The organism is Vibrio splendidus (assembly GCF_024347615.1).
GTDB classification, from domain to species: Bacteria; Pseudomonadota; Gammaproteobacteria; order Enterobacterales; family Vibrionaceae; genus Vibrio; species Vibrio splendidus.
On record NZ_AP025508.1, the window covers coordinates 1,899,196 to 1,956,866 of the forward strand.

Here is a 57,671-nt window from a genome sequence, read left to right on the forward strand (position 1 = left end):
TGGTAACAACGCGATGCCTCTATGTCGAATTACACCGCCTTTCACGAACCCAATGCTGTCGCTAACGACCGAAGGTTCAACTTTGATGGTGTGATCTTTGATGTCCCATTGTTTATCGATGTCGCCACTTGGCCACCTGAAGCAAACAAATGGGTAATTGGAGAGCTCTCTTAGGTTTGAGGGCTTGCCTTGTTTCTCTAGAAATTCAGGGCTTGCGACAAAAATACGCTGGAGAACCATCACTTTACGAGCAACCACGTTAGCGTCGCTCAACGTCCCACCATGCATAGCGAGGTCTAATCCTTGACGGTACATGTCGACAAAGGCGTTACTAATGTTGCGAATATCAAGCTCAACCTTAGGGTACATATCTTGGAATTTAAACAGAGTCGACTGCATGATGTCGCTGGTTTCAGGCAATAGACCAATCTTAATTTGCCCGTGTGCAACCTCTGAAAGGTTGGAAGCGACATGGTTCGCTTTGTCGAGCGCACTCAATGCATTGAGTAGTTCTTTGTAATAGAGCTCGCCAGATTTGGTTAAGGAGAGGCTTCGTGTGGTTCTAAAGAACAGTTGAATGCCGAGAGACTTCTCAAGGTCGTTAATTCTGCGGCTAACGTTAGCTCGGGGAAGGTCAAGTGCATTGGCTGCGGCAGTAAAACTACCCAGTTCGACAACGGTGGTAAACAGCTTAAGATCTGCGATTTTCATAACAACGGCATTTAATCGTTTTTAGAACAGTATGTTGGCATCGTATACCAATTGGATTTTAAAATCGAAGCGTTCTTGGGTTTGGCTTGTTTTAAGACAGTAAAAAGCCAGCTGACAAATCATTATCAAAGCTGGCTTTGTGTTCGCATGGGACAGACTGCTCTATTTTTCACCTTGGACTAGACAGCTTGTTCTTTCGCCTCACACCATATCAGTTTAACGACCTCGACCGTCCACCATCACAATGATAGTTTTAGAAATGATGCTGAGATCAGCGGCAATCCAAGACTTCACAGAACATAGGCTTAATGCGTAACTATGGTCAAAGCCCACTTTACGACGTACATCATCAATACAGGTATCATAACCTTGATTTACTTGTGCAAGCCCCGTAATACCCGGCATTACGCCGTATGTACGGTCAGCAAAGTAAGGGATTTCGTTCTCTAGTTTGGTGTAAAAAGTAGGGCGTTCAGGGCGTGGACCAATTAGAGACATTTCACCTTTCAATACATTGAACAGCTGTGGGAGCTCATCAAGACGTGTCTTTCTCAAAAAGCGGCCAACGGGTGTGATTCGTGGGTCATTCGCTGTAGCCCAAACTGCGCCAGAACGCGTTTCTGCATCTTCGTACATGCTACGGAACTTCATGATTTCAAAGATTGCCATTTTCTCTGGTGTAGATTTACCAACACGCAATTGGCGGTAGAAAATAGGGCCGCGAGATGTCAGTGCTATCGCCATCGCAATCAATGGAAATACTGGCGCTAGCAAAATCAAAGCAATTAGTGAGCTTACGAAATCGAACGTACGTTTAGCTCGTGAGATTTTGTATTGGTATAAGTTTTGAGTAGATAGCTGTTCAATGTTCATCATAATAAGTCCTTAATGATTCGCTCGTGTCCAAGGTGAGTTTTCTAGTCCGATTAGGTAACGAATACCACCAATGAAGTTGGCATAGTGTCCAACTATCAAATAAGAGATTAATGAAATAGGTTTGTTTACTAGACGCTTTGGCAAGATGCAGCCAAGTACGCCAATGGTATAAACGGCAACTTGAGCCCATAACAGTGCTTCAAATACCAAGTAGTTGTTAAGTAAGATTGAGCACACTAAGCACACAATCATTAAATATGGAGTGAGTAGGCGAAGCCCTTTTCCGGAGAAGAACGCAAACGCGATGCCTTTGAACTTGGGGCTGAACAAGCCAAACAATCGAATCGCTTGTTGCATGTTGCCCGCTGAAATACGAAGTCTTCTTTTGAAGTCTGTTTCTAGGTTCGATTCTTCTAGCTCCAGTGCCACCATTTGTGTTTCGTATTCTGCGATGTAACCTTGTTTAACGATTTGCATCGGTAAGATGAAATCATCATTAATAGTGTTGAGTGGAAGCAGTTCAAACAGGTGTGTTCTAAACAAGTAGAAAGCGCCATGAGAACCTAAGCTAGAACCTAATGAAGCCTCTGACTCTTTAACGGCGGTTTGGTACTGCCAGTAAGTGTTTTCGCCTTCGTTGCCTGTTGGGCAAAGCTGATACGTCGCGTTCACCACACCAACCTTGTCACTTTCAAAATGAGCGGCTGCAATAAGCAATGCATCCAATGAAATAAGGGCTGATACATCACTTAGTGCCGTGATATCGCTTTTTATATTGGTCACTTCTTCATTGATAACCGCAACTTTCCCTCGGTTGGTCTTGTGGTCATGTATCTCGAAATAGATATCGCTGCACATCGCTTCTTGAATCGTCATTTCGGCGATTTCTACCGTGTTATCAGTGCAGCCATCACAAACAATAATGACTTGTAGCTTCTTTTTTGGGTAATCTAATGAAGCAAGGTTACGAACTTTATCGGCGATCCACTGCTCTTCGTTAAATGCTGGCACAAGAATGGTAATGGTGGGTAGTGTGCAATCTTGTTGTTCGTCTTTATAACAACGATGGCTCTCTTCAATCTGACGCGCCGGGTGACTTTTCGCATACCAACGCAGTAACAGTGGATAGGCAGCGTGATGGTAGACAATCAGCGCACCAGAGAATAAGCAAAGTCCTGCAAGCAACCAGTCGATCATGCGCAAACTCCTTTTGAGATATCGTTGTAAGAGGCAACCATTTTTACAATGTCGAAGTTTTCGAGTACGTAACGACGAGGTGACAAAAAGCGTTCATTTTGCTTTTCTAATAGCGCACTAGCTAACCCCACAATGCTGCCGCTTTTGACGAGGGCGCCGCTGACTGGACATAAGGTTTCATCGACAGCCCCTACATTCATCGCGACGGTAGGGATGTTGCACGCCTGAGCTTCTAGTGTAGAAAGTGGCAGCCCCTCATGACGAGAAGGTAGACAGAAGGTGTCTAACGCGCCGTAAAAAGAAGTCATGTCTTCAATTAGGCCAAGAAAGATCACACGGTCGCTCAAATTCAAGCGGTCAGTGAGTTGTTCCAGTTGCTTGCGTTTTGAACCATCACCAGCCAATGCGACAACGGTGTTAGTAGGAAGTAAGCTAAGCGCTTTAATCAGTTGGTCTTGACCTTTCACGTGTTCTAAACGTCCCGCACAACCTACGATGTGTTTATCGGTTGGTAGATCGAGTGTTGCTCTCGCGTCTGCTTTTGACATCGGTTTGAACTTCTCGCAATCCACACCGTTTTTAATCGTGATGATGTTGTTGTATGAAAAGGCAGAGCGCAGTTGGTTGTAAACACGGGTTGCATCGGCCACCAAAGTTGGCTGAGCGGCTTTAAGTGCTAATGCTTGTAAGCGACGACGTTTGTTATTTTTCAAATGCCAAGCATCATGCTCGGTATGAATTCGAGTAGGAACCCCTGATACACGGGCAGCGTAACCCGCGTAGAGCAGTGGGCCTATGTGATGGGTATGAACAACATCAGGGCGAATTCCTCTAAATGCTTTGATGAGTTTTATGATGATGTTGAATTGAACACCGGGCTCTTTATCTAAAAACACGATTTGGTTGTGGTAAGGCTTCAGCTTCGGCCAGTTTGCGATGGATTCTGCTTTCGTGCCTTCTAAACTGACGATCAACACTTGGTCTGTTGGTTTGGCAAGGCGCAGCAAATCTAACGTTAGGGTTTCTAATCCGCCTGGGGCAAGGTGTTGAACAACGTGTATGATCTTCTTGCCATGCTTTGTTATCTGGTTATTCATAATTTGGACCCTGCCTTTATAATTCTTGTTTCGCTTTTCTGACGTTTCTCTTGAAGTAACTTCTTTAAAACGTTTGACTACACAAGGAGATTGCAGGAGTTGTGCCAATTAAATAGTCATTATATTTCAGTGACTTATAGTGAGTGGTTCGAGGGCAGTTTTCGTTTCTCAAAATGGGAATCAAAACAAGATACGAGTGAATGGCTATTTGAATCGTGGCGCTTCGGGAAATCGAAAGTGGGATTAATAATTGGGGCTTTATAAAAGCAAAACGCCAACCGAGTGTTGGCGTTTAGTACTTGGAAACTAAAGAGCTAGGAAGCACGAAGCTAGGAAACTAGAAAGCTAAGAATCTAGCAAGTTAAAAATAGCTAAGGCTAATCAACTCATTTTAGGGATAACGGTAATGACAGGAACACCTAAGATGTCTTCAATTTCATCTTTACGCTTGATTGAAGAGTCAAACAGCTCAAACAATATCGCCAACCCAATGCCAAGGCCGATACCTGCAACGAAACCAGCCAAAACAAACACAAAAGAAGGTATGTTAGATTTGATACTAGGCGTGAAGGGTAAATCGATAATCTTCACACGTTTGTTTTGCTCGAATACACCAAGCGAACCCGTTAATTGAGCCATTTCATAACGCTCTGTCAGTTCATCGTATAGCTGGCGTTTAATTTCAACTTGTCGTTTAAGACGGTACATCTCTTTTGCATTTTCGCCGAAGTTATTCGCCTTGTGTTCTAATTCGAAAATCATAGTACGAAGGCTTTTCGTTTCTTCTGTCAAAGATTCAAAGCGAGCACGAACCAGTTGTAAACTGTGTAGTTGGGTGACTAAGAGAGGTTGGGTATCAGACAGTTTGTTCAGTGTCGTACTACTTGCAATGTCCCAAAGCTGGTCGCTGTTCATCGTAGGTTGAGTGACATCGAGTAAACTCTTTCTCTCATTTTCAAGTCTGTCTAGTTCACGAACTTTAGCTTGTACGGCACTGTGTTTGTTTGTGTATTTGGCTTGAAGTAGAGCCAGTTCACTACGAATATCGATGATCTGATCTTCTATTCGACCTATCACTGGGTTAGTTTTTGAAAGCTGTTGATCGATTGACCCTAAGCTTTTTTCAACACCGGATAACTCGGCCTCTTTTTCTGCGAGTGTTTGTTTGAGTGACGCTAAGCGATTCAAACTTTGGCTCTGTACCTCAGGCGTCGAATGAACATTCTCATTCATGTATAAGGCAAGGGCTTCTTCTGCTACTTCAAGTTCAGCACTGCGCTTATCTATATGAATCTTCAAGAAGTTGCTCGAGTCTTCAATCGAAGAACGTTCTGGTGCTAACAGTTGCTCAATAAAATGTTCACTTACCGAACGAAGCGTCGCTTCCATTCCATCTGGTGTGTTTGAGCTTAAGCTAATTTTTAGAAAATCTTTTCCAAGCTGAGTCACCGTTAGACGTTGAGATAGGTCAGTAATGATCTCTTGTTTCTCAATTTCAGGCATATCGGGCGTGGTTAATTGCAGTTCATCAGCGACCGAATAAAGTACATGTCGACTGTGAAGCAGTGTTCTCAACGCGTTAAGGCGGTCTTTGAGCATGGTAGAAACGGCGATGTCTTCCAAGAATGGATTCATTTTGGCCGTTTCTTGAATCAACATACTGGTATGCGCGTCATATTTAGTCGGAGCCAACTTGCTCACACCAAAGCCGACAAAGGGCAAAATAAGGATTGGTAGAACAATAACGTAGCGTTGGCGCCACATGGCATTCAAGATGAACAATAACCGCAATTTCAGATTATTCATAATAGCTCCAACATCCAATGTACGAAGTTACCGCGGTTCTGCCAACTGTCTTTGGAGACGACAGAGACTGGCGAGTTTTCAAGGTGACGGCTTTGCTCGAGAGCTTCGACCATCTGTTGTGCATTTTCAACGGACGTAACGTGATTCTTATAAGGAACCATTGCAGGAAAAGGGGTGGTTACGATAGGAGTTCCCGCGGCAAGGTATTCCATCAGCTTTAATGGACTGCATGCTCGGATCTGTTCGTTATCAACGAAAGGTAATAGGCTCACATCCCAGTGTTGCGAATAGCTTGGCAACGTGTGATGTGGGCGAGGCCCCAAGTAATGAACATTATCGAGGTTAGGCAACGACAATGTATCAAGCTCATTAGGGCCGATGAATACAAAGTCCCATTCCGGCATTGCTGTCGCCACATGTTTGACCATGTCGTAATCCAGCCATTGAGATAAGCTTCCGTAAAAGCCTGCAATCGGGCGGTGGTTGCTTGGCAAGTCGTGTGCTCTTGGAACTGGTGTAGAAAATAGCCCGACATCGACACCATGTGGTAAGAGTTGAGCTTTCTCATTAGGGAATTTGTCCATCAGCTTTTCACTAGCAGCGAAGACCAGATCTGATTTTTCAATCAATTCCAATTCATGCTGAGCGACAGTTTTGTGGTCAACGCCCGCGAGCGCACTAAAGTCATCCCCGCAGTAATAAACAACCGCTGACTCGCCTAAGTGTCCGCATAAATCAACAGCGGTAGGAAGGGAAGTCCATAAGATAGGATTATGAAGTTTCAGCTCAGCAATAACTGGCTTCAACTGACGTAACATCATTTGCTGAGCCAGTTTTCTAGACAGCTTAGAAGAAGGCGCAGGAATGGTTTTCAAGTTCACGACCGTTATGTTGCCTTGGTCGTTTGAATCAGCGACGTTTTGTGGATCCAGCATGTTTTGAGTAACTGCGTTGCTTCGCCCTGTCAGTTTATTGAAAGCGCGAGTGATGTCTTTAACTGACAGTCTTGGCTGTCTAAGACCAATAGAGTTGACCCATAAGACTTTATGTTGTTTAGCCAAGTGACGAACCAAGTGTTGAGTCGATGAAGGCAGACCGCCAAAGTCTTCACCAAATACGATTAAATCACGCATGGTCGCCTCCATGAGTCTCTAACGAGTCGAATACATCGGATTCTGTCACTTCAACGGATTTAATCTGACCGACAACTCGAGCAGGGTTACCGCCTGCGATTGCGAAGGCAGGGATGTTCTTTGTTACCACGCTGCCTGCGGCTATTACGGCACCTTCGCCGATGGTTACGCCACCTTTAACGGTAACATTGGTGCCTAGCCATACATCTTGTTCAAGAATGATGTCGCCGATTTGCTGAGGGTCATCGCCTTCACCTAGTGCTCGACGTTTTGCATCAAGCGGGTGTCCAGAGTATCCAAACAGGAAAGCGCCGCCAGCGATGCGTACGTTGTCGGAGATAACGACTTTACCTCCAACAGCGATGGTCGATTGCCAACCGATGTCTACATTGTTGCCAATCGACAGTAGTGGGTGTTCCAAGCCTTCAAGTGGTTGGGTACAACCAGAGAATGTCGTGTGGCCAGAGATACGGCAGTTATCGCCAATCGTAATTTGTACCGGACCGCTCACGAAAGGGAGGCCACCGTATAAATACAGGCGTTTGCCACATTGAGCGACACGACCTTTGAAAGCCGGAGTCCAGTAGAAGAATCGCGTAAAGCCAGAAACCAAATTCACCACTAGCTTGTGCGCTTGATATAGGCAGCGATTAAGTACTTGAGGGGTAGGTAGCTCTGCGCTTCTGATGTCTTTCAAAATGAAAAACACATTTCTAATTCGAGAATTAGGGTGAAACTTAAGCCAATGTTTGAATTGATGTATAGATACTGACGTCATAATGAAAATCCTCTTTTTTGTTATATAGAAGTACTTTCATATATTGTGCCATTTAATAAGTGCATTATTTTCAATAAGTTACAAGTTGACTTTTAGGTTTTCTCATTTTGACAGGCAGTATGAGATACGTTCGCAACAGCAACAATCAATGCGGAAAGGATATAGATAGGCCAGTTGAAGCCTTGTGTTAGGAAGGTACCCGAGACTATGGTGCCAATTAACCCAGTATATACGGCGTAAGCCGCGGCATTGAGATTTGGGTCGATTTCTGTGGCCGAGTTTTTTAACCTCGTTAACGTAGAGCGAGAGGTTTTGATCAAAGAAACGATAAGACAAACAAAAATGATCAGACCAATGAATCCGGTCTCTGCTAACACACCAAACCAAGTACTGTGAACGGCGTGATTCAGTCCGTCCCAGTGCGAACTATAAAAGAAGTAGTTCGAGAAGAAGTTGTTCAACCCTACGCCTGTCAGTGGATTCTCAACTGCCATTTTTACTGCTGCTTCCCAAGCATAGATTCGCCCCATTGCAGATTCATCGATACCTTGTTCAGCGGCACCACCAGAAGATCTGTCTGAGATCCCAGCAACCAAGTAGAGCACTACGGCCACGACAGTTCCTACGGAGATTAAGAGAACTTTAGAGCGCACTAGTTTCCACGCAAAAATACCAATCACCGCAATACACCCCAGTAACCCGCCACGGCTTTGAGTGGCAATAATGGCGGCGAGCAGCAACAAACAGACTAACCCGCTAATTAAGCGTTTGGATCGTGAGATGCCAGTCGTGGTGGCTTGGCTTATCGTAAAGGCGAGTGGGAACATCAGTACCAGTGCTAGATCGTTCGGGTCACCTAACATAGAGCCAAAATCGCGGCCAATAGTCACACGTGAGCCTTCAACAAGCCCAATGCCATTTACTGAGTTGTACACGGCAATAGAGCTTACTAAAGCGCCAGCGTAGATAATCGTCATCGCGGTTTTTGCGAGATTTTCAGTGGTATTTACTAGCCAAGTAATCGCAAGCGTCATCACGATGATTTTCCAATAAACGCCTTTGAATTCTGCGAGTGCTATGGGCCTGTTAGACGCGAAGATAATACCAATAAAAACCAATACCCAAAAAATGGTGAGCCAATTTAAACAAGGGTGCCAGAAGATTTTGAGCTCTTTACTGATTAAAGCATGCCATAGCAGAGCTGACAGAGCGCCTAATGAAAGCATTAGCGGTATTTTTAACGAATAGAGTTGAGGTATGGCTTCGTGAATTCGGAAAAATGAAAAGACAACGAACAATAGGACTAGCCAGAATGTCTTGTTTAACACGAATAACCCGGCCAATGGCACAAGAGCGAGCGCCACAATAACAGCGGGATGCGGCACGAAGTACCAGACAATACCGAGCCCGACACACAAGGTGCTGATCGTGATGATGACTGGCAATCTATTGGCTTCAGGGTTGACCATTGTGACCTCTATTCGCAAATAAACTCTTCATGACTCGCTCGCAATCTTTTGAGACGTAGTTACACCTGATGTTAAATATTGCAAAGCGAGTGCCAGTTATGCATTTTGTTTAACTAACTGATTTAGTGTTGGATTATTAAGTGAGGGCTTAGCCTTGAGGTGAGTTTTGTCATTTTGAGAATCAGTATAAAACTGTCTAAAGTACTTAAATCATCTAGCCCAAATGACCAGTTAACTACTAAGACGAGTATTAACGGTCGAGTTGATAGATTTCCAACAACTGCGGGACAACAGCTTGTGGCGAGTATTGGTCTTTCACGGTTTCTATCGCGTTACTCTTGAGAGAGTCACGTTGCTCGCTCGTCAATGACATCCACGAGGATAAATGCTGTTCTAGTACTAACGCTGTTTCTGAATCAGATTCTGAATTGGCGAGGTAACCATTAACTTGGTGCACGATGAGCTTAGGCAAGTTACCAACTGAGGTAGCGAGAACGGGAATGCCGCGAATCATGGCTTCTAATGCCGCCATAGGTAAGCCTTCAAAGCGGGAAGGGATGATTAACAAATCGATTTGGCTCCAGACGTCGTCCATATTGGTCTGATGCCCATGAAAGGTAACATTATCAGGCTGCGATTTAGCTAAGACGTCCATTTCTGGTCCGTCACCAAAAAGCTCAAACCGAACATCAGGAAACTGTTTGGCTAATGCGACAAATCGATCAGGCGCTTTTTCATGGCTTAACCGCCCCACAAAGCCTACATGGAATGGGCTTGATGAAGGGGAGTTTGTTAACCCGGTTGGGACTTTAACAAAGTTATTCAATTGATGGGTTTTACTCGGCACTTTCGCTTTAATCTTCTCACTGACCACAAGCGACTGATCAGAAAGAAAGCTGCTGTAACGGTCGAGCCAGTCATAAAGCCATACTTTGCCTGTTGGGGTTTCACCTGCGTGATAAGTGGTGATTTGTTTAGTGCTGTTTAAGCGAGGTGGGAGCTTGATGAGTTTACTGACCAAACTGGCTTTGTAACCATGAGCATGTATAAGCCTTGGCTGATAATGTTGAACTGCACGTTTAAGCTGTGTCGCGCTATTGCTGCTTGAATCTGCAGAGCAAGAGGCTAAATCGGAAAGGTAACTAAAAGGGATGTTCAGCGTATTCAACTTTTCAACGATGATCGCTTCTGGATTAAGCTGAGTCAAAAGAACGATTCGAACAGCATCTGAATACTGAGCGCTTTCAGAAATCAGGCCTTGTGCTAATTCTAAAACATGCGTTTCTATACCTCCAAAAGTTTGGCTGTCGATCAACAGCCAAATCTCATGAAGGTTTACGTTGAGTACACCTTGGCTAGGCTTGGTTGTACTCATCATCCGATTCCCAAGCCTGCTTCTTACGGTAAACGGTAGAAGGGCTAAGTTCTAATAACACAGCAGCGTTTAGCACATTCCCATCGCAATGATTGATCGCGTGTTGAATGGCTTCGCGCTCTATTTGCCACATTGGACGGATAGCACCTTCGCTTGTTATAAATGCGGGCGTCATCGGGTCGTTGTTAGCGGGAACAACTGACGATTGCTCCAACTCTTCCGGAGTAATCGGTGGCAACTTAGCTTCTGGTGTTTCCACAACAGCAGTTTGGGGCGCCGCTACTCGAATTGGTGTCACTGATTTCGAGGTTGGAGCTGCGTCTATTTTATTAATCGGAGGCGGTAACATGTCTTTGGTCACGCTTGTCTCATTGTTCAACACCACGATGTTACGGATGATGTTTTGCAGCTGACGCACGTTGCCTGGCCACGCATAACGTTTAAGTAGATTCTGCGTTTCTTTGTCTATTGATTTGAACTTCTTTTTGTCTTGCTTCGCGTACAGCTTTAAAAAGTGATTACAAAGGGTGACAATGTCACCTCCTCGTTCACGAAGCGGTGGCATCTCAATAGGCACGACGTGAACACGATAGTAAAGGTCTTCTCTAAAACGTCCTTCTTCTACCTCAACCAGTGGGTCGCGGTTGGTCGCACAGATAATTCTGACATCAACTTTAATCTCGCGGTTGCCACCGAGTGGAGTAAACGTACCGGTTTGCAAAAATCTAAGGAGCTTCTTCTGCATCTCCAGTTCCATTTCACAAAGCTCGTCGAGAAATAGGGTACCGCCGTGTGCTTGCATCGCTGCACCTTTACGGTCGGCTGTTGCTCCGGTAAATGCACCTTTAACGTGACCAAAGATTTCACTCTCCATTAGGTCTCGAGGGATAGCGCCACAGTTAATGGCAACGAAGGGCTTACCGTTACGTTGACTCTCTTGGTGGATCGCTTCTGCACACACTTCTTTACCCGTACCACTCTCGCCGTTAATAAACACGCTGGCAGTGGTTGGCGCGACAGAATCAATGATCTTGTAAACCGCCTGCATAGGTAGGCAAGAGCCAATGAAATTATGAAAGCGGTCACGATCGAACTTGCTTTGCATGTTATCGACGAGGTTTTCGAGTTTCGCTCTTTTTAGATGCAAGCGGACAGAGGTCTTAAGTCGATCGGCTTGAATTGGCTTTTCCAAGAAGTCTTCCGCACCGCGCTGGATGAGATCTACAGCAATATTAACTGAGCCATGTGCTGTCGCGATAATGACGGCGGTCGGTATTTCGTTCGCACTTATCCAATCTAAGACTTCTTCGCCTGGCATGTCGGGCAGTTTAAGATCGAGAATAACAAGCTGTGGTGAGTGCCTTTCAATGAAGATCTTAGCTTCCGCGCCGGTTTCGACGTGAAAAATATCGTAGGGCTCGTCTTTTACGTACTGCTTGTAGAGTACGGCGAGTGAGGTGGAGTCTTCAACTAACAATACCTTAGGGCGCATTGTGTATTCCTTTTGAAACTTTATCCTAACCAATCAATAACATAGTGGTATGTATCCATCAACACGAGACTTGTGTATTTGTTATCTACCGCATGCAATCTCTTAAGAAACGATAGGTGTACTTTCTCGCGTTGTTGCTCACGATAGCGTGCCTATTAATGGTGAGTATATTAATAACGACTATGTTGAGTTTTTATCTGATACCTACACTTACACTGATACTAATGAGCATTCAGAGTTCGCTGAAACCAGCCTTTTTTCTTTCAAGCAAGGCTTTGATTGAACGCACTGCGAGTTCTAGTAATTCGTCAACTTGTAGAAATGCGGCATCATGACTCTGTTCTAAACATTGCTTCTCTAAAGCGCGAGCTAACTCACCCAAAGGGCGATTACCTAATGATAGCGCCGTGCTGCCGAGAGTGTGGACCTCGAACTCAAGCATTTGAACGTCTTTCTGCGTGACAGCCTCTTTTATGGCTACCAAGCGTGTTTGTGATTCTTCGACATAATGGTCGATCAAGATAGGGATAATGTCCGCACTTGTATCTCGAATCATTTGCTCTAGAACGCTTTCATCAACAAGCTCGCTAACTTCTTGTGAGTTTAGATGTGCAGTTGTGTCTGACGCTAAAGTGGAATTCATCAAACTAAGTCCTTTCGTTGAGCTTAATATCCGTGAGTAAAGGGGCTGTTGACCTTTCGTGGTTAAGTTTTGTTCGAATGGGGGCGCCTCGCTCGAACCCTTCGGGCAGCCCTTGTGGTTCATTTCTACTGCGTTAGAGATTTTTCATGTAGGCCAGCTACACGTCAAAGCCTCTTCCTTGTATTAATTTTCCACAAGATGCTGCAAAACCCAGCTCGAAAGGTCAACAGCCCCTATTAAGTTCTAGTCATTTTCTAGAATAATTTCAACTGCTTGCCGTATAAACAGAGCAATTAATTACCATCTCACTCATATTGCTACAGGGTTTGTGACAAGCCTAACGGACTGATTTAATTTTGTTTTCTCTTATAAAATATAAACTTAGGTGCTTATAAAACCTAAGGTAGGGGTCTAGCTCAGGATAAAACGAGGCCGATACAAATAAAAAAGACCACTGCGGTGAATTAACAACAGTGGTCTTAGAGCGGGTTAAGTAGTTTAGGCTAATCTAAATAGCTGTAACCCAAATAGCTATAACTCAAATAACGATAACTCAAATAGCAGTAATTCAAACAGCCGTGCTTTAAATAACGAAAAGTAGAACTACGAAGCTTTATCAATCTTTGGCTTTGGGTCGGCTTCTACTTCTTCCTCGCTACTTTCAGAGAAGATATCAGCAACGGCGCTTCTCTCTAATTCACCCTTCAGATTACCTTCTTCGTCGACAACTGGAAGGGAGTAGTCACAAGACATAGTGTCTGGAAGTACTTCTTCAATTACCGCATCTGGTAAAACAGCAGGAACCTCTTCGTAAATCTCATCGCTGAAGTCATGGACAGAGGCATCTTCAACCGCGTCTTGTAAGCTCTCTTGAGTCACCAAACCTTGATAGCCTTCGTCCGTTACGTGATAAGCGTAATCGTTTTTCAGCATCTTCATTTGTGCCAGAGCACCTTCAATCGTTTCTGAAGTGATTCGATAGAGAGGAGGCTGCATAACCGTTTCAACCGTCAATGCACGAGCACGGTTTACGTCTTTAACGAATGCCTCTACATAGTCATCGGCTGGATTCAGTAGAATCTCATGTGGCGTACCTTGTTGTACCAACTCGCCATCTTTCAAAATTGCGATTCGATCACCGAGACGGAGTGCTTCATCCAAATCGTGGGTGATGAAAACAATCGTCTTATGAAGCTTTTCTTGCAGTTCAATGAGCTGATCTTGCATTTCACTTCGAATCAAAGGGTCGAGTGCCGAAAAGGCTTCATCCATTAATAAGATTTCAGCGTTAGTACACAGTGCTCGCGAAAGCCCAACACGTTGTTGTTGCCCGCCAGAAAGCTGGGCAGGGTACTGCTTGCCGTAACCTTTCAAACCCACCGTTTCTAACCATTCATTGGCTTTTGCTAAACGGTCTTCTTTCTTGATGCCTTGTACTTCCAACCCGTACGCAACGTTTTCTACCACGGTGCGATGAGGCATTAAGCCAAAGCGTTGGAATACCATCGACATTTTATGACGGCGGAACTCTTCTAATTGCTTGGTGTTGAGGCTCATTACATCAATGCCTTCGACCATAATCTTACCCTGCGTTGGGTCAATTAAACGGTTGAAGTGGCGAATTAGAGTCGATTTACCCGAGCCGGAAAGCCCCATGATAACGAAGATTTCACCGCGGTTAATTTCGAGATTAATCTCTTTTAAACCGACGGTATGACCTGTGTCCGCAAGAATCTGATCTTTGTGTTCGCCGTTCTGAACTCGGTTCATAACAGACATAGGTTTCGGTCCAAACACTTTGTATAGACCACTAATTTCAATCAATGGTTTAGTCATGCTTGAGTCCTCCTAAATGCGCATTGGTTCTTCTTGCGTATGCCTGTGAAGCGCGGTCAAAAAGAATTGCGAGGGCAACAATGGCAAAACCGTTCATCAAGCCTAATGTGAAATATTGGTTGGTGATGGATTTAAGAACTGGTTGTCCTAGGCCTTTCACACCAATCATGGATGCGATAACAACCATAGACAGTGCCATCATGATAGTTTGGTTGATACCCGCCATGATCGTTGGCATTGCTAGAGGGAGTTGAACACCCCATAAGCGTTGTTTCTTGCTCGCACCAAAAGCGGTTGCTGCTTCAAGGACTTCTTTATCGACTAAGCGTATGCCTAGGTTGGTTAAACGAATCACAGGTGGGATAGCGTAGATAACCACGGCGATCAGACCTGGAATTTTACCGATGCCGAGTAACATCACCACTGGGATTAAATAAACGAATGCCGGCATGGTTTGCATGATATCAAGCATCGGTGTAACGATAGATTGAGCTCGATTTGAACGAGCCATCGCAATACCAATCGGAATGCCTAAGAATATCGAAACCAAGGTACAAACAGTAATGATACTGAGCGTCCGCATGGTGTCTTCCCACATTCCAAAGTAACCAATAAGGAGCAGAGAAACGACACAACCTAAAGCCAGTTTCCAAGAACGACTCGCGGCGTAGACAAGGCTTGTACAAACGGCGAGGACTATAATCCAAGGGGTTGAGATAAGAAGTTTTTCAAACCAAACAAGGAATGAAAGAAGAGGGTCAAATAGAGATTCGATCATTTCACCGTATTCACGAGAGAATTCACGGTATGCGCCATCCAGCGTCTTTTTTATGGTTCGTAAATCAGCGCGTTCCATCTCTGGAAAGGTTGATAACCAATTGGTGTCAGCCATTTTATATCCTTATAGTTCGGAGCCACTTGTTCATGCGATGAGGTAATCGCCTATGAAAAGGGCTCCGAATCATGAATAACATCAAGTATAGCGACGTTATTTCCGTATTATTGAAGCTTAGTGCTTAGCCTTAGTGCACAGTGCGTTTCGAAATATAGCTATCATTGAAATATAACGGCTATCGAAATGCTGCGATTAAAGCTCAGCTTCAACTTTCTTAGCGACTTCTTGAGAAACCCATGGGTGCCATACTTCTGGGAATTCACTCAAGAAATGCAAGCTCGCTTCTTCACCATCCGCTTGATTGTCTTCCATCCAAGCAAGCAGGGAGTTCATTTTATCGTTTGTGAAGCCACGTTTAGTGAAGTAGTCATAAGCTTCAGGTGCACGTGAAGCAAAACTCTCAGTGGTGATAGTGTGAACGGGGGAAGGCGGGTACATGGTCGCTTTAGGTGAATCACAGTCTTCTTTGGTGGTACAAGTTAAGAACTCTTGTTCATCAACACCACTACCAAAGTCAACTTTAACCATGTCGTATTTACCTAGAACGGCGGTTGGCGCCCAGTAGTAACCAAACCAAGCTTCTTCGCGCTCATAAGCTTTTGCGATAGAGCCAGATAAGCCGGCACTCGAGCCTGGATCAACAATCGTGAAACCACTGTCTTCCAGCTCAAGAGCGTTAAACAAGTTTCCGGCGCTGATCTGACAGTTCCAGCCTGCTGGGCAACTGTAGAATGCTGATGTATCTGGGTCTTCAGGGTGCTTAAATAAGCTAGCGTTTTTACGTACACCTTCGATGGTTGCCATCTCTGGGTATTGTTTAACTAAGTAAGCTGGAACCCAAAAGCCTTCTTCACCGCCATTCACAAGTGCTTTACCTGCGTAGCGAAGACGTTTTTCTTGGACACCCTTGTCCAATGCGTCTTTTAAGCTGTTGCTCCAAAGTTCAGGTGCAACATCAGGCTGGCCTTTTTCAATCATGGATGTGCCTGTTGGCATGGTGTCGCCAGGGATAAGTTCGGCATCACACCCATAACCATGTTCTAGGATGAATTGGTCGATATTGGCGATCAGTGTTGCAGAGTTCCAGTTCATATCTGCGATTGTTACGCTGCCACATTCTCCAGCGTTAGCATTACCGCTGGCTGCTGCTACTAACAAAAATACGGAGCTTAACTTGTATTTCATATTGAGTTTCCTTTCTCTTTAATAATACAACTAAGGTAACCAAGGTAAATTGGTTATCTAAATTGCTCGATGGTGATCCTTTCCGTGTATTTGAACCATTTGAGCAGAAGGAGGGATGGGTGAAGTTTGAATAGATAAACGTGCAAAGTCAGTGAAGTGTGATTTGCCAATTCATCCACTGTGTTTCAACAGCCATCGGATAACTTTGTCAAACTATTACAAATTCGTCAAAAACCACCTCTATTTATAATCTTAGGGAATAATCGTACGAATTCCATCTTTGATGCGATTTACATGGCACTTTAACCGTCTGTGTCACATTACCGCTAAAGTTAGGCATGGGGCTGTTGATTTTTGAAGGGATTTAAAGGTGGTAAGACCATGGTTGACGTGTGTGAAATGCGTTGAATGGTTTTTAAAATCTTATTTTCAATAATAATTTCGCCAAAAACACCCAATTTGGTTTTGGGGCATTTAGAGCTGTCGGGGGCTTGAAGTTTAATAGGATAGGTGGCTGTCATGGTATCAATGACAGCCATAGAACGGCGCGAAAAAGTTACATCGGCAGGTTTAAAAACTCATTTTGATACAGCTTGTTTGCCAAGCTATCGCGAAGTGTAGTTGGAAGGAATTTCATTCGATTGATTTGTCTTACCAACTCTTGTGCAAAGCTAGGTGTTTGTTTCATGTTCATCACACTGCCCATTAGATTGATACTCTGAGCATCAAGCAGCTTTTTCGCTTGTTCTAGGTGGTGAGTTGACGTTTCACCATAGGCGACAACCATCAATGTGCTGTCACAGGCACTCGCAACAGACTGTGCAGGGATATTCCCTTTGTTAATGTTGAGAAGCGGTGAGGTGTCGATGATGACTCTGTCGTATTTCTCTAGCCATTTGTTGACCACTTTTTGTAACGTTGTCGGGTCTTTATAAGCAAGCTGTGTTGATGCCACTTGAGGTGCCGGGACACCAATGAACATCCGGTGAGACTCAACATGTTCTATTAACTGCCCCTGTTGACTATCTTCTAACATGTTCAAATCTTTGAAAGCGGGGTTGTATAAATTGAGGTCAACATAAAGCGTAGAATGACCAGCAAGAAGAAAACGTTCTGCTAATGCAGTTGCAACAGAGGTTACCCCGTCACCTGAATGACAGGCAGTCACACAAATCGATTTCTGTCCGTTAAGTTCAGAAGCTAAATACAGTTGCTCGACTTCGGCATGGGTCGCTGAAATTGTCATTATAAAGCTCCTATTAAGACGATCATTGTTGTTAGACGTAATATGTCTTCTAGACCTACACGAGCTTTTTCCATAAAGCTCTCACGGCGATCTGGGATGTAGATAGTGTCACCAGCGCGTAGCACAGGTAAGTTGTAAATGTTGGCTGTTTTGCTGAATTCAACAAGGTCGAAGGTACGAGCTTGACCTTGGCAACAAGACATATTCACAATGGTAATTTTCTCTACGTAAGCATTGTCAGTAGGGCCTGCCGCTTCTGCCAATATATCTAGAATCGTCATGTTGTCGTTAAACACATAGCGACCTGGGTTGTTAATCGCACCAAGCACACGAACGGTTTCTTCTTTCGGTGTGTCTAACCAGTTTTTACCTTTCTCTGGAATATAAATGGTGTCACCGGTGGTTACATTTGGCAGTAATGATTCGTCACCGGTTTCAAAGTACAGTGATAGATTGAGTTTGCTTACTTTAGAGTAGGTTTTATCACGATGCGTAACACGAACGTTGTGTATATCGGCATCCTTAGTAGGGCCGTCTGCCGCAGACAAAATGTCTAGAAAGTGCATGTCTTTGGTGAAGCGGTAACGACCGGGTGCATTCACCTGTCCAAAGATGTAGATCGAAGCATCAGAGCTTTGACGTACCCATTGAGATTTATTGTCTGAAGGATCTTGTGGTAGGTCGTGGACACGGACGATAGAGCCGGCTCGAATTTGCGGCATCAGATCTCGTGGCGCACCATTTCTGATGAAATCATCAAGATTAAACACAACCATCTTTCTACCCGTCACAACTTCAATTTTTGAGGTGTCCGCTCGTAACGTAGGACCGCCGACGTGAGCCAATAATCCCATGAAGTTCATTTCATCTGACCATTCAATACGACCAGGTCGGTTGACTTCACCGATAACGTTAACCGCTCTGTCTGGCGCAATCTTCAACCAAGACTTCTCGTTCATGTCGGTTTTCTCTGGAACGAAAATAGCGTCACCGGCTTTAATGCTCGGTGGATTAGAGTTAGGTAGACCTTCTGTGTAAGCCGCTAAATCGAATTTAAGTACTCTGCCATCCGCCTTGATCACACGTATTTGGCGCGATTCTGCAAATCGAGTCGGACCGCCAGCATTCGCAAGGATATCCATGAAGGTGGCATCTCTTTTTCCTTCAAAAGCACCGGGAGCGGCAACTTCACCCATGACGTAAACCATGTTGGCGCCGGATTTGATCTCTTCTTCTTGCTTCGGCACAAAAATGGTTGCACCCGGGCGTAAGATTGGAAGTAGGCTTTCGTCACCAGAATCTAAATAACGTTTAAGGTTGAATAGCGTAGGCGTGTTGTTTGAAATTACTCGGATTTGCTCAACACTGGCATAACGAGTCACACCGCCCGAGCGCATTAGTACGTCGACAAGATCGGTGCTCTCTTTATAAGTAAACGAACCCGGTGCATTTACCTCGCCAAATACTTTAATTGAATTGCGAGAATCGGCACTGTCACCAGAGTTAGCAAGCTTTGCTGCATCGAACTCTTGTTCAATATTGCCTACTAATGGCGATGCTGGAACAAAAAGCGAATCGAGTGATTGCAGAGTAGGTAGCGTTGATTCGTCACCTGAATCAAGGAAACGTTTGTAGTTAAACTCTTTTTTGTCCGCGCCTCGCTTAAGAATCAATTTGTCCAGTTGTGCTCCCGGACGTAATCCACCGGCTGCGTAAAGCGCCATTTGGATGCTAGAACCCAATGCCAGTGTGTATTCGCCAGGCTGTTCTACATAACCTTGCACGTAGATAATGATTTGTTGTTCTTTGACGTAGACCGAAGCGTTCGAAAGATCTTTATAAGCGGTTGCCAGTGATTCTAGAACGACTTTGTTAAGCTGCTCACTGTCATAACCCGCAACAAATACAGCGCCAACTTCAGGAAGGGTTATGCGGCCACGTTTATCCACTTGGAACCCTGTGTTCAACGTACTTTCACCGGGTACGTTAACTTGGATAAGGTCACCGACTTGAACCGCGTCTGAAAACTCTTCGCTCGCATTCACGACACTCGTAAAGCTTAACGATAGGGTGAAGATAAAAGCGATCAATAATTTCATAATCCACCTCCCATTTTCTCGGCATTTTTAGGGGAGATAATTTCGATACTCACTCGGCGGTTAGTTAAACGCGTACCGTCTGATTCGCCTTCAAAAAGAGGAACCGTTTCACCAACAGACACGGCTTTGATTCGCTGAGCACCTAAGCCAAAAATAGTTAGGTAGCGTTCGACTTGTTTAGCACGTCCAAGTGCCAAGTCATCGTTATATTCTTCGGTACCCGTGGCATCTGCATGGCCGGTAACAACAAGGTCTAGGGATTTATGTTCTTTAAGTAGGCTTGTCGCTTCCGCCAGTCTACCCATGTACTTCGGGTTTACTTCGATCGAATCTTCAGCGAATTGGTTGTCAACATTAAGCAGGTCATACAACTGTTCGATAACCGACAATTGCATTCTAAATTGGTTTTCATTTTTTGGTGGTTCACAGCGGGCTTGTGAGGTCACATAGTCCAGTTGGACTTCAAGTTCATTTAAGCGTTTTCTTTGAATGACTAGGTCGTTGGCCGCATCTAGAAGCAGGCCACCTTGCAGTTCACGAGCGATACGATTTTGCTTCTCTATCGCTTGCACAACAGCAGCGGGGAAGCACCAACGGGCGCCTTCTTGAATCAAGGCATCAAGATGTAATTTAGCCAGTTGCCAATCAAAACGTAATCCGTGTTCAGGACCAAGAGGTTCGTCTGGCATGACAGGAGAAAAGTCGGAATTTTGGTAATTAATAGAGTCATAACTTTCAGCCAAACCGCCGGTGCCTTGTTCAGGGTAGCTAGTACAGCCACCTAGAACCAAAGCAGACAGAGAAAGGGCTATGTAGTTTTTCAGTATTTTCATGCCAACGTCCTATGTTTTTACTTTTTATTATTATGTTTTGTTACTTCTAGCTTAGTGGATCTTCATGAATTTGTAGGATTTTTTGAATTTACTGGGATAGCGTGGCCAATACGTAGCAAGTTCATAATTTCAAGAGGCTGGCCAGTCACATTTTCAAGTCGCATGTTGCGCTCGCGCTCAGTTAGGCGTTTGAACATGTAAACAATTGCGCCAACACCAGATGAATCTAAAAACTCTACTTGGCTAAAATCAACTTCGATTTCAGGGTGGCCATCATTTGAGATTACATCGTCAATATCGGTCTGAGCATCACGGCTACCTGCTGCATCTAAATCACCGAAGATAGAAAGAGTCAGTGTCGTTGTATTTAAATCAATCTTACGTAGTTCCATAGCGATATCTCCTTTTGAGTATGTATGGACAATTGCACTGAATGTGCCAACTTTTATGTTTATATTTTTCAATAACTTAACTTGACCGCTAATCTCTATCTCATATTGAGAAAGTCGGTTTCTCAATATGAGAACTAAAAATGGGTGAACATTTGAGACCCATAAGTCATTAATTACATGAATGAAATTGAAAGTTAAATAAGGTTGGCGTGTGGATCGCATCTTCTAGCAAAGGTTGTCTACCTACATGTCAGAACGCTTAGGATTAAAGGCGTTTGTTGACCACTACAGATATCAATACGGAGCAGATGATGAGATTAACTAAATTGGCGATAGCAACTCTATGGGCGTGTTCGCTTTCTTCTCATTCATCCTATTTACCTCCCGACCATTTGGTACTGGCCAATACATACCAACAAGGCATTGATGTTTCTGAATACTGGAAGAGTGAAAAGCTTGATGGGATTCGGGCTCTTTGGGACGGACAACACCTTTATACTCGAAACGGAAATCGCATTTACTCACCGAAGTGGTTTACAAAAAACTTGCCTAAGGTACATCTCGAAGGGGAGTTGTGGGCAGGAAGAGGTCAGTTCCACTTAGTCCAATCTACCGTCCTCGATCATACGCCTAGTGACGTAGCGTGGCGCCAAATAGATTTCATGCTGTTTGATATGCCAGGGGCTGCTGGTGATTATCAAAAGCGCTATTACAACATCTTGCATTGGGTAAGCATGATTGGAGAACCTCATGTCAGCTACATCGAACATGTACCGATTCACAATGAAGAAGCTCTGTTCCATCAACTCGATAATGTCGATGAGAGTAATGGTGAAGGTTTGATGCTTCGTAAGATCACCAGTCGCTATCAAGCAGGCCGAAGTAATGACCTTTTAAAGCTAAAAAGGCATCACGATGCAGAAGCCACGGTTATTGGTTACAAAGGCGGCACAGGGAAGTATAAAGGGATGATGGGTTCAATTTTGGTTCACACAGAAGAGGGGGTGGAATTTTATATTGGAAGTGGGTTCAGTGACCAGATGAGACTCGCACCGCCTGAAATAGGCAGTCAAATTACCTTCCGGTATAACGGCTTTACACAAAACGGAAAGCCTAAGTTTGCGCGCTTTGTTCGAGAAAAGAGTGAATACTAATCTCTTGAGTATAAACTAATCGCCCCTAAATCATTTACAGCCGTAAGCGAAAAGAGCCCTGAAAATCAGAGCTCTTTTTGTATGCGATAACGGCGATACCGGTTTAGCGAGGACGAATCTAACGAGAGCTAAATTCTAACTGAACATCATCGTCTTGTTTATGCATCCAATGCAAACGCATACCAAGCATAATGGCAGCTGATGTTAGGCCGACAATGAAACCAATCCAGAACCCATGTGCGCCCATAGGTTCAACAATCCAATCTTTCATCCCTAAGATGTAGCCGATAGGAAGACCAAGTAACCAATACGCTACGAAGGTAATGTTGAAGATCGAACGCATGTCTTTGTATCCACGCAAAGCACCTGCAGCGATAACTTGGATTGCATCGGTACATTGATAAACTGCAGCGAACAACAACAATTGCATTGCAACGGTAACTACCGCCGTGTTCTCTGTGTAAAGTAACGAAACCTGCTCTCTAAACAATACTGTTAATGCCGCTGTCATAAAGGCGGTTACCAAACCGACGATGATACCCACGTGTGTTGCGATCTTCGCACCTTCAGTGTTGTTTTCACCCAACTTATGGCCAACACGAATACTCACGGCGGCACCGATACTCATTGGAATCATAAACACGAGAGAAGAGAAATTAATCGCGACTTGGTGTGCGGCAACAACCAATGAACCTAATGGGGCTACCAATAGGGAAACCACTGCGAACAGCGTGACCTCGAAGAAGATAGCGGCAGCAACTGGAAAACCAAGTCTAAACAAACGAATTTGAGCTTTAAGTTGCGGCTTGTGGAACGTCCCGAAGATGTTGATTTTAGCCAAACGCTTTGATGTTAAAACGTAAGCGAACAGCAGTGCAAACATCACCCAATAGACGATAGCCGTTGCAACGCCACAGCCAACACCACCAAGAGCAGGGGCACCAAGTTTTCCGTATACGAACATCCAGTTAAGCGGGATGTTTAATAGCAAACCGATAAAACCAATCACCATGGCAGGCTTAGTTAAAGACATGCCATCAGTAAAACTTCTCAATGTTTGGAACAGCAAAAACGCAGGCACAGCAAACATCACCGCATTCATATAGCCGATGGTCTTGTCTGCCATGAGTTGCTCAATGTCCATCCATTCCAATATCAGCTGCGTTTGGAACAGCACGCCAATAATAGGTAACGAGATGACGAGCGCTAAAAATGCACCTTGCTGAATCTCAAATGGAATTTTGACTTGGCGGCCTGAACCGTTCAGTTGTGCGACAACAGGAACCAACGCCATCAAAAGACCTACACCAAATAATATTGATGGTAGCCAGATACTTGCTGCAATCGAAACCGCTGCCATATCGATAGCACTTACGCCACCGGCCATCACGGTATCAACAAAACCCATTCCAGTTTGTGCAACAGATGCAATCAAAACTGGGGTCGCAAGTTTGATTAGATTCGAGGATTCTTCTTTGTAACGATGCACAAACAACTCCAAATAAGAGGGAAAATTAGAATAATAGTGTAGGAAAGGACATTCTGAAGGAATCAGAGACAATGATCTTAAGCTTCCACTGGACGAATCATAAAGAAATGTCACAATAACTGCTATGAAAAACTGTTATTAGGGCGTGTTGATCTTTCGAGCTGATTTTTGCAGCGAGTTGCTGGGTATTTTTACAAGGCAGAGGCTTTGATGTGTAGCTAGCCTACATGAGAAGCCGATAACGTAGTAAAAATGACCAGCAAACGCTGCCCGAAGGGTTCGGCTAAAAACGTTTTACTCTTTGTTGAGGGAGATTTGCTTAGGATGCTAGGCTACTTCCCCCTCGCCGCGATTAAAACGCTTTTATCTCGAACAAAATTTAACCGCGAAAGGTCAACACGCCCTAGAATGCTAAATAGGAATCTTATGTTTACAGGTATCGTTCAAGGCATGGCAACACTGGTTGCAATAAACAAAAAAGAGCTGTTTCAGACTCATACCATTGAGTTAACAGATGAAATGGTTGAGGGATTAGCAATTGGTGCCTCAGTAGCTCATAACGGTTGTTGCTTAACGGTAACGGAAATTTCGGACAATCAGATTGCTTTTGATTTAATGCAAGCCACATTGCGATTGACGAACTTGGGCCAACTGAATGTTGGTGACAAAGTGAATGTTGAGCGTGCTGCAAAGTTTGGTGACGAAATTGGCGGACATAGCATGTCTGGCCACATTACTCTGATGGGTAACCTCGTTGATGTGATTAAGACAGAAAATAACCGTACGCTTTGGTTTGAGCTGCCGCAAGAATCAATGAAGTATGTGTTGAGCAAGGGCTACATTGGCGTTGATGGTTGTTCATTGACAATCGGTGAAGTGGAAGAGAACCGTTTCTCTGTTCACCTGATCCCAGAAACACTGAATCGTACTCTGTTTGGCGGCCGTGAAGTAGGCGATCAAGTAAATATTGAGTTCGACCCTCAAACACAGGCGATTGTTGATACTGTTGAGCGCGTATTAGCAAACCAGAAGTTGTAGTGACGGTTTATCAATAGCATTTGCCCAAAAAGCGACACTAAGTAAAAGTCGAAGATATTAAAAAAGAGCACATTAGGTGCTCTTTTCTATTTTTGTGTATTTGTGTTTTTCTAGGCTAGCCTCAAAATCGAGGTGTAGCTCTAAATCCAGGTGTAGATCCAACTCGACAAGAGAGTAGGTGTTAGAAGACTTGTTCGTCGTCTGCATCAATCGAGAGGTTAATTCTGTCTCTTACTTCATCTACCTGCATATCGAGGTGAATGGCATTGCAACACGCCGGGCAATCGTCATAAAAATCTTGGCTCCCATTAGAAGCATCGAGCGTTATGCTGATTGCATGCCCACAGTGGGGGCACGAGACATGTTTCTCTGTGTATTTATGCATGGCTAATTCTCCTCACTGTATCTTGTTCCAATCGTATTAGCTTTAAAGATCGCAGTAGCTTTATAGAACGCAATAGCTAGCTTTGATTGGTATTAAACGGCCTGTATCTTCTGAATGCATGCTTCAGTTTGTGCTAAATATTCGCCGCCAAATTGATTGCAGTGGTTAAGAAGATGGTACAAGTTGTAAATGTCTTTCCGATCAGTATAGCCAACGTCGAGTGGATTGACGCTCTGGTAACCTTCATAAAACTCTTTTGGAAACCCTTCAAACAATTCCGTTAACGCTAAGTCACATTCATGGTCGCCCCAATAACAAGCGGGGTCGTAACAGATTGGCCCAAAGGCTGAATTTGCTACGTTGCCGTTCCAGAGGTCACCATGAAGTAAAGAAGGACGAGGATTGTGGCCAGCAAGACGCATATTCACCACATCAACGATGTCATCAATATCACCGAATTCAATGCCTTTCTCTTTTAGCAATTGCAGTTGGAAGCCGATGCGTTGTTCAGAGAAAAAGCGACCCCATTTCTTATGCCAAGGGTTAGGCTGAAGTGTACTACCGATATAATTATCTTGGTCACAACCAAACTCTTTTTGCTCGCCCCATTTATGAAGCTGAGCAAGCTGCACCCCGAAATCAAAGCTGTTATTACCCGTATCAAGCGGCTTAGTTGGCAAGTAATTGAGAATAATGAATGAGCATTCTTTGGTTTTACCAATCAGTACCAACTCAGGCACATAAACGGTGGAAGTTTCTCTTAACAAGCGTAAGTTCTCAGCTTCGATTTCAAACTTAGGTAAAAATTCTCGCTGGTTCACTTTTACGAAGTAGCGTTCATTACCATCGCTGATCATATAGCAATCGTTAATGTCACCACCAGAAACCTTGGTACGTTCAGTAATCTGAAAGTTAAATAGAAGAGTATCTGAAAGTTGTTGAGAAATGGCCTGCCACATAGGAAATCCTCAAAGACTGAAAGTTAAAAAATTGAAGGTTAGAAATACTGTTTGTTAGCCATAGTTTAGGATAAATTTGAGCAATTTATAGACGTACTCGTCAATGTTCTTATCTGTTCTTTACCTTATATAGAATCAATTGGCTGATTTGTGAACTCGAACTGATTCAAGCTCTTTGAAATACAAACAGAAATTGGCAAGGCAAAGTTATAGAATTGTTTGGAACTGGCCTCACAATCGAAACGGTTTTGGTCAAAACAAACTGGAAAAGTAGTTGGAGCTTGTTATTGTCTACGCATCAACTTAAATGTGCTATTAGAGTAGGTTGAAACGACTATAGTTAACGATAGGGCACGTGATCATCTCAACTTGCTAGCTAGCTCTCTATAACTCTTTAATAGCCGAGTAATGATGGCGTGCTGAGTCTGCAAGTATCTTGACCAACAGACATCTAGCGACACGTATATATTCAGCTATTGGTTTAATATTTAAGCTGAAACACTAACTAGGATCATTTTAATACGGTTTTTGGTAATAAAGTGATGACAAATCGCTTCATTTACATAGTATTAAGCAAGTACGTATTAATCTGCTCTTGAGCTTAAAACGGAGATTTATTGTGGTTGTAGAAACCGATGGCTATTTGGCTCTGATCGAGCACTTATCGTTTAATCTGGATGTCTTTACAAATAGTAATGGCGATACAGGCAATGAGAGTGTTGAAGACATCATCACAGACATGATTTCAACAAACATCATGGCTATTTTTGAGCAAAATCCAGAGTTGCATTCGAGTGTTCGTTTTCAACTTTTGAAAGAAGCCGATGCTGTGGTAGCGGATTTAGGCGAAGTATTAGCGGGTGTATGGGCTAAGAAAGCGACCAACGAGCAAATTGTATTTCTAGATGAATACATCGCGCTAGTGAAGAATCTATTTGATTCTGCTGTTGCTAAATACGACTAACTATTTGTCCATTTCCTCGTTAGTCATTTTTTCACGATGATTATGTTCACGATGATAGGCGTTTACGTCGTAGCTTTAAAAGTGACTTCGTTTAGCGGTTAAGACTTTAAACCGCTATAAACGCCTAAAGTGCCAAAACTTAGAAGCCCAATAAGGGTTATCCAACCTCGATATGATGACACCTTTCGATGTCGAAGCATGTAGGAATTGATTATTCCCTAAATACACACCTACGTGTCTTACCGTCATCGACGTTTTGAAAAATACCAAATCTCCGCTTGTTGCTTGTCCATACGCTATTTCTTTTCCCTTTTTACTCTGATCTTTTGTGGTTCTAGGTAGGGCTTGTTGTGTCGCATTTTGCACGGCAATTTGAACAAAAGCGGAGCAATCTACGCCTCGAAATGATGTCCCACCGAAATGGTATGGCACACCTTTCCACTGTTCATACACGCTCATATAAGCGTTTGTAGTCAATTGTTCTGACTTTGATAGGGGTTTCTGTGCGGTTTGACTAAGCTGAGAAGGCGATGGTGACGAGCTACAAGCAGCCAATGTTGCTAAAGTTATTGTAACTACAGCCATTTTTCTGAATTTCATATGTAACTCTTCTGACAAAAAACTGAAATAAAAACGTCATCAAGGACTTCTAGTATACGAACTAACTTAAGGATATCTCTTTTCGTAGTCAAACTGGATTTCACATGCCCGACACAAATTTATCAATAAAACCCTCACGTTATACATTCTCGCTCATTCAAACCGTCACTGCTGTATTTATTTCCATTCTTTTACTCGTTAGTTTTTTATCAATGGTTAGCATTCGGGGAGTTGAACGGGTCGGGGGACATTTTGACGCACTTTCAGAACAAGCTTTACCCCTTGCTTTACACAACGCCGAATTAACGCAAAGCGTATTAGAGCAAGTGAAACTTCTCACCTATAGCACCCAGTCTACCGACTTAGATGCGCTGAATTCGACAAGGGTTTCAATTGACCAACTCGCAACAGAGAGTAATACCACGCTTGAGGAACTCCTTTTTATCTCCCAATCTTTTCCTGATGCGATCTCTTTAGAGCAACAACAAAACCTTATTGATGATATGGCGCAACTGCAAACCATGACTAATACGGTATTGCTGGCGCAGATTGAGATTCAAAGTAAGCAAAATCTGATCGACAGTAAAATGGGCGAGTTTCGTTATGGCGTTGGATCTATCGGACCAGAAATGAACCGAATCAGCTCATTCTTGGTTGAAGACAACCCAGAAGCGAGCGATGCAGCAAACCGATTTACATCCAGTGCATCCGCTATGGCCAATACCTTCTTGATGTTGATGATGCAATCTGACATTGATAAAGCACAAGACGAATATCGTCAATTGAGAAACCGAATTGCGGGCCTTAACTTAGCTTACAGCGATTTTGCCGATTGGCACCCAGACATTGCTGAGTTCGCAAGCTTAACGGCTCCGTATGAGATGGTGAAAGAAGGCTTTACCGAAGAAGGTGTAATCAAACAAATCCTCTTAAAACTCGAACTGGTTCAGCAGCAAGAGCAAAACTTAACGCAAGTCATCACCCTAGCGAATACCGTCATCAGCACATTGAATCAGTTGTCTTCTACCGCTTCCCATCTGATTGATGAAAGTGAACTCGTTGTAAATCAAACCATCACCAACATTGATCGTGTGTTGTTTATTAGCGGGCTAGTGATTGCCGTAATCATCGTGCTCTCATGGTTTGTATTACGTCGCTGGATGAATAAAGGGCTTAAAAACATTACTCAACAATTGAGTTCACTCGCAGATCATGACTTCTCTAAACAGAGTGAACTGATGGGGCCGCTAGAGTTGCAAGTTATTACTTCAAAACTCAATACGGTCGTTGATTCCACCGCGGATTCGGTTCGTTTAGTAACGCGTAACTGTGAAACGCTTTATCAAACGGCTGAAGTAAGCCATGACGCCGCAGAGCAAACCAATTCAAGCTTGAACGAGCAGAACGAATCACTACAGAATATGATTACTACGATTACTGAACTTGAAGCATCCATTGGTGAGATTGCTCGTATCTCTAACGCATCGAATGACGACGCGCAGATAGCAGAAAACGAATCAGTCAATGGTAGCCAAGTGATCGGCCTTAATCAGAAGCGATTACAAGCACTCGAGCAATCTCTTAGCCTGAATCAAGAATCGATGACGGACTTGGATATTCGCGTTAAACAGATTCGTGAAATGGTTGACGTGATCAGTGGTATTGCTGAAAACACCAATTTACTCGCATTGAATGCCGCAATAGAAGCAGCGCGAGCAGGAGATCAAGGCCGCGGGTTTGCAGTGGTTGCCGATGAAGTACGAAAACTGGCGAGTGGTACCTCTCAGCAAACCACTAATATTCGTAACATGATGAACGAGCTAGTAGCGGCAGCTGATCGCTCACGTGCTTCTGTAACGGAATCGAGAAGCGAAATGGCGAATGCACTGGAAACCAGTGGCGATGTAAAACAAGCCTTCGAGAAAATCGAATTCGCGGTTAGCCAGATTAAAGGACGTGTTGAACAAATTATGGTGGCAACCGAACAACAAGCCCGTGCGACAGTCGATGTAACGCATTCAATCACTCGAGTATCTGAGCAGGGTGAGAATACTAAGCTGCAACTTGAATCCATGATTGAAAGCTCAGAGCAAGTCGGAGAGATAGCAGGGCACCAACAAGCTATGCTTCACAAGTACGTGCTGAAATAAAGTAAACGATTCTGCTGAGTTAGCCAAACAGTACAATAGTTGAAGCACTAATCTACTGCCGCTTTTAGTTCTATTGATACAGAAACGCCCTTAGATTCTTGTAAGAATTTAAGGGCGTGTTTTTGGAATTAAGTAAGTTCGATCTCAATACAAGCTTGAGACTCAGGTGTATTAGAACCTAGTTTTTCGTCGTCGGGAATTGTGCAAATGGCTGACGTAGCATCAGATCTAACCGTTGTTCTTTACCATCTTGAATCTCGGGAACACCAATATGCACCTTATCGTGACCAAGCTTTGGTTGAGCGCGGTAAGTCTTAAACCAGATGTCCCACACAGATAAAAAGAAACCGAAGTTTGAGTGGGTTTCTTTCACGATAACCGAGTGATGAACGCGGTGCATGTCTGGGGTCACAATCACTTTTCTCAATCGCTTATCCATCCACAGCGGAAGACGTGCATTACTGTGGTTAAACATCGCACTCGCATTAAGAACAATTTCAAATATCACGACCGCAATGACAGGGACACCAAGTGCGATTACCAAACTCACTTTGATGAGCATTGAAAGAATCATCTCAATAGGGTGAAAGCGCGTTCCGGTTGTGACATCGATATCTAGGTCCGCATGGTGAACTCGATGTAGCTTCCACAACCAAGGAACACGGTGAAACACCAAGTGCTGCAGGTAAATGGCGCAATCTAACAGTAATACGCAGATCAGAATGGTGAGTTCTTTCGGAAGTGACAGGGTATTGAACAGACCCCATTGGTTTTCTTGCGCAATGACCGCCGCTTGGAATGCTGCAATAGGAATTAGAGTGGCTAATAGAAAACTGTTCAAAGCAACCAACGCAAAGTTATTCCCCCAACGAAACCATTTGCTTTGAGTCAGTGTTTTACGCGGGAAACGGTATTCCCAAAGCGCACACAATCCAAAAACGACAATAAAACAAACAAGGCGAAGCAGTGATGGGTCTTGCATGGGAATTCCTTCTATCATTCTAAGGACACTGTAAGTACAATCGTGCCACTTTTCTAGAGTTATCGTTATTGTCCATGAGAATCCACGCTTTTCACCGTTTATATCAACATCGTTTGTCCATTGCTACCAAACCGTTTAATGCGCGCGGCTGTAAAGTCGTGCGATGTGAATTCTGTAAAATCAAACAAGACAGCTGTATCTGTGAGCATCAACCTAACGTTGATACGAACGTCGCGACTATGTTGATCTTGTCAGACAACGAAATCTTAAAGCCAAGTAACACTGGTCGTTTGATTGTTGATACGGTTAAAGACAGTTATGCCTACCTTTGGCATCGTACTGAGCCAAATCAAGAGATGTTGGATGTCCTCAAAGATGACAAATACCAACCTGTGATCGTATTCCCTGAAGACTATACCGACGACAAAAAGCGTGTTGTTCAAGATCTGCCACAAATGCGCGACCCAAACAAAACACTGTTGCTGATTTTCATTGATGGCAGTTGGCGCGAAGCACGACGTATCTTCCGTCGTTCAGAGTATCTGCAAGATTTACCGGTGTTGTCGATTGAACCGGAATCGGTTTCTCAATACATGATGCGTAAGTCAGACAACGAACAACATCTATCAACAGCCGAAGTAGCGAGCTTAGTTTTGAAACAAGCCGGTGAAGAGCAGGGCGCTAAGACTTTACAGCTATGGTTTGAAGCATTTCGTGAAAGCTACATGTTGAGTAAGACACGTTATAAATCGGATCCAACCAAACCAAGCCTGAATGCTTTCATAGAGCATACTAAAAGTGAGACGTCACTCTAACCTTTAACCGCTTTGTGCTGACTTGTTGTTCAAACAGATTCGAACACAAGATAAGTTTGTTATCTATCACGGTTTGTAGGGGGAGTGTTATGGATAATGCTTCCTAGTTGTTTAATTTAAAAATTTTATTTGCCCGAATTTAGGGAAAAATTGGAGAGATTTCATGTATTACGGCTTTGATGTTGGCGGCACAAAAATTGAGTTTGGTGCGTTCAATGAAAAACTTGAGCGAGTAGCAACCGAACGCGTACCAACGCCTACTGAAGATTATCAACTGCTACTTGATACGATTGCCGGTTTGGTAAAAAAATACGATAGCGAATTCTCTTGCGAAGGCAAAATTGGCCTTGGTCTTCCAGGCATGGAAGATGCGGACGACGGCACTATGCTTGTTGTTAACGTGCCGGCTTCAACAGGTAAGCCATTACGCAAAGACTTAGAAGCGCTGATTGGTCGTAGTGTTAAAATCGAGAACGATGCGAACTGTTTTGCGCTGTCTGAAGCGTGGGATGATGAATTGAAAGATGAACCATCAGTAGCTGGCCTAATTCTAGGTACTGGTTTTGGTGGTGGTTTGGTTTTTGATGGCAAAGTATTCTCAGGACGTAACCACGTTGCTGGCGAGCTCGGCCATATGCGTCTTCCTATTGATGCATGGTTCCACCTTGGCGACAACGCACCGTTACTAGGCTGTGGTTGTGGCAAGAAAGGTTGTTTAGATAGCTACCTATCTGGTCGCGGCTTTGAACTGATTTATGAGCACTACTTCGGTGAGAAAAAGAAAGCGATTGAAATCATCCAAGCGTACAACGAAGGCGAAGCAAAAGCAGCTGAGCACGTTGACCGTTTCATGGAGCTATTGGCTATCTGTTTCGCAAACCTATTTACTGCACTTGACCCGCATGTTGTAGCACTGGGTGGTGGACTTTCAAACTTTGAACTTATCTACGAAGAGATGCCAAAGCGTGTTCCTAAATACCTATTGTCTGTAGCGAAATGTCCAAAAATCATCAAAGCGAAGCACGGTGATTCAGGCGGCGTTCGTGGTGCTGCATTCCTTAACATTAAGTAATCGGCACTTACCGTTAAGCTAATTAAGGTTAGATAGTTAAAAGCATAAATAAAAATGCCGCAATCTCTAAAGAGGTTGCGGCATTTTTATTGTTCGGTGTTTTCGTTTCTTTAGCTCTTAACTTCTAAGCTCTCAAGTGCAAACGAAAAGCTAGAAACTACAGATCGAGAAAAAGAAGCCAAAGGGCTTACTTCTTCTTTTTACCAACACCAAGGTTGTCTTTTTGCTTCAACGTAAGCTTAGTGAAGCCAAGCTTACGGAAATAGTTATCTTGGTAGTTACGAACCGCTTTAGTATCAGAAATAAACTCAAGCTGTTGCTCAGTTTTTAGGTACTCAGTGATGTCGATACCTTCGGCTGCAGCGACAGCTTCTTGGATCGTGCGGTGTTCTTGTTTCGAAAACAGTAACTCTTTGTCTTCGTCTTTGTAAGTGTACAGAATGGTACGAGCCATGGTGCTCTCCAATAGAATTATTACTTTGCGCGCACTCTACATAAAAACAGTACGTGGCTCAAGGTTATGATAAAAAATCTTAAGATTATCGTTCTAAACGTTTGGCGTCATTTAAGCTTTTGTCTTTAAGGAAACGAACAGGTTGTCTTTCACAAAAGAAAGCCCCTGAACATCGAAAGCTCGATAGAAGGGGCTTCATCTATTCATGACAAAGGTCCGCTAAGTCAATTAAAGATCTGGTAAGTCAATTTAGCTGATTAAGCTTTGAATTAAACGCGCCCCTGCAGAGGAATGATCGTTACCGTTTCACCAACTTTCACGGTATCAACCGCTGGTGAGATTTCGATTAAGCAGTTCGCTTCGCTCATTGAACGTAAAATACCTGAACCTTGCTTACCGGTTGTTTTCACTTCAAGTACGCCTGATTCGTTCATTGAGAACACACCACGGCTGAACTCAGTACGACCTTGACGAGAACGTAATTGCTCAGTTGCTATCGCGTTCGCTTTCACTGGCGTCCAGTTCGTTTGACCTTGTAGCTTGCGGATCGCGGGTTCTACAAAGTTAATGAATGACACCATCACGGCTACTGGGTTGCCAGGTAAACCGAAGAAAGGTTTGTCTTCAATTTTGCCGTAAGCAAGAGGGCGACCCGGACGCATGTTGATGCGCCAGAAGTTAATCTCACCCAGCTTATCTAATGCGAGTTTGATGTAGTCAGCATCACCAACAGACACACCACCTGAAGTCAGAACCATATCGGTCTCTAACGACGCAGCGTGAAGTACATCCATCATCTTTTGTTCGTCATCTTCAATGATGCCGTAGTCAACAATGTCACAACCTAGCTTTTGAAGCATGCCGATGATCGTAAAACGGTTCGAGTCGTAGATAGAGTTCGGCTTCTGCTCGCTACCCGGTGCTTGAACTTCGTCACCCGTAGAGAACACACCGACTTTTACCTTACGTAGAACAGGGCAGCTACCAAAACCCAGTGACGCCATCATACCCATTTCTGGTGCTTCGATGCGTGTACCACGAGTAAAGACAGGTTGGCCGATTTCTAAATCTTCACCAGCCATACGGACATTTTGTCCAATTGAGATTTTCGCACCTGGGAAGCTAACCTTATCGCCATCTTGGACGGCTTGTTCGCGCATCACAACAACATCAACGCCTTCAGGCATTGGTGCACCCGTCATGATCTTAACGGCTTCACCTTGTTGAACAGTTTGCTCGTAGCTGTGACCAGCCATAACTTCAGCAACCAGTTGGTAACTCTCCAGTTCTAAATCTTCACTACGAATTGCGTAGCCGTCCATTGCTGAGTTGGTGTTTTGAGGCACATTGATTGGCGAGATTATATCTTCAGCCAACACACGACCGTAGCCCTGCAATAGTTCAACACTCTCTGTGAGATCGAGCGCGTCAATGCTATCAACAATCTTTTGTTGGCCTTGAGTAACGGTTAAACCAGCAGGAGAGAACGAATCACAACACACTGCGGGCGTGTTGTCTTTTGAAGACGAACAAGAAGCGGTTTCGCTTATTTTCGAGGAACCGTCAAACGACTGAGCATATTCAATAATGAAATCACGAATCGCTTCTAAGTCACTGATCGCCATTTGTGGTAGTTCGGATTCCACTTGGCTGTCTGCAGCAATGGCAATAATGTTGTCATCGTTCGGGTATAACCAAGGTTTACCGACTTCATCTCTGTGCAATTCAATTTTAGGGAAAGCAATGTTCTTGCATCCTTCAACCAGAATCAAGTCCAGCGTGTTGGTATCGAAACGTGTCAGAAGGTAATCAAAATCAGCTTCGGCTTCTGGCGTTTCTGTCATCATCACGTGACGGTTACGAGAAGCGATCAACATTTGATTCGCGCCCGCTTTACGTAAGCGGTAGCTGTCTTTACCCGGCTTATCGACATCAAAATCGTGGTGAGCATGTTTAAGAACACCCACTTTTAAACCCGCATTAGTCAGCAGAGGCAGTAACGCTTCAAGTACCGTTGTTTTGCCTGTACCGCTATAAGCAGCAAAGCCCAATAGAGGAAGGTTAGGGCGTTGTTTTGAATCTTTCATTATTGAAGCGTTCCGAATTGGGTGAGTTCTTCTGGCGTGTTCAGATTAACAAAGCAGTTAGGAGAATCGCTGAAATCAACGTATTCGGTAACACATTCTTTGTATAGCAAGATGATTTTACGATCACCACGTTCCAAAAACGCTTCTAGCTTTGGCAGAACACGTTTGTGGAATAGGGTGAATACAGGTTGCTTAAACTCGCCATCATGCGCGACAAGAATGTCACTGTCTTCTTTAACTGCAGAACAAAAACGTTCAACAAGGTCGTCACTGATTTGTGGGCTGTCGCAAGGGACAAAGCCGACCCAGTCTGTACTCGCGTTTTTAAGGCCAGCATGAATGCCGCCCAATGGACCTGGATAGTCAGGGAAGGAATCGGAAACAACCGGAGCAAATGCTTGGTAACTGTCTAAGTTACGGTTGGCATTGATAGTGATGCTGACATCTTGCTGTGACAGCTTGTTTATAACGTATTGAATAAGCGGAGAACCGTTGAGCTCAACAAGTCCTTTATCTTTTCCGCCCATGCGGCTGGCCTGTCCGCCAGCCAAAATAACCCAACTAGTTTGCGTTGGAAGCAGCATAAATATTCTCTTGTGCTTTATCTTTCTGAATAACTTGCAGAAGCGGCGATTCGGTCAAAGTATTGTCTTTGATCCACCATTGCTTCTTACATAAGTCGGTTAACGCGTTAGTTTGGTGACTAGTGATGACTAAACTCGCGCCTCTTTGAAGAAGATCTTCGGCCATTATCACCAATCTTTCAATAGATTCTTTGTCTAAAGAGGCACTTGGTTCATCCATAAGCAAGATTGACGGCTTAAGAATCCAGGCTCGTGCCATTGCAACGCGTTGACGCTCACCCCCAGACAACACAGAAATGTGTTCATCTGCCAAGGTTTCTAAACCTACCATTCTCAGCGCATTAATTATTTGAGCTCGCTTATCTTTTTGGCTCTCTTTGTTAAAGCGAATGCCATAAGCGACATTTTGGTACACCGAACCATCAAAAAGATAGGGGGTTTGATGCAGGTAGATAATGTCTTTGAACTTGAGCCTAGGGAATAAGATCTGCTGCCAGCTTTGTGTCGGAGACTGAATGCGGCCAGAGCTTGGCTGAATCAGTCCAGACAATATTTTAAGTAGGGTCGTTTTACCCACACCATTATCTCCTTTGAGATAAATGGCATCGTTGGGGCCGATCGACAATTCGGGAATATGGAACAAAACACGCTCTTTGTAGCGCATTGAAATTTGCTGCGTTGTTATTTTTATACTCATGACAGCGTTCCTAAGTTCTTAAATAGCCTTTTCCTCTCACACTGGAAAGGAAAAAGTTAAGGGCTAATGCCAATGCTAATAACACCATACCGAGGGCGACGCCTTGAGCGAATGCGCCTTTGTGGCTTTCCATAGCGATAGCTGTTGGGATGTTTCTTGTCATCCCCATAATGTTGCCACCGACCATCATTGAACAACCAACCTCAGTGACGATACGAGAGAAGGCAGCGATAGTTGCAGCTAGAAGAGGGAAGCGCGTTTCCCAAATTAAGGTACATGCCACACGTGTGGTTGATACGCCAAGCGTGCGCGCCGTTTCAACCGCTCGGCGGTCACTGGCTTGGAGAGCGCCGTGCATCATCGCGACTAGGATTGGGAAACAGATCAGCATCTGACCTAGAATCATCGCCTTTTGAGTGAACAGTAATTCCCAATCACCGAGTGGGCCAGAACGAGAGAGCATCATGTACATCAACAAACCGATAACCACGGTTGGGATAGCTTGCAGGGTGTTGATCACCGATAACAATGCCCACTTCCCGGGGAACTCGGTATAAGCCAATAAAAAAGCCATAAGGATTGCAGGAACAATCACTAATGAGATGGCGGACAAAGATACGCTGAAAGATACCGCGACGATTTTCCACAATTCGTGGTCAAAACTCACTAGTAGGTTCATTGCATCAATCGTTGTTTGCCATAGGGTCATGAAGTATCTCGTGTGAATCGATAATAGATCTTTATCGGTAATGACTGATGTTAATCATAGCTGACACAAACTATTTGAGCTTGAATTGGCCAGCTATTGTTTTTAAGAGTGCTTCGTTAACTGTTTAGCTAAGTGTAGTGCTTGTTGGTTTTGACTACACCTTCAACGCTACGCTTTACTTACAACCAACGACTCATTACTTACAATCAACTATTCTAAGCTTGCAACCAACTATTCTGCGCTCGCAACAAACAGCTGTTTGCCGTGCAGTTTAAAGTCGTTTATCAATTTCTGACCTTTAGGGTTAACCAGCCAGTCACTGAATACTTTCGCAGCTTGGTAGTTGATGCTCGGGTAGCGTTCTGGGTTAACAAGAATCACTTGGTAAGGGTTAAACAGGTTCTTGTCACCTTGGAAAAGGATTTTAAGATCCAATTTGTTTTGGTAAGCCAACCAAGTACCACGGTCTGTCATGGTGTAGCCTTGCATCTCTGACGCCATGTTCAGAGTAGGGCCCATGCCTTGACCAACACTGCGATAACCACCGAAGTTTGGTTCCATTTTAGTTTGTGCCCAAATACCCATCTCTTTCTTATGAGTACCAGAGTCGTCACCACGAGAAACAAAGGTCACGTTATTGTTCGCGATTGCTTTGAACACATCAGTCACTGCTTTTTGAGATTCGATCTTCGCTGGATCGCTTTGAGGACCAACGATGACAAAGTCGTTGTACATCAGCTTGCGAGGTAGAACCCCGTAACCTTGTTCAACGAAATTCGCTTCAGCCTTTGGTGCGTGAGTCATCACTAGGTCTACATCGCCATTCTCACCCATGCGAAGTGATTTACCTGTACCCGCCGCTAGAACATCAACTTTGATACCAGAATCTTTTTCGAACTCAGGTAATAAGTAGTCAAGTAGACCTGAGTGGTAGGTACTTGTGGTTGTCGCCAATTTGATATGGGTGGTGTCTTCCGCGCTGCTAGCCGTGTAACTGACGATAGATAGAGCTGCAATAGTTAGGGGAATTGCTTTCATTATTATTATGTCCATTCTGTTATAAATGAATGACATGCCTTCAGTTTTAAAGGGCTCAAAAAAGGGCATGTGCATAAGACGCTAATTGTTGTAATTAGAAATCTACACCTTATAAGCAATCTTAATGCCAATAAATCATGCATCAGATCTCATTAAATTGCTGTTATTTCGGACAAAACTGCGTCATTTAGCCCTCTAAAATGAATCAAAACATGAGCTAGGACAAAATGTCGCACATTGTCCCTGTTGCACAAAAGGTTAATTGGTACACTCTGTCCCAACTTTCCCCACCGGCTAATCATTATGTCTTCACCTAGTTCATCTGCACCTAACCTCAATCCGAACACATTGACTCAATATCAAGCGTTTTCCGTCTTGGTTGTGGATGATGAAATGGGTATGCAGGCTATTTTAAAGAAAGCTCTGGGTAAGTTCTTTGGCAAGGTATCGAGTGCGGGGTCGGTTGAAGAAGCCGAAATACTGCGTTCGAGCGAACATTTTGATCTGATTGTTCTTGATATCAACCTGCCAGGTCGGTCTGGTATTGAGTGGGAAGAGGCGTTTAACGACAACGACAAACGTGCCGATGTGATTTTCATGACAGGTTATGCTGATTTAGAGATGACGATATCTGCGCTTAAGCTTGGTGCTTCAGATTTTATTCTTAAGCCGTTCAACCTCGAACAAATGATACAAGCGGTTCTGCGTTGTATGGACAAGCGCCTTGACCAAAGAATGCAGTACGCGTTGAAGCGCGATGTTAGCCGTCATATCAAGACCGAATTGATCGGCAATTCAGACAAGACTAAACAGCTCAAATTGCTGATCAGTCAATTTGCACCGTCAAGAGCATCAGTTCTTATAGAAGGTGAGTCGGGTACGGGTAAAGAGTTAGTTGCTCGTGGTGTACATGAAGCCAGCAAGCGTAGCGGCCCATTTGTACCAATCAACTGTGGTGCAATTGCGCCTGAGCTTTTAGAAAGCGAATTGTTTGGCCACACGTCTGGTGCCTTTACTGGTGCGAAGAAAAACCGTGAAGGTCTGTTCAGAGTCGCAAGTGGCGGCACCTTGTTCCTAGATGAAATAGGTGAAATGCCACTGCCAATGCAAGCAGCGCTGTTACGTGTGTTAGAGCAACGTACTATTCGTCCAGTTGGCAGTGAGAAAGAGATCGCTGTCGATGTACGTGTCGTCGCAGCAACAAACCGAAACCTTCAAGAAGAGGTCGATAAAGGCCACTTCCGTCGCGATCTGTTCTACCGACTCAATGTACTTAAAATTGATGTTGTGCCATTGAGAGAACGACCGTCTGATCTGATAGAGCTTGTTCCATACTTCACTCGTCTTTTATCAAGTGAACTGGGTATGCCGGTTCCAAACTGGGCACATGAAGATATATTGGCAATGAATGAATACGAATGGCCGGGAAATATTCGCGAACTTAAGAACCTAGTCGAAAGATGCATTCTTTTAGACAAGCCACCAGCACACTATTGGCGCGAAATTAATGGTGATCCAGTCCCAACCAGCATTTCAGTGACGGTGTCACATGGAGCAGAAATACCAAACTTGAATAATGCAGACGCTGCTGAGGGTTACCCGAACACCTGGACACTCAAAGAAGTAGAAAAATCTCACATAGAACAACTGGTGAGTTTCCATGATGGCAATAAATCTGCAGCTGCGCGAGATCTCGGTGTGGCACGTAAAACACTAGAGCGTAAGTACAAAGAGTGGAACACAGAAGGCTCAGAATATGCCGATTAGACGTCATTGGTGGACAAAGTGGGCGTTCCGGTTCAAAACCATGGTGCGTTATCGCCTGCTATTTCTAACATCCGCTCCCATCATTCTTACCTTATGTGCGCTTGTCGCTATAACACTGTATTGGTCAGTGCATTACACGTGGCAGGGTGCTCTGATTGATGTCGATGAGCGTTTGGATGTTGCCGACAACAGTATCCATTTAATTCAGAACCAACAGGCCTATAACGTTCAAGCATTTGCTGAGTCTTACAACTTCCGAATCAAACTCACGAGTGATATTTCGAAAGAAGAGCTCACACGTTGGGTTTCTGAAAACAAATCTCGCTATGAACTCGATTTTCTACGCTGGCGCAGCGTCGAGAGCATGGAGAAAAAGCTTGAATACCTCAACCTGACACACAAAGAATCGTTCTTTAATGTATTGAGCCAAAACCAACTCAACGATTTAGACCAAAACCTTGCCAGGCAAGCCGAAGTCCCAATGCTCAATAGTCAAAATGTTGAAACTCGGGGGTTAGTTAGCCGCACCGTTGTGTCGATTCGTGACAAGAATGATCACGTGATTGGTTTTCTTGACGGCGGGATCCTCCTAAATAACAGCACACAGTTGGTTGATCAGATCAGCAATCTCATTTATCCGCAACGCGAGGGCTTTAATCGCCGCATTGGTACCGTCACTGTGTTCCTTGATGACCTACGTGTCAGCACTAATGTACCGTTGAGCAGCGAAGAAAGTGCAGGGCGCGCAATTGGTACTCGTGTTTCTCACGAGGTTCATTCTAAAGTATTGAATGAAGGCAAAGAGTGGCTAGATAGAGCGTATGTTTACGACGCTTGGTACATCACTGCGTATCAACCGATTCATGACCAATTCGATAATGTCATCGGCATGCTTTATACCGGTTACTTGATTTGGCCATTGGTGGAAACGTACTTAACCAACCTGGGTGAAATCAGCATTACGATTGTGTTGTTGCTACTGGCTTCTGGTTTGATCGTTCACCGTGGTGCGCGTGATCTTTTCAACCCAATTGAACGCATCCATAAAGTCGTGAAGCTAGTGCAGATGGGGCAAGACAAGCGAATTGGTACGTTGGGTTTAAACGATCAACACGAGCTGACTTTGCTCGCTAAACAATTCGATAAGATGTTGGATTTGCTGCACGAACGTAATCAAGAGATCCAACAAGCCGCTTCAGAACTCGAATGTAAGGTTCATTCTCGTACTGCTAGCTTGAAAGAGAAAACCGAAGAACTCGAACTGCATATCAAGCTGTTGAATCAAGCTCGAGACAAGCTGGTGGTCAATGAAAAACTAGCCGCGTTAGGTGAATTAACCGCGGGCATTGCCCATGAGATTAATAATCCGACAGCGGTGATTCTTGGCAATGTAGAGTTAATGAAGTTTGAGCTCGGTGACGAAGTCGCTCGTGTAGACGAAGAAGTCCACGCCATCATGGAACAGATCGACCGAATTCGAAATATCACACGAAGCCTGCTTCAATATAGCCGTCATGGCGGTGTACAAGATGAGATCACTTGGCAACACATTAATCCAATCGTGGATGAGAGTATTACGCTCGTAAAAACAGGCGCGAAAAAGAAAGGCATTGTCTACGTATCACAACTGCATGCTAAAACGTCTGTGGAAGTTAATCGAAACCAACTTTTGCAGATTTTGGTTAACCTACAGATGAACGCGATTCATGCCATGGACGGACAGGGCACATTGACTATCTCAAGTGAAGACTGGGTGGAGAATGGCGTGTCTCATGGTGCAATCGTTCATGTTCAAGATGAAGGGTGTGGTATCAAAGAGGAACAATTGAAACGCATCTTTTCACCTTTCTACACCACCAAACGTGACGGTACAGGCTTAGGCTTATCAGTATCTCAAAGTATCTTGAGCCAAACGGGCGGTGAGATACGTGTCGAATCAGAAGTAGGCAAGGGAAGCCGCTTTAGTATCTACCTTCAGCAAAAAGCGACACCACAGTTATTGGTGTCTAACCTATAATTTTTTTAGCTTTAAGCTCGAATCTAATCCAACCATATTATCACCTGATAATATTTCTACTGCGCTTGGGCTGTTACATGAACGTTTCAGCCCAAGCACGAAAATCCTGCACTACTAAACTATCGCCAACTAAATCTCAACCTCTGACTGTTTGACGAGCACCTCTTTTTGGATATGTAACACAGTGTATATCTTTTGATCTTGATGCATATCATCTGAACTGTACGGATTTTTGATACATTGACCCCAAATTCATAATCAAAAAATATAATAAAGTCAGTCAGCTATGAAATTAAGTAATCTATCTATTAAATCAAAACTTATCTCGATCGTCATTTTATCGGTTGTTCTATTGGTAATGGCGTCATCTTTCAACCTAATGCAACAACGTGAAAGCTCAATGCAAGAGCGCCAAGATAAACTCAGTGCTCAAGTCGAAACCGCGGTCAGCTTAGCGAGCTACTATTACAGCCAACGTAACGTACTCGGTGAAGAAGTAGCAAAGAAACAAGCGCTGCAAGCAATTGAAACGCTTCGTTACGACACCACCAATTATTTCTGGATCTTAAACCAACAACTCAACGTTGTTATCCATCCATTAAAACCTGAACTCAATGGCAAGAACGCAGGTAACTTTAAAGATGGTGCAGGTAAACACCACTGGCGTGAGATGGTCAACATTTCACGTACCCCAGAGGAGAAAGGGTTTCTTGATTATCAATGGATGAGCCCGCAAGGTGAACTCAAAGACAAGATCTCATATGTACAGCTATTCCCTGAGTGGAATTGGATTGTTGGCTCGGGAATCTTAGTTGCGGATATTCAAGACGCTTTCTATGCACTAGCGCTCAAAGAAGGACTGGTCGCGGTTGTATTATCAGGCCTGTTGTTTGCTATGGGCTACGCGATTTCTAACAATATCCTTGTGCCACTTAACAAGCTTATCGGCAACACCCATAAGATTGCAGATGGGGATCTTCGTGTACGCATGAACATGACACGCAAAGATGAACTGGGCGATATGAGTAATCAAATTGATACCATGCTCAACAAGTTACAAAGCACGCTTCGTACAGCGAATGAATCAGCAGATTTATCCAGCAACATGGCGAGTCACATTGCACAAGCCAGTGAAGAGGCTGCGACCAGTGTTAACTCACAGCATGCACAGCTTGAGTTGTTGTCGACAGCGATGACAGAAATGAGTGCCACCATTTCTGATGTCGCTGTTAATGCTGAAAATACTGCCGCAAGCACCAATAAGGTTGTCGAGCACGCAAATCAGAACGACCAGAACATGCAAGTAACGTCTAAAACCATATCTCAAGTTTCAGAAAACATTTCGACCGCGAATGATCTCGTCAGAGACTTACAATCTGGTGTCACAGAGATAAGCCAAGTGGTGAGCGTGATACGTGATGTATCTGAGCAAACGAACTTGTTAGCGCTTAATGCGGCAATAGAAGCAGCCCGAGCAGGTGAGCAAGGAAGAGGGTTCGCGGTAGTCGCAGATGAAGTACGTAACCTCGCAAGCCGCACTCAAAACTCAACCAATGAAGTTCAATCGACGATTGAAAAACTGACTCAGCAAGCCGAGCGTACCTTTAAAGCAATGCAAAGCAGCAATGAGAAAGTCGATCACAGTGTTGTCGCGTCTAACGAAACTCGCCAACAACTCGATGTGATTGTGAATGAACTGCACAACGCCAACGACATGGTCGCGCAAATCGCCGCTGCATCGGAGCAACAAAGCACGGTAGCAACCGAAATGAGTGAAAGTGTCACAGGGATTCATCTTGCAGCAAATGAAGTATTGCAAGCTTCACAATCGCTCGCAGAAGACAGTCAAAAAATGGCGAACACCACCGAGCACCTTACTGATCAGTTGAAGTACTTTAAGGTCTAAGCGAAAACCTCATAAAAAACACCTCCGCACTTGAGACAAGTTCGGAGGTGTTTTTGTTTGTAGATGACTGGATTGTTAGCTTGCTCAACAAAAGAAGAGCGTTAAGAAAAAGAAGCGCGTTAAGCCAATCTTGTTAATGTGCAGTCACTGAAATCTTCGGAGGGTTGATATTGTGTTTTCTAAACTCTTTCATCACACGCAAGGTAATATCGGTTTCAAACAGCTTCTCATACGCCGTGTCGACCACATAGGCCTTACAAGTTAACTGTATCGCCAAGTAATTATCCGTAATCGTCTGTTTGACCAGAACCGTAACAGGCTTCGGCAAGTGGATGTAACGACTTGAAGACGCCGCTTCTTGAATCAAGTCTCGAGCTAGGGTGATGTCTTCATTCATACCGACATAAAATGGAATCACCACCTGCATATCCAGCGCGCCATAGTTACCACTAGTCGTTACTTCGTTTAAGAACTTGTTGTTCGGGATCGTGATAATGTCATCGTTCAGGGTTCTCATTCGAACAGAACGCAAACCAATGGTAATGATGTCGCCATAGTTACCCTCGAACGTGACACGGTCACCAACTTGAAAAGGTCTGTCAATCATCACCGTGATACCGGCAATGAATGACGCAGCCAAGTCTTTAAGCGCAAAGCCGACCGACACGGCGAGGGTACCACCAATCAAAGCCAGTATTTGATCGTTGATTCGAAAACTCATCATGAACACAATAAGGCCGGTGCTCACGTAAATAAAGAACTGAGTAAATGACTGCAGTTTCTGTAGCAGCATTCGATATTGCACGAACTGACTACCAAAACTGGTCACCAACGAATTGATGAACTTAAGTAACAACCACATTGCGGCAATAACGATCATGGAGAAGAACACACCGCTCCAACGCACCAAACTCGCAATCTTTGAGATGTTTTCTACGTTAGCTAACTCTTCCGTCGCAAAGGTCGGGAAACTGACAGCACTTGCCAAGCCAACAAATAGTAGGATAAATAACTTCTTCATTTTACTTCACCAGTAGATGTTGACGGTCGAGAACGTTTGTAATGTGGCGGAACCAGTGCTCAGAAATTCGAGCCTTTTCTTCATGCCAACCAATATAACCACGGCTTTCAAAATAACGTAGAATCCCGGTTATCTCTGCAATGCTCAGTTGAGTACATTCAGACAACACCTCCGGAGAAGCTATTTCCAGTTGCACGATAGAGCGAAGTACAGCCAGCATAGGTTTTGGCATATTCTCGAGTTCCTGCGCTTCAGGAACATGGAACAAACGTACCACTGCTTGATCTGTCTCTTTATTGCGGTTCAAAGAGAGCCTAAAGAATCGCAGCGCAACGGTAGGGTTGCCATCAGAGTAGTGCCACAAGATTCGATAGAAACCTTGGCGTGCGCGTTCTTCTTCACTCATGTCATCTTGGTCCCACTGCTTAGGGACAACTAAACCATCAAACGATAACGGCTTTTCAAGTTCCGTATTGATACGGCTATTTAGAAGATCACCGACTTGTTTTTCTGTCCAACGTGGTAGGAAACACACCAAATCAAACAGAAGACGCTCACCACGCGCTCGATCGACAAATCGCCAGCTTGATTTAGCAATCGATATCACGACACGGTGATTCTTTTTAGAACGACGGAGAAGATTGGTTAAACGAATCAAATCAGACAGGCCACCGACCATTGGCTTAACCAATCGTTGGGCATTATCAATCGCAATTAAGTACGTGGTGTTACTTTTACGCAGGTGTGCCAAGATCTGAATCTCAGTCGCTTCTTCTTCCAAGCCGATGCTCACGGCTAGATGCGCTAAGAGCTCTTGGTAACCCGCGTAAGGGCAACTCACGTAAACAGGCTCTGCGTTGGAGACTTTATGCAGCAAGGTATAAAGCAGCGTTGTCGCGCCCACACCACGTTCGCCTGAAACAATACAAATAGCAGGGCTGTCCGACATCAAGTAACGAGAGAGTTGCTTAACCTCATCGCCTGCGTAATCAATTAAAGTGCTATCGATATTGCCCGGCAGAATGTACTCATAGGTTTTGTCTCCTTTGATTCGAACCAAGTTTTGTTGGTTCTTATCAAGATCAGACTGCTTAGCCACTTCGATTCGAAAGAGATAGGCTAATGCTTGACTAAACAACGTGTAACTAGAAAGCAATGCCATGATTCGATGTTGGAAGTTGTAAACACTCAACCACACGATTCCAATTGCCGTCGCCAGTATATTAAGTAAGAAGGTTTCCTTACGGTTTACCGCCCAGTTAACCCACACCGGACGATCGGAGATGTGTTGCAGCGTATCGAAGACTTTCGCTCTCCATAATCTCAGTACCGATATCGTGACCAGCACGAACCAGAAAAACAGCGCACTGTAGATCCAGCTGTAAATGGTGCCTTTACCCAGTGTGATGCTCGATATCTGCAAAGTCAGACCTGCAACAATAATACTCCAAACATAGCGACGAATAGTCGATAGTCTCAGCGCGATGACTTCTTGATTTGATGTGCGACCCAAGCGATACGCAAATTCAAGAATAAAGCTGATAGCAATCGAACCGCCTAAAATCCACCACGTGAATATCTCTAGGAAAATCAGGTGCTGCAGGCTAGGGATGCTAGAAAGCACTCTCAAAGAAAGTGTGATGGCGATTAACCAAGCAATCGCACGCTCAGCACGGCTGATATACCAAATCACACGAACCAAAAAAGGAGGGTTCGTTTTCGCTTCGAGAAAGTTAACTCGAAACAACTCAATCAAGCGAGTGCTGTTGGCAAGCCACCATACTAAACCGAAGTAAATGAACAGCACCTTTAGAGAAGCCCAAATGACAGGCACTGGAGAAATAAAAATGTCTTTAACTAGTGCTTTAAAACTACGAATTTGGAAGTAAACAAGATACTCAATATTGAGCTTGGTTAATTCCCACTCTTGTTTAAATTGAGTCACGCCGTATGGGCCAAAACCGGTTAAGCGCTCTTTATTCGCGGAGTTTGTCTGCTCTAAAAGATGCTGTTTACTTACGTTCAAGCTATTCAATGTGACGTAGCTCGTTTGCACGGAAAACCATTGATCGGCGTCGTTGTTATCTCTATAGGCTTTTACCTGTTGCTCGAAGGTTTTGATTTCCAGCTTTTGAACTCGCAGAACTTCGGCAAGTAAAATGTTGACTTGGCGTCTGTCCGACTGCTCCATAAAGAGTGGGTCAGGTAGGGAATCAATACGCTTATCCAGATCTACAGCACTATTAGATACCTGAGGCTGAGATTGTAAGTCATATTCCAAGTTGGCATGACTCGGCCAAGAGATAATGGCCAAAGTGAAGATTAAGAAGCGCGAAAGTGAACGCATAAAAGTCTCTTAGAATTATGAGGTTAGGATTACTATAGTTAGTTAATCTTACTTTGTGAAATCCAACCCCGTATCGGGGGCGAGTACTTTATTCCCGTTTGGGCTGGTTTTGTCATGAAATTGTCAGAGATTAGGCTAGTCTTGCCTATGTCTGTTGTTGCTTTGATCGGGTTAGTTTTACTGTGACCAATCAGCATACGATATATTCAATGGTTGGCATGATTTGGGACGTTATATACCGCCCATTATGGGGTGCTGTTCGATATTTTGTTTTTCCTGAAAGTAGATGGTTTTTTAACGACAAATAGAAAATCAAAAATGTGAGTCAGCTCAAACTATGATTTGGCTAGGTTATCACTCACTTAATGGCGAGTAATTGCAATCAAGACTTGCAGTTAAAGCCCCGAAGAAGTAACGTTGCGGCGTTTTTCACATTAAAAAGGTAACGGCATTGATCTCCACAGCAAATATCACCCAACAATTCGGCGCTAAGCCACTTTTCGAAAATATTTCAGTTAAGTTCGGCGAAGGCAACCGCTACGGTTTAATCGGCGCGAATGGCTGTGGTAAATCGACGTTCATGAAGATCCTTTCTGGTGAACTTGAGCCAAGTGCTGGTAACGTAAGCTACGATCCAAATGAGCGCGTTGCTAAGCTAAACCAAGACCAGTTTGCTTATGAAGAATTCACGGTAATCGACACGGTTATCATGGGTCACAAAGAGCTTTGGGCGATCAAGCAAGAGCGTGACCGTATCTACTCTTTGCCTGAAATGAGCGAAGAAGACGGCATGAAAGTGGCTGATCTTGAAGTTCAGTTCGCTGAAATGGACGGTTACATGGCAGAAGCGAAAGCAGGTGAGCTTCTTCTTGCGGTAGGTATTGAAGAATCACTGCACTTCGGTCTAATGAGCGAAGTAGCACCAGGTTGGAAACTTCGTGTTCTATTGTCTCAAGTACTGTTTGCAGACCCGCATATCATGCTTCTTGACGAACCAACGAACAACCTGGACATGGACACCATCAAGTGGTTGGAAGATACGCTAAACCAACGTAACTGCACAATGATCATCATTTCGCATGACCGTCACTTCCTAAACTCAGTTTGTACACACATGGCTGACCTTGATTACGGCGCACTTCGTCTGTTCCCTGGTAACTACGATGAGTACATGACAGCAGCGACACAAGCTCGTGAACGTCTACTTTCTGATAACGCGAAGAAGAAAGCACAAATTGCTGAACTTCAAACGTTCGTTTCTCGTTTCTCTGCTAACGCATCTAAAGCGAAACAAGCGACATCTCGTGCTAAACAGATCGACAAGATTCAACTAGATGAAGTAAAAGCGTCTAGCCGTCAAAACCCATTCATCCGTTTCGAACAGTCTAAAGAGCTATTCCGTAACGCGCTTGTGGTTGAAAACCTATCTCAAGGTTTTGAAGAAGACCTATACAACAAGTTCGATGCGATTTTCGAAGTTGGTGAGCGTGTTGCTATCATCGGTGAGAACGGTGTGGGTAAAACAACACTACTTAACACACTAGCGGGTGCTCTAGAAGCGCGTACTGGTGAATATAAGTGGTCTGAAAACTCAAACATCGGTTACTACGCTCAAGATCACGCACATGATTTTGAAGAAGATCTAAACCTGTTTGACTGGATGAGCCAATGGCGTCAAGAAGGCGAAGACGAGCAAGTTGTTCGTAGCTTCCTAGGTCGTATGCTGTTTGGCCAAGACGATATCAAGAAATCTGTAAAGGTTATCTCTGGTGGTGAGCAAGGTCGTATGCTTCTTGGCAAGATCATGATGCACAAACCAAACATCCTGCTAATGGATGAACCAACAAACCACATGGATATGGAATCTATCGAAGCGCTTAACTTGGCTCTTGAGAACTACAAAGGCACATTGTTCTTCGTATCTCACGACCGTGTATTCGTAGACTCTCTAGCGACTCGTGTTCTTGAAATCAAAGACGGCAAGATCAACGATTTCCGCGGTACTTACGCAGAATTCTTGAAAGCACGTGCTTAGTACGCATTAAACATGAATACGTAATACAACGTTAGTGCGTATCCCTGATTAGAAAGGCCTCTATCTTTATGAATAAGATAGAGGCCTTTTGTTTTTCATATCAGTCTCTTTGTGTTAAAAACGTCGAGTGGTTGGTCGCAAATACCTCTACTCATCAATACTTTAACTGCTCATTAATACTTAAACTGCGCCACAATCTTCTCAAGCTTCACACTCACGTTCGATACTTGTTCACTACAACGAACTGACCCTGAAACCACGGTATGAGTATCACTGGCTAAATGAGCGATATCGGTAATGTTCCGATCGATGTCCGCTGAAACCATGGATTGCTCTTCAGACGCCGTGGCAATCTGGCTGTTTAAGTCGAACATCTCTCCAACTTGAAAGTGTATCCCTTCAATCGCATTTACCACATCTTTGGTTTGGTGTTTAACTAACCCCGTTTGTTCTAGGCTTACCGACATCTTAGCGACCGTTTTTGCTATTCCAGACGTTAGGCCATGAATGGTCGATTCAATTTGATGGGTTGAATCGTTGGTCATTAGCGAAAGCTCTCTCACTTCAGAGGCCACGACTGCAAACCCGCGTCCATGGTCACCAGCACGCGCAGCTTCTATCGCCGCATTTAGCGCGAGTAGGTTAGTTTGTTCCGCAATACCTTGAATGGTAGTGACGACTTGGTTGATTTCACGACTCTGGTCTTCGAGCTGAACAATTAGGTTTTGAGACTCTGCAATATTCTCGGCCAGCACATTAATGCTGTCATTGGTTGCGTGGGTTTCTTGCAACGCCTGATGTGCATTGTCTTTGATCTTCTCAGCGTTCATCGCTGCGTTTTCTATGTTCGCCGTTACTTCATTACTGGTCATCACCAGCTCATTAACTGCCGTCGCTACTGATTCAGATTGTTGCTTCTGCTTTTCAGCATTACTCATACTTTTGATTGCCGCTTCTTCAGAGCTACACGAACTATCGGTCAACACCGTCATCACGCCGGATAGCTCTTTGATGTTACCGTGCAGTTTATTGATGAAGGTATCGAACGAGTGAGCAAGTTGTGCGAGTTCGTCATTGCCTTTGGCATTCATGCGAACGGTTAAGTCACCATCTCCACTGGCGATTGATTCCATCATCACGTTTATCGCTTTGATTCGCGCAAGTATGTTGCGACCAATGAACACCAACAATAAAGAGAGCAGAGCGACGATGGCGGCACCAAACAGATGCAATGTATTTTTGGTATGTGTACTCGCCGCTGTGATGGCTTGGCTTATCTCGGTTTGTACCGTTTCAATAGCTTGTTCTGTTTTGTGGACGTTGCTACGTAAGGCGCCTCTAAGACCGAGTTCTGCCGATAAACCTAAATTAGTGTTAGCCAACAGAAGCGTTTCAACCGCAGCTTTGTAATCCGAATAGGCTTGCTCTGTCGCAACCGAAGTTTGAGAGTAGGGTTCAAACTCTTTAAGAGCACTCGCTAACGCCATATGTGTTTGGTCATTAATATGAGCGAGATAGTGGAAGTCTTTTTCAATCAACTCTAACAGCGCAAGCTCTAAAGCCAAACTCGATTCAGATTCGATCGCTGATTTTAACGAGGTTCTTTTGCCATCTAACGCAGCGACAAAGCCTAAAGGTGCGGTCGTACGTTCAATGTTATTTACTTGTTCGACGATTTGGTGAAATTGCTTTTGATATTGATGGAGAGTGTCCGAAATCCGTGTCATTTGGTCAGACAGGTGCAGCTCATGCGAGGTGAGAGTCTGGTTCAACGTCACCAATCTTTGATTCAATGTGTCGGCGGTTTTATCGAAACGTTCTGCGTATTTTTGATCGTGGCGAGACAAGAAATCTTTCTCGTGTCGCCTCAGGGTGAGTAGGTCAACAGAACTCCTCAAGTTTTCAGTGGCAGCACGTTCCAAGGATTCAAGCTTGTCTAAGCTGAACTGCTCGTAGATGGCATAGATAAAAACAGAAACAAACAGGGTGAGGTTGATTAGAATAAATTTACTGCGTATTGAAAGAGACAGCGAACGACGCTGAGGTTCCGATGGATTACTCATGGTTAATTCCCTTTAAGCCAGTGACGTTGATATTCATATTTATTTTGTAATTAATAGAAATATTTAAATGATGAATATGTAACTAATAGCCTATTAGGTTGTTAAAGCAAGATTCGTTGGTGGTAAAGGTTAGTTAACCCCTGATATACACAAACTAAGTGATTTGAGACGCCTACTTCCTTAGATGTGGCAAGATAAGATGCCAAAAGAAAAGTCCTCATTAACACTTATGTCGACAATCTTTGAGATCGCAGGCATCGTATTAAATGAGGACTTTTAATTATTTCAAGTAGTTAGCTGATTATATAGTTAACAGTTGCTAGTGACTTTACCGATCAATTTTGTTCGTTTTGTTCATCGAGAAAGTCGGTGTGTTCTAGCCATAGCGCATTAATAATTCCAAACGCGCAGGCTAATAATACGCCCAGTACCCAACATAAATACCACATAGGTTATCCTCCTATTTCATCTCTAATTAATACAGTGACGAGCTGTTATCGTGAATGTATTGACTGTCTAATCGGCCGAACATTTTGTAGTAACACCAGATTGTGTAACCCAAAATAATTGGCACCACGATAACTGCGACAACAGAGATAATGCTCAGTGTTAACTCACTTGATGTTCCGTCCCACAGCGTTAAGCTGTGTGATGGCATCAAGCTAGATGGCATGATCATTGGGAATAGGGCGACGCCCGCTGTCGTTATGATGCTTGCTATCGATAAGCTCGAAGAAGCGAAGGCCAAACCAGCGCGGTTAAGTCTAGTCATCACTGCACAACTCAGCATTCCGATGATGCCTAGCGCAGGAATTCCCCAAAGTACCGGATAGTTTTCGTAGTTATGTAGCAGTAAGTCATCAAACTTCATGACATGTTTTAGCAACGGGTTTGAAACACCATCGGTCACAACTGGGCTAGTAATCAGGTAACCCGGAAGTGTATATGCGTATAGCCCACCAACAATAAATAGACCGACAGTCACAAGCGCCATACATACGATCACTTTCTGCGCACGTTGTTTTAAATCACCCGTCGTTTTCATCTGTAGGAATGCCGCGCCTTGCGTGACAACCATCGCTAAGCTCACCAAGCCACATAGCAGTGGGAAGGGCGTGAGTAGATCCCAGAAACCACCTTGGTATGACATCATTAGCAATTCGTTAAACTCAAACGGAACGCCAATCATCAAGTTACCGAAACCAACACCAAAGATAAACGGAGGAATGAAGCCACTGACGATAAGTGCAATATCACAAGCTTTCTTCCATTGCGGATTGTCGATCTTAGCGCGGTAATCCATACCGAGCGGTCTTAACCACAAGGTCGTCAACACGATAATCATGGCTAAATAGAACCCGGAGAACGCAGCCGCGTAGATTGCAGGCCATATCGCAAAGATAGCGCCACCCGCGGTAACCAACCATACTTGGTTGCCATCCCAGTGAGGGGCAATCGAGTTGATCATAATTCGTCGATCAACTTCCGACTTCCCTAGAACAGGAAGCAACGCCGCAACGCCCATGTCGAATCCATCGGTAATGATAAAACCGATCAACAACACGCCAATAACTGCCCATGTAAACAGGCGAAGATTTTCGTAATCAAACATCTGAATTCCTTAATGAAGGTCGATAGTTTTATCTAGCTGACGCGGTGCGCTTTGCTCACCTGTAACGGCTAGATCTTGGTTTGATTGCTCATGGTGATAGCGACCCGTTTTCAGTGCGCTCGGGCCCATTTTTGCAAACTTAACCATCAAGAACATTTCTATAATCAAGAACGCGGTGTAGAACAAGTAAACCAAGCCGATAGAGATCCACAGACTTGAAGCAGGTAGATTAGAAGCCGCCATGTTTACTGGCAGAATCTCACCAATAGCCCAAGGCTGACGGCCATATTCCGCTACAAACCAACCGGTTTCACAAGCAATCCAAGGAAGTGGAATCGCGCATATTGTTGCTTTCAGTAACCAACGATTGGTACTAATCTTACGGCGACAAATTTGGACGAATGAAAGACCAATGATGGCAAACATCAACACGCCACACACCACCATGATGCGGAAGCTCCAGAACAGAGGGGCAACCGTTGGGATTGTGTCTTTTGCTGCTTGTTTGATCTGTTGCTCTGTTGCATCCACCACGTTATCGCTGTATTTCTTAACCAGCAATCCATAACCTAGATCATGTTTAACCGATTCAAAATCATCGATATTTTGTTGTGATTTATCACCAAAACGCAGTTTTTCTAGTAGCCCATAAGCTAAGATGCCGCTGCGAACACGTTCTTCGTTCTTTGCCAATAGATCATGAATGCCGACAACTGGCGTATCCAAAGAACGCGTTGCGATAATACCCATCACGTATGGGATCTTAATCGCGTAGTCCGTCTCCATGGTTTCTTGATTCGGGAAACCGAACAGTGTGAATGAGGCAGGGGCTTCTTCGGTGTGCCATTCAGCTTCGATAGCCGCTAGCTTCACCTGTTGAACATCGCCCAACTCATAACCAGATTCATCGCCTAGCATCACTGTCGAAACAATCGCAGCCATACCAAAAGCACTTGCTACTGCAAATGAACGACGAGCGAACGGTAAATCACGCCCTTTAAGCATGTAGTAAGCACTGATACCCATGATAAATAGCGCGCCGGTTGTGTAACCTGCCGCAACGGTATGCACGAACTTCACTTGAGTCACTGGGTTGAAGATCACTTCAACGAAGTCTGTCATCTCCATACGCATGGTTTCGAAGTTAAACTCTGCGCCCACTGGGTTTTGCATCCAGCCATTGGCCATCAGAATCCACAGACCAGAGAAGTTCGAACCCAACGCCGTCAACCACGTCACCGATAAGTGCTGACGCTTAGAGAGCTTGTCCCAACCGAAGAAGAACATACCGACTAAGGTTGATTCCAAGAAAAACGCAATCAAGGCTTCAATGGCCAGCGGAGCGCCAAAGATATCGCCTACGTAATGCGAGTAATAAGCCCAGTTAGTACCGAACTGGAATTCCATGGTTAAGCCGGTAGCAACACCGACAGCAAAGTTAATACCAAACAACTTACCCCAGAACTTGGTCATGTCCTTGTAGATGGTTTTGTTGGTCATGACATACAGCGATTCCATCACTGCGAGTAAGAAGGAGAGGCCTATAGTTAGGGGAACGAATATAAAGTGATAAAGAGCGGTACTTGCGAATTGAAACCGCGACAGATCAACGACATCTGTAAGCATAAAAACTCCTTCCCGCCACGAGTGTGACGGGTAAGATAATGGAAATAAGATGATAATTAGAGAGAACTAATTAAGGGTTTTACATGTAGCTGTGTGAAAATAATCTATTACCAACGAAGGGCTTTGTTTTGTTTTTTAGAGAACTGTTTACGTAACCAGTAATCTGCACTCACGTAACGGCCACCACCGTAAACAAGCAGGACTAACAGCATCACGAAGTAGGTGCCTGCGAACTCCATACCGTTATTCAGCATTACCGGGTCGCCAAGTTCAGTGATGTAGTTGTAACGACCTGGGAAGTTAACCGCGAGCCATTCGATGAAGCCGTTAAGTCGAACGGTTGCTTCCATCCCACCAGTCGCAATCGCATCCCAACCGTGTTTCCAGTGAACCATTGCACTCGCTACGCTCATCATGAAAATCATTGGAATCGAGATAAAGCGAGTAAACAGACCTAACGCGATACAGATACAACCTAGTACTTCGGTCGCTGCCGCTAGGAATGCCAGTAGCTCAGGGAAGGGAAGGTTAAGACCACCGTCGGCCGCTGAGGCGCCAAACCATGCAACTGTTCCCGAGAAGCCCAGCACTTTAGAGCGTGCACCGACGTAAATCACCGGAATCAGATAAAGACGTACTGAAAGTAGTACTAAGTAATCGTATTGTTTGCATTTTTCGACAATAGCGTCGTACCAGCTGAGGGCTGACTTAATCATAATTTTTCTCCTAAAGAGTGAACGCCAATCAGTTCAACTTCACTGAAATGTTCGACCCAATTAATAAACTCGAATCTCGCCAATTGTTGAGCAATTATTTGTTTTATATCGGCTAAAGAACGATTTGGTTGTTGTTGGATTATTTGAATAATCGCAACATCAATTTCTCTTAGTTTTATCGTGTTGACGCGTTGGTCAGAGTCGCGATAAATCGCGTAATAAACGGGATACCGCCTTTGTGTTAGAAACGTCAGCGACTCACCATGAACAATGAAAGGTACCTGCACGAGCTTCATCGTACTGTTGACTAACAAACCCAATTGAAGCAGTTGTTCATCAACACGAAGATCACCCGTCCATGACATCGGCAATACTTGCTTTGAAGCGTCAATTTCAACGCAAAAGGCACACCATTCGTACTCCAACACCGCAAGCTGGTCGGCTGTGAGATCATGACTCGCACTCAAAGTAGACAAATCACTTAGATTAGACATACCCATTGGCTGAGTGCGACGCTGGATAAAGCTGACAAACTCAGTTGCTATATGATGAAACTCGGGCTCTGAGGCGTAATGCACCACAACAAACTCATCAACCAATATCAGTAGTTGGTCTTGGTCGACTTGCTGACAAAACAGCGGAAATGTGTTGTTCAATACACCAAATACGTTGTCTCTAATGAACTCGCTGTATCGACACACTGCGTTGTCTTCAAGTGGTGAACGTATCAATGCGGTTAACGCCTGCGTTTGAGTGATCATCATGCTAGGAGGGTTATGCATAAACCAACTCCTGATTCATTGGGCGATGAGCAACACCTGCATCTAGAACCTGACTGTGCATCGTTCGCAACTCCTCAGTCAGCACGACCAAAGGCGGTACGCTGTTGTCTCTTTCCAGTAACAACGGTTTACTGCCATGAATAGAGAAGGTGTAACGCGCCAAGTCAATAACCTCTTGCTGTACCGGCATACCGTGGGTATCAAGCAGCGATTTGTTACTTCCACCTGAGCTATCGTTTTCAACTAAATGCCCAGCAATGTGGTAGTAGCGAATAGCATCGCTTGGTAAAGCTTTAAGCATTTCTGCGGCATCAAAGTGGTGGTTCTGACTGTTCACGTAGAGATTGTTGATGTCGACCAACAACTCACAGCCACTACGCTTTGCTATTTCAGCGATAAACTCACCCTCAGGCGTCTCATCTCCGTAGTTGTGGTAATAAGAGATGTTCTCCATGACCAAAGGACGTTGAATGATGTCTTGGACTTGCTTGATTCTGTCCGCTAAATAGCCGATGTTTTCTGCGTGACGTGGCACGGGTAACAGTTCATACAGATACCCTTGGCTGTCTCGAGAGAAGCTCAAATGCTCGCTGTACACCTGAATATTCAGTTCATCGAGAAATTGACCAACCTGGCGTACAAACTTCGAGTTAAGCGGCTGACAATCTCCAATGGATAAGCTTAAACCGTGTGCGATCAAAGGGTATTGCTTCGCTATATCCTGTAGTTGTTCGCGCTTAAGACCACCTAAGCTCATCCAGTTCTCGGGCGCTAATTCCAGAAAATCAATATCAGGGTGCTTTGGGGAACGAGCGAGCAGTTCAATATGCTCACTGCGTAGCCCAATGCCTTTGTCTGTATTCTGAATGGTTCGCACTTTATGGTTTAACTCGCTGCTTTTAGGGGCTCGGTCATTTGATGCTGAAGCTTTAGTTTTTAAAGTATTAGTTTTTAAAGCATTAGTTTTATGCGTTTCTACTGGCCACATACTCCACCTGTCACTTTGCTATTCGCCGTTAGGATGCGCTCTTTACTTGGCGAGATACCTTCAGCCGTTAAGCCACATTTCCCGTCACGAGCACGCACTAAACGGTCTTGAGGGTTGCTTGTCAGTTCCGCTTTTTCGAAGCGTTTTTCTGTACCACATTTACCCGCAGCACATTTACCACCGTGTCCTGAAGATTGTTTAGCTTCAACAGGGGCTTCGGCAGGTGCATCAGCAAATGCCATTGCAGAGTTAAGGCTAATCACAGACGTGATCGCAATTGATAGGGCGATTTTGTTGTTCATATTATTTCTCCTTTACAGCAGACATAGGGAAGCTCGCTAAATCACGACCAGACATGATTGGTCCGTCGTAGTATTCACGTACGATTTTGATTGATTCAGATTTGCGCTTAAGGCCTAGCCCCATCCAGTGGTTAAGTACCAACATTTTTGGATTGATCTCTTTCGCAATTTCACCAATCACAGAAGGCTTAGCGTGCATGAATGTAGAGACACCATCGGCTTGTTCATGAATCGCCATTGGCATCATCA

The 57,671-nt window shown here is 44.2% G+C and carries 51 protein-coding genes (2 of these 51 only partly in view); 10 read left to right on the top strand and 41 right to left on the bottom strand.

The genetic code is table 11. The features are described 5' to 3' along the window. The 19 genes from OCU90_RS08645 to OCU90_RS08735 form a co-directional block, all read right to left on the bottom strand. Nucleotides 1-711: the 5' portion of a LysR family transcriptional regulator gene (locus OCU90_RS08645; protein ID WP_004733811.1), read on the bottom strand. 168 nt of this gene lie to the left of the window's left edge; only the first 711 of its 879 coding nucleotides appear in the window; its start codon is at nt 709-711; its stop codon lies off the left edge, out of view. 216 nt (nt 712-927) lie between these two features. Beyond that, the gene (locus OCU90_RS08650; protein ID WP_017077278.1) at nt 928-1,587 is read right to left on the bottom strand and encodes a sugar transferase; all 660 of its coding nucleotides are present in this window, start codon (nt 1,585-1,587) and stop codon (nt 928-930) included. A 9-nt stretch (nt 1,588-1,596) separates the two neighbouring features. Next, nucleotides 1,597-2,784, bottom strand: coding sequence for a glycosyltransferase family 2 protein (locus OCU90_RS08655; protein WP_099426149.1), 1,188 nt, complete (start codon nt 2,782-2,784; stop codon nt 1,597-1,599). After that, a complete protein-coding gene (locus OCU90_RS08660) occupies nt 2,781-3,881 on the bottom strand; it encodes a glycosyltransferase (RefSeq protein WP_061024134.1) in 1,101 nt (366 codons plus the stop codon). The genes OCU90_RS08655 and OCU90_RS08660 overlap by 4 nt, the downstream gene beginning before the upstream one ends. Before the next feature lie 381 nt (nt 3,882-4,262). Further along, entirely contained in the window at nt 4,263-5,687 is a 1,425-nt protein-coding gene (locus OCU90_RS08665; RefSeq protein WP_004733807.1) for a GumC family protein, read from the bottom strand. After that, nucleotides 5,684-6,820, bottom strand: a complete 1,137-nt coding sequence (locus OCU90_RS08670) for a glycosyltransferase (RefSeq protein ID WP_061024136.1) — start codon at nt 6,818-6,820, stop codon at nt 5,684-5,686. The genes OCU90_RS08665 and OCU90_RS08670 overlap by 4 nt, the downstream gene beginning before the upstream one ends. Then, nucleotides 6,813-7,598, bottom strand: coding sequence for an acyltransferase (locus OCU90_RS08675; RefSeq protein WP_061024139.1), 786 nt, complete (start codon nt 7,596-7,598; stop codon nt 6,813-6,815). Before OCU90_RS08675 ends, OCU90_RS08670 begins: the two co-directional genes overlap by 8 nt. Before the next feature lie 92 nt (nt 7,599-7,690). Beyond that, nucleotides 7,691-9,067, bottom strand: coding sequence for an O-antigen ligase family protein (locus OCU90_RS08680; protein ID WP_061024141.1), 1,377 nt, complete (start codon nt 9,065-9,067; stop codon nt 7,691-7,693). Nucleotides 9,068-9,317: 250 nt separating this feature from the next. Next, on the bottom strand, nt 9,318-10,442 hold the full coding sequence (locus OCU90_RS08685) for a glycosyltransferase family 4 protein (protein ID WP_061024144.1): 1,125 nt from the start codon (nt 10,440-10,442) through the stop codon (nt 9,318-9,320). Further along, complete coding sequence (locus tag OCU90_RS08690; protein ID WP_061024147.1) at nt 10,423-11,934, bottom strand: sigma-54-dependent transcriptional regulator; 1,512 nt, start codon at nt 11,932-11,934, stop codon at nt 10,423-10,425. Before OCU90_RS08690 ends, OCU90_RS08685 begins: the two co-directional genes overlap by 20 nt. Nucleotides 11,935-12,166: 232 nt before the next feature. After that, entirely contained in the window at nt 12,167-12,577 is a 411-nt protein-coding gene (locus tag OCU90_RS08695; protein ID WP_061024149.1) for an Hpt domain-containing protein, read from the bottom strand. A gap of 603 nt (nt 12,578-13,180) precedes the next feature. Next, the gene (locus OCU90_RS08700) at nt 13,181-14,413 is read right to left on the bottom strand and encodes a quaternary amine ABC transporter ATP-binding protein (protein ID WP_004733799.1); all 1,233 of its coding nucleotides are present in this window, start codon (nt 14,411-14,413) and stop codon (nt 13,181-13,183) included. Further along, the gene (locus tag OCU90_RS08705; protein ID WP_004733798.1) at nt 14,406-15,305 is read right to left on the bottom strand and encodes an ABC transporter permease; all 900 of its coding nucleotides are present in this window, start codon (nt 15,303-15,305) and stop codon (nt 14,406-14,408) included. Before OCU90_RS08705 ends, OCU90_RS08700 begins: the two co-directional genes overlap by 8 nt. A gap of 195 nt (nt 15,306-15,500) precedes the next feature. Further along, nucleotides 15,501-16,493 carry an ABC transporter substrate-binding protein gene (locus tag OCU90_RS08710; protein WP_061024151.1) on the bottom strand — a complete coding sequence of 331 codons (993 nt, stop codon included), beginning with the start codon at nt 16,491-16,493 and terminating at the stop codon, nt 15,501-15,503. Between the two features lie 332 nt (nt 16,494-16,825). Then, a complete protein-coding gene (locus OCU90_RS08715; protein WP_133151093.1) occupies nt 16,826-17,032 on the bottom strand; it encodes a hypothetical protein in 207 nt (68 codons plus the stop codon). 17 nt (nt 17,033-17,049) lie between these two features. Continuing rightward, complete coding sequence (locus OCU90_RS08720) at nt 17,050-17,739, bottom strand: P-loop NTPase family protein (RefSeq protein WP_061024153.1); 690 nt, start codon at nt 17,737-17,739, stop codon at nt 17,050-17,052. Further along, nucleotides 17,739-19,838 carry an SLBB domain-containing protein gene (locus OCU90_RS08725; protein WP_017090932.1) on the bottom strand — a complete coding sequence of 700 codons (2,100 nt, stop codon included), beginning with the start codon at nt 19,836-19,838 and terminating at the stop codon, nt 17,739-17,741. The genes OCU90_RS08720 and OCU90_RS08725 overlap by 1 nt, the downstream gene beginning before the upstream one ends. Next, nucleotides 19,835-20,671 (bottom strand): OmpA family protein, encoded by an 837-nt coding sequence (locus OCU90_RS08730; RefSeq protein WP_017090933.1) that lies wholly within the window; start codon nt 20,669-20,671, stop codon nt 19,835-19,837. The genes OCU90_RS08725 and OCU90_RS08730 overlap by 4 nt, the downstream gene beginning before the upstream one ends. Before the next feature lie 62 nt (nt 20,672-20,733). Continuing rightward, entirely contained in the window at nt 20,734-21,063 is a 330-nt protein-coding gene (locus OCU90_RS08735; protein ID WP_004733793.1) for an STAS domain-containing protein, read from the bottom strand. A gap of 311 nt (nt 21,064-21,374) precedes the next feature. On the opposite strand from OCU90_RS08735, the gene OCU90_RS08740 reads away from it, so the two are divergent. Then, nucleotides 21,375-22,217, top strand: a complete 843-nt coding sequence (locus OCU90_RS08740) for a DNA ligase (protein ID WP_029405054.1) — start codon at nt 21,375-21,377, stop codon at nt 22,215-22,217. A gap of 118 nt (nt 22,218-22,335) precedes the next feature. Here the strand turns inward: OCU90_RS08740 and OCU90_RS08745 are convergent, their stop codons facing one another. Continuing rightward, nucleotides 22,336-23,706, bottom strand: coding sequence for an MATE family efflux transporter (locus OCU90_RS08745; protein ID WP_004733791.1), 1,371 nt, complete (start codon nt 23,704-23,706; stop codon nt 22,336-22,338). 426 nt (nt 23,707-24,132) lie between these two features. On the opposite strand from OCU90_RS08745, the gene OCU90_RS08750 reads away from it, so the two are divergent. Continuing rightward, complete coding sequence (locus tag OCU90_RS08750) at nt 24,133-24,744, top strand: riboflavin synthase (RefSeq protein ID WP_061024155.1); 612 nt, start codon at nt 24,133-24,135, stop codon at nt 24,742-24,744. Between the two features lie 181 nt (nt 24,745-24,925). Here OCU90_RS08750 and OCU90_RS08755 read toward each other — a convergent pair whose 3' ends face one another. Continuing rightward, the gene (locus OCU90_RS08755; RefSeq protein WP_004733789.1) at nt 24,926-25,129 is read right to left on the bottom strand and encodes a CPXCG motif-containing cysteine-rich protein; all 204 of its coding nucleotides are present in this window, start codon (nt 25,127-25,129) and stop codon (nt 24,926-24,928) included. A gap of 92 nt (nt 25,130-25,221) precedes the next feature. Then, nucleotides 25,222-26,088: a fructosamine kinase family protein gene (locus OCU90_RS08760; RefSeq protein WP_004733788.1), complete on the bottom strand. Its 867-nt coding sequence runs from the start codon at nt 26,086-26,088 to the stop codon at nt 25,222-25,224. 619 nt (nt 26,089-26,707) lie between these two features. Between OCU90_RS08760 and OCU90_RS08765 the strand changes: the two genes are divergently transcribed. Next, the gene (locus tag OCU90_RS08765) at nt 26,708-27,052 is read left to right on the top strand and encodes a DUF3802 family protein (RefSeq protein WP_004733787.1); all 345 of its coding nucleotides are present in this window, start codon (nt 26,708-26,710) and stop codon (nt 27,050-27,052) included. Between the two features lie 114 nt (nt 27,053-27,166). On the opposite strand, the gene OCU90_RS08770 is transcribed toward OCU90_RS08765, so the two are convergent. Next, nucleotides 27,167-27,652: a C40 family peptidase gene (locus OCU90_RS08770; protein ID WP_017083653.1), complete on the bottom strand. Its 486-nt coding sequence runs from the start codon at nt 27,650-27,652 to the stop codon at nt 27,167-27,169. Between the two features lie 104 nt (nt 27,653-27,756). Here OCU90_RS08770 and OCU90_RS08775 point away from each other — a divergent pair, with 104 nt between their 5' ends. Further along, nucleotides 27,757-29,802 carry a methyl-accepting chemotaxis protein gene (locus OCU90_RS08775; RefSeq protein ID WP_061024157.1) on the top strand — a complete coding sequence of 682 codons (2,046 nt, stop codon included), beginning with the start codon at nt 27,757-27,759 and terminating at the stop codon, nt 29,800-29,802. A gap of 178 nt (nt 29,803-29,980) precedes the next feature. Here OCU90_RS08775 and OCU90_RS08780 read toward each other — a convergent pair whose 3' ends face one another. Beyond that, complete coding sequence (locus OCU90_RS08780; RefSeq protein ID WP_061024159.1) at nt 29,981-30,784, bottom strand: sterol desaturase family protein; 804 nt, start codon at nt 30,782-30,784, stop codon at nt 29,981-29,983. Nucleotides 30,785-30,852: 68 nt separating this feature from the next. Between OCU90_RS08780 and OCU90_RS08785 the strand changes: the two genes are divergently transcribed. Further along, nucleotides 30,853-31,599, top strand: a complete 747-nt coding sequence (locus OCU90_RS08785; protein WP_081089997.1) for a tRNA-uridine aminocarboxypropyltransferase — start codon at nt 30,853-30,855, stop codon at nt 31,597-31,599. A 163-nt stretch (nt 31,600-31,762) separates the two neighbouring features. Continuing rightward, a complete protein-coding gene (gene nagK / locus OCU90_RS08790) occupies nt 31,763-32,671 on the top strand; it encodes an N-acetylglucosamine kinase (protein ID WP_004733781.1) in 909 nt (302 codons plus the stop codon). A gap of 187 nt (nt 32,672-32,858) precedes the next feature. Here the strand turns inward: nagK and OCU90_RS08795 are convergent, their stop codons facing one another. The 6 genes from OCU90_RS08795 to OCU90_RS08820 all read right to left on the bottom strand — a co-directional run bounded on the left by OCU90_RS08795 (nt 32,859) and on the right by OCU90_RS08820 (nt 38,240). Next, a complete protein-coding gene (locus OCU90_RS08795; RefSeq protein WP_004733780.1) occupies nt 32,859-33,125 on the bottom strand; it encodes a DUF2960 family protein in 267 nt (88 codons plus the stop codon). Nucleotides 33,126-33,394: 269 nt separating this feature from the next. Continuing rightward, complete coding sequence (locus tag OCU90_RS08800) at nt 33,395-35,212, bottom strand: bifunctional molybdopterin-guanine dinucleotide biosynthesis adaptor protein MobB/molybdopterin molybdotransferase MoeA (protein WP_061024161.1); 1,818 nt, start codon at nt 35,210-35,212, stop codon at nt 33,395-33,397. Then, nucleotides 35,212-35,796: a molybdenum cofactor guanylyltransferase MobA gene (gene mobA / locus OCU90_RS08805; protein ID WP_004733776.1), complete on the bottom strand. Its 585-nt coding sequence runs from the start codon at nt 35,794-35,796 to the stop codon at nt 35,212-35,214. The genes OCU90_RS08800 and mobA overlap by 1 nt, the downstream gene beginning before the upstream one ends. After that, a complete protein-coding gene (locus OCU90_RS08810) occupies nt 35,774-36,493 on the bottom strand; it encodes an energy-coupling factor ABC transporter ATP-binding protein (RefSeq protein ID WP_004733775.1) in 720 nt (239 codons plus the stop codon). The genes mobA and OCU90_RS08810 overlap by 23 nt, the downstream gene beginning before the upstream one ends. A gap of 10 nt (nt 36,494-36,503) precedes the next feature. Continuing rightward, complete coding sequence (locus OCU90_RS08815; protein WP_017068184.1) at nt 36,504-37,202, bottom strand: ABC transporter permease; 699 nt, start codon at nt 37,200-37,202, stop codon at nt 36,504-36,506. A gap of 231 nt (nt 37,203-37,433) precedes the next feature. Further along, nucleotides 37,434-38,240, bottom strand: coding sequence for an ABC transporter substrate-binding protein (locus OCU90_RS08820; protein WP_017077255.1), 807 nt, complete (start codon nt 38,238-38,240; stop codon nt 37,434-37,436). 303 nt (nt 38,241-38,543) lie between these two features. Between OCU90_RS08820 and OCU90_RS08825 the strand changes: the two genes are divergently transcribed. The 3 genes from OCU90_RS08825 to OCU90_RS08835 all read left to right on the top strand — a co-directional run bounded on the left by OCU90_RS08825 (nt 38,544) and on the right by OCU90_RS08835 (nt 43,930). Further along, nucleotides 38,544-40,007: a sigma-54-dependent transcriptional regulator gene (locus OCU90_RS08825; RefSeq protein WP_061024163.1), complete on the top strand. Its 1,464-nt coding sequence runs from the start codon at nt 38,544-38,546 to the stop codon at nt 40,005-40,007. Then, nucleotides 39,997-42,024 carry a sensor histidine kinase gene (locus tag OCU90_RS08830; protein ID WP_061024165.1) on the top strand — a complete coding sequence of 676 codons (2,028 nt, stop codon included), beginning with the start codon at nt 39,997-39,999 and terminating at the stop codon, nt 42,022-42,024. The genes OCU90_RS08825 and OCU90_RS08830 overlap by 11 nt, the downstream gene beginning before the upstream one ends. 286 nt (nt 42,025-42,310) lie before the next feature. Next, entirely contained in the window at nt 42,311-43,930 is a 1,620-nt protein-coding gene (locus OCU90_RS08835; protein ID WP_061024167.1) for a methyl-accepting chemotaxis protein, read from the top strand. 133 nt (nt 43,931-44,063) lie between these two features. Here the strand turns inward: OCU90_RS08835 and OCU90_RS08840 are convergent, their stop codons facing one another. Both OCU90_RS08840 and OCU90_RS08845 read right to left on the bottom strand, forming a co-directional pair. Beyond that, nucleotides 44,064-44,951: a mechanosensitive ion channel family protein gene (locus tag OCU90_RS08840; protein WP_004733762.1), complete on the bottom strand. Its 888-nt coding sequence runs from the start codon at nt 44,949-44,951 to the stop codon at nt 44,064-44,066. 1 nt (nt 44,952) lies between these two features. Next, complete coding sequence (locus OCU90_RS08845) at nt 44,953-47,298, bottom strand: ATP-binding protein (protein WP_061024169.1); 2,346 nt, start codon at nt 47,296-47,298, stop codon at nt 44,953-44,955. Nucleotides 47,299-47,749: 451 nt separating this feature from the next. Here OCU90_RS08845 and OCU90_RS08850 point away from each other — a divergent pair, with 451 nt between their 5' ends. Further along, the gene (locus OCU90_RS08850; RefSeq protein WP_017077249.1) at nt 47,750-49,333 is read left to right on the top strand and encodes an ABC-F family ATPase; all 1,584 of its coding nucleotides are present in this window, start codon (nt 47,750-47,752) and stop codon (nt 49,331-49,333) included. 173 nt (nt 49,334-49,506) lie between these two features. Here OCU90_RS08850 and OCU90_RS08855 read toward each other — a convergent pair whose 3' ends face one another. The 9 genes from OCU90_RS08855 to OCU90_RS08895 all read right to left on the bottom strand — a co-directional run. Further along, on the bottom strand, nt 49,507-51,396 hold the full coding sequence (locus OCU90_RS08855) for a methyl-accepting chemotaxis protein (protein WP_061024171.1): 1,890 nt from the start codon (nt 51,394-51,396) through the stop codon (nt 49,507-49,509). A gap of 335 nt (nt 51,397-51,731) precedes the next feature. Beyond that, nucleotides 51,732-51,845 (bottom strand): cytochrome bd-I oxidase subunit CydX, encoded by a 114-nt coding sequence (cydX, locus tag OCU90_RS08860; protein WP_004733754.1) that lies wholly within the window; start codon nt 51,843-51,845, stop codon nt 51,732-51,734. A gap of 26 nt (nt 51,846-51,871) precedes the next feature. Beyond that, nucleotides 51,872-53,008 carry a cytochrome d ubiquinol oxidase subunit II gene (gene cydB, locus OCU90_RS08865; protein WP_061024174.1) on the bottom strand — a complete coding sequence of 379 codons (1,137 nt, stop codon included), beginning with the start codon at nt 53,006-53,008 and terminating at the stop codon, nt 51,872-51,874. Between the two features lie 9 nt (nt 53,009-53,017). After that, the gene (locus OCU90_RS08870; RefSeq protein WP_061024177.1) at nt 53,018-54,634 is read right to left on the bottom strand and encodes a cytochrome ubiquinol oxidase subunit I; all 1,617 of its coding nucleotides are present in this window, start codon (nt 54,632-54,634) and stop codon (nt 53,018-53,020) included. A gap of 107 nt (nt 54,635-54,741) precedes the next feature. Continuing rightward, complete coding sequence (locus OCU90_RS08875) at nt 54,742-55,350, bottom strand: HvfX family Cu-binding RiPP maturation protein (protein WP_017083666.1); 609 nt, start codon at nt 55,348-55,350, stop codon at nt 54,742-54,744. Beyond that, entirely contained in the window at nt 55,347-56,132 is a 786-nt protein-coding gene (locus OCU90_RS08880) for an HvfC family peptide modification chaperone (RefSeq protein ID WP_061024179.1), read from the bottom strand. The genes OCU90_RS08875 and OCU90_RS08880 overlap by 4 nt, the downstream gene beginning before the upstream one ends. Next, complete coding sequence (locus OCU90_RS08885) at nt 56,125-57,009, bottom strand: DUF692 domain-containing protein (protein WP_061024353.1); 885 nt, start codon at nt 57,007-57,009, stop codon at nt 56,125-56,127. Before OCU90_RS08885 ends, OCU90_RS08880 begins: the two co-directional genes overlap by 8 nt. 98 nt (nt 57,010-57,107) lie before the next feature. Further along, entirely contained in the window at nt 57,108-57,422 is a 315-nt protein-coding gene (locus OCU90_RS08890; protein WP_004733741.1) for a hypothetical protein, read from the bottom strand. A 1-nt stretch (nt 57,423) separates the two neighbouring features. Beyond that, nucleotides 57,424-57,671 carry the 3' end of an MBL fold metallo-hydrolase gene (locus OCU90_RS08895; protein ID WP_046225231.1) on the bottom strand. It continues 694 nt past the right edge of the window, so only the last 248 of its 942 coding nucleotides appear in the window; its start codon lies off the right edge, out of view; the stop codon is at nt 57,424-57,426.

Excerpts from the sequence above, each read along its gene's own strand:
- OCU90_RS08650 (WP_017077278.1), bottom strand. The coding sequence starts at position 1,587 with ATGATGAACATTGAACAGCTATCTACTCAAAACTTATACCAATACAAA.
- OCU90_RS08655 (WP_099426149.1), bottom strand. The coding sequence starts at position 2,784 with ATGATCGACTGGTTGCTTGCAGGACTTTGCTTATTCTCTGGTGCGCTG.
- OCU90_RS08660 (WP_061024134.1), bottom strand. The coding sequence starts at position 3,881 with ATGAATAACCAGATAACAAAGCATGGCAAGAAGATCATACACGTTGTT.
- OCU90_RS08665 (WP_004733807.1), bottom strand. The coding sequence starts at position 5,687 with ATGAATAATCTGAAATTGCGGTTATTGTTCATCTTGAATGCCATGTGG.
- OCU90_RS08670 (WP_061024136.1), bottom strand. The coding sequence starts at position 6,820 with ATGCGTGATTTAATCGTATTTGGTGAAGACTTTGGCGGTCTGCCTTCA.
- OCU90_RS08675 (WP_061024139.1), bottom strand. The coding sequence starts at position 7,598 with ATGACGTCAGTATCTATACATCAATTCAAACATTGGCTTAAGTTTCAC.
- OCU90_RS08680 (WP_061024141.1), bottom strand. The coding sequence starts at position 9,067 with ATGGTCAACCCTGAAGCCAATAGATTGCCAGTCATCATCACGATCAGC.
- OCU90_RS08685 (WP_061024144.1), bottom strand. The coding sequence starts at position 10,442 with ATGAGTACAACCAAGCCTAGCCAAGGTGTACTCAACGTAAACCTTCAT.
- OCU90_RS08690 (WP_061024147.1), bottom strand. The coding sequence starts at position 11,934 with ATGCGCCCTAAGGTATTGTTAGTTGAAGACTCCACCTCACTCGCCGTA.
- OCU90_RS08695 (WP_061024149.1), bottom strand. The coding sequence starts at position 12,577 with ATGAATTCCACTTTAGCGTCAGACACAACTGCACATCTAAACTCACAA.
- OCU90_RS08700 (WP_004733799.1), bottom strand. The coding sequence starts at position 14,413 with ATGACTAAACCATTGATTGAAATTAGTGGTCTATACAAAGTGTTTGGA.
- OCU90_RS08705 (WP_004733798.1), bottom strand. The coding sequence starts at position 15,305 with ATGGCTGACACCAATTGGTTATCAACCTTTCCAGAGATGGAACGCGCT.
- OCU90_RS08710 (WP_061024151.1), bottom strand. The coding sequence starts at position 16,493 with ATGAAATACAAGTTAAGCTCCGTATTTTTGTTAGTAGCAGCAGCCAGC.
- OCU90_RS08715 (WP_133151093.1), bottom strand. The coding sequence starts at position 17,032 with ATGGCTGTCATTGATACCATGACAGCCACCTATCCTATTAAACTTCAA.
- OCU90_RS08720 (WP_061024153.1), bottom strand. The coding sequence starts at position 17,739 with ATGACAATTTCAGCGACCCATGCCGAAGTCGAGCAACTGTATTTAGCT.
- OCU90_RS08725 (WP_017090932.1), bottom strand. The coding sequence starts at position 19,838 with ATGAAATTATTGATCGCTTTTATCTTCACCCTATCGTTAAGCTTTACG.
- OCU90_RS08730 (WP_017090933.1), bottom strand. The coding sequence starts at position 20,671 with ATGAAAATACTGAAAAACTACATAGCCCTTTCTCTGTCTGCTTTGGTT.
- OCU90_RS08735 (WP_004733793.1), bottom strand. The coding sequence starts at position 21,063 with ATGGAACTACGTAAGATTGATTTAAATACAACGACACTGACTCTTTCT.
- OCU90_RS08740 (WP_029405054.1), top strand. The coding sequence starts at position 21,375 with ATGAGATTAACTAAATTGGCGATAGCAACTCTATGGGCGTGTTCGCTT.
- OCU90_RS08750 (WP_061024155.1), top strand. The coding sequence starts at position 24,133 with ATGTTTACAGGTATCGTTCAAGGCATGGCAACACTGGTTGCAATAAAC.
- OCU90_RS08755 (WP_004733789.1), bottom strand. The coding sequence starts at position 25,129 with ATGCATAAATACACAGAGAAACATGTCTCGTGCCCCCACTGTGGGCAT.
- OCU90_RS08760 (WP_004733788.1), bottom strand. The coding sequence starts at position 26,088 with ATGTGGCAGGCCATTTCTCAACAACTTTCAGATACTCTTCTATTTAAC.
- OCU90_RS08770 (WP_017083653.1), bottom strand. The coding sequence starts at position 27,652 with ATGAAATTCAGAAAAATGGCTGTAGTTACAATAACTTTAGCAACATTG.
- OCU90_RS08775 (WP_061024157.1), top strand. The coding sequence starts at position 27,757 with ATGCCCGACACAAATTTATCAATAAAACCCTCACGTTATACATTCTCG.
- OCU90_RS08780 (WP_061024159.1), bottom strand. The coding sequence starts at position 30,784 with ATGCAAGACCCATCACTGCTTCGCCTTGTTTGTTTTATTGTCGTTTTT.
- nagK (WP_004733781.1), top strand. The coding sequence starts at position 31,763 with ATGTATTACGGCTTTGATGTTGGCGGCACAAAAATTGAGTTTGGTGCG.
- OCU90_RS08795 (WP_004733780.1), bottom strand. The coding sequence starts at position 33,125 with ATGGCTCGTACCATTCTGTACACTTACAAAGACGAAGACAAAGAGTTA.
- OCU90_RS08800 (WP_061024161.1), bottom strand. The coding sequence starts at position 35,212 with ATGAAAGATTCAAAACAACGCCCTAACCTTCCTCTATTGGGCTTTGCT.
- mobA (WP_004733776.1), bottom strand. The coding sequence starts at position 35,796 with ATGCTGCTTCCAACGCAAACTAGTTGGGTTATTTTGGCTGGCGGACAG.
- OCU90_RS08810 (WP_004733775.1), bottom strand. The coding sequence starts at position 36,493 with ATGAGTATAAAAATAACAACGCAGCAAATTTCAATGCGCTACAAAGAG.
- OCU90_RS08815 (WP_017068184.1), bottom strand. The coding sequence starts at position 37,202 with ATGACCCTATGGCAAACAACGATTGATGCAATGAACCTACTAGTGAGT.
- OCU90_RS08820 (WP_017077255.1), bottom strand. The coding sequence starts at position 38,240 with ATGAAAGCAATTCCCCTAACTATTGCAGCTCTATCTATCGTCAGTTAC.
- OCU90_RS08825 (WP_061024163.1), top strand. The coding sequence starts at position 38,544 with ATGTCTTCACCTAGTTCATCTGCACCTAACCTCAATCCGAACACATTG.
- OCU90_RS08830 (WP_061024165.1), top strand. The coding sequence starts at position 39,997 with ATGCCGATTAGACGTCATTGGTGGACAAAGTGGGCGTTCCGGTTCAAA.
- OCU90_RS08835 (WP_061024167.1), top strand. The coding sequence starts at position 42,311 with ATGAAATTAAGTAATCTATCTATTAAATCAAAACTTATCTCGATCGTC.
- OCU90_RS08840 (WP_004733762.1), bottom strand. The coding sequence starts at position 44,951 with ATGAAGAAGTTATTTATCCTACTATTTGTTGGCTTGGCAAGTGCTGTC.
- OCU90_RS08845 (WP_061024169.1), bottom strand. The coding sequence starts at position 47,298 with ATGCGTTCACTTTCGCGCTTCTTAATCTTCACTTTGGCCATTATCTCT.
- OCU90_RS08855 (WP_061024171.1), bottom strand. The coding sequence starts at position 51,396 with ATGAGTAATCCATCGGAACCTCAGCGTCGTTCGCTGTCTCTTTCAATA.
- cydX (WP_004733754.1), bottom strand. The coding sequence starts at position 51,845 with ATGTGGTATTTATGTTGGGTACTGGGCGTATTATTAGCCTGCGCGTTT.
- cydB (WP_061024174.1), bottom strand. The coding sequence starts at position 53,008 with ATGTTTGATTACGAAAATCTTCGCCTGTTTACATGGGCAGTTATTGGC.
- OCU90_RS08870 (WP_061024177.1), bottom strand. The coding sequence starts at position 54,634 with ATGCTTACAGATGTCGTTGATCTGTCGCGGTTTCAATTCGCAAGTACC.
- OCU90_RS08875 (WP_017083666.1), bottom strand. The coding sequence starts at position 55,350 with ATGATTAAGTCAGCCCTCAGCTGGTACGACGCTATTGTCGAAAAATGC.
- OCU90_RS08880 (WP_061024179.1), bottom strand. The coding sequence starts at position 56,132 with ATGCATAACCCTCCTAGCATGATGATCACTCAAACGCAGGCGTTAACC.
- OCU90_RS08890 (WP_004733741.1), bottom strand. The coding sequence starts at position 57,422 with ATGAACAACAAAATCGCCCTATCAATTGCGATCACGTCTGTGATTAGC.